The sequence below is a fragment of the Shigella sonnei genome, from assembly GCF_002950395.1.
GTDB lineage: Bacteria > Pseudomonadota > Gammaproteobacteria > Enterobacterales > Enterobacteriaceae > ECMA0423.
On the sequence record NZ_CP026802.1, the window covers coordinates 346,029 to 403,699 of the forward strand.

Annotated in this window: 52 protein-coding genes, 1 tRNA gene and 12 pseudogenes (2 of these 65 cut by a window edge); 48 read left to right on the forward strand and 17 right to left on the reverse strand. The window is 51.2% G+C overall.

What is annotated here, in order from left to right; genetic code table 11:
- The 5 genes and pseudogenes from istB to C1P89_RS01905 form a co-directional block, all read right to left on the reverse strand.
- Positions 1-604, reverse strand: partial view of an IS21-like element IS21 family helper ATPase IstB gene (istB, locus tag C1P89_RS01885; protein WP_000544828.1) — the 5' portion only. 194 nt of this gene lie to the left of the window's left edge; the window shows 604 of its 798 coding nt (coding positions 1-604); its start codon is at positions 602-604; its stop codon lies off the left edge, out of view.
- Positions 604-1,776 carry an IS21-like element IS21 family transposase gene (gene istA, locus C1P89_RS01890; RefSeq protein WP_000952382.1) on the reverse strand — a complete coding sequence of 391 codons (1,173 nt, stop codon included), beginning with the start codon at positions 1,774-1,776 and terminating at the stop codon, positions 604-606. Before istA ends, istB begins: the two co-directional genes overlap by 1 nt.
- A gap of 100 nt (positions 1,777-1,876) precedes the next feature.
- A pseudogene (locus C1P89_RS01895) lies at positions 1,877-2,053 on the reverse strand (IS1 family transposase); the annotation flags it as partial.
- Between the two features lie 162 nt (positions 2,054-2,215).
- Positions 2,216-2,644: a hypothetical protein gene (locus C1P89_RS01900; RefSeq protein ID WP_000608370.1), complete on the reverse strand. Its 429-nt coding sequence runs from the start codon at positions 2,642-2,644 to the stop codon at positions 2,216-2,218.
- A complete protein-coding gene (locus C1P89_RS01905; protein WP_000182282.1) occupies positions 2,641-3,018 on the reverse strand; it encodes a hypothetical protein in 378 nt (125 codons plus the stop codon). The genes C1P89_RS01900 and C1P89_RS01905 overlap by 4 nt, the downstream gene beginning before the upstream one ends.
- Before the next feature lie 264 nt (positions 3,019-3,282).
- Between C1P89_RS01905 and C1P89_RS01910 the strand changes: the two genes are divergently transcribed.
- The 6 genes from C1P89_RS01910 (at position 3,283) to quuD (ending at position 5,156) form a co-directional block, all read left to right on the forward strand.
- Entirely contained in the window at positions 3,283-3,738 is a 456-nt protein-coding gene (locus C1P89_RS01910; RefSeq protein WP_000174718.1) for a YbcN family protein, read from the forward strand.
- Positions 3,738-3,908: a NinE family protein gene (locus C1P89_RS01915; RefSeq protein ID WP_000224916.1), complete on the forward strand. Its 171-nt coding sequence runs from the start codon at positions 3,738-3,740 to the stop codon at positions 3,906-3,908. Before C1P89_RS01910 ends, C1P89_RS01915 begins: the two co-directional genes overlap by 1 nt.
- Positions 3,901-4,191: a DUF1364 domain-containing protein gene (locus tag C1P89_RS01920; RefSeq protein ID WP_000774480.1), complete on the forward strand. Its 291-nt coding sequence runs from the start codon at positions 3,901-3,903 to the stop codon at positions 4,189-4,191. Before C1P89_RS01915 ends, C1P89_RS01920 begins: the two co-directional genes overlap by 8 nt.
- Positions 4,188-4,550 (forward strand): crossover junction endodeoxyribonuclease RusA, encoded by a 363-nt coding sequence (gene rusA / locus C1P89_RS01925; protein ID WP_001099700.1) that lies wholly within the window; start codon positions 4,188-4,190, stop codon positions 4,548-4,550. Before C1P89_RS01920 ends, rusA begins: the two co-directional genes overlap by 4 nt.
- Positions 4,547-4,687: a YlcG family protein gene (locus C1P89_RS01930; RefSeq protein ID WP_000971068.1), complete on the forward strand. Its 141-nt coding sequence runs from the start codon at positions 4,547-4,549 to the stop codon at positions 4,685-4,687. The genes rusA and C1P89_RS01930 overlap by 4 nt, the downstream gene beginning before the upstream one ends.
- An 85-nt stretch (positions 4,688-4,772) precedes the next feature.
- On the forward strand, positions 4,773-5,156 hold the full coding sequence (gene quuD, locus C1P89_RS01935) for an antitermination protein QuuD (RefSeq protein WP_001204791.1): 384 nt from the start codon (positions 4,773-4,775) through the stop codon (positions 5,154-5,156).
- Positions 5,157-5,344: 188 nt separating this feature from the next.
- On the opposite strand, the gene ompC is transcribed toward quuD, so the two are convergent.
- Together ompC and C1P89_RS01945 are read right to left on the reverse strand one after the other, a co-directional pair.
- Positions 5,345-6,427, reverse strand: a complete 1,083-nt coding sequence (gene ompC / locus C1P89_RS01940) for a porin OmpC (protein ID WP_000737275.1) — start codon at positions 6,425-6,427, stop codon at positions 5,345-5,347.
- A 405-nt stretch (positions 6,428-6,832) separates the two neighbouring features.
- Positions 6,833-7,530, reverse strand: a protein-coding gene (locus C1P89_RS01945) for an IS1-like element IS1A family transposase (protein WP_237158186.1) whose coding sequence is annotated in 2 segments (ribosomal slippage) — positions 6,833-7,281 and positions 7,281-7,530 — 699 coding nt in all. Because the reading frame shifts where the segments join, the coding sequence is not laid out codon by codon here.
- A 245-nt stretch (positions 7,531-7,775) separates the two neighbouring features.
- On the opposite strand from C1P89_RS01945, the gene essD reads away from it, so the two are divergent.
- The 6 genes from essD (at position 7,776) to C1P89_RS01980 (ending at position 11,641) form a co-directional block, all read left to right on the forward strand.
- On the forward strand, positions 7,776-7,991 hold the full coding sequence (essD, locus tag C1P89_RS01950; RefSeq protein WP_000839597.1) for a phage lysis protein EssD: 216 nt from the start codon (positions 7,776-7,778) through the stop codon (positions 7,989-7,991).
- A complete protein-coding gene (locus C1P89_RS01955; RefSeq protein ID WP_001135245.1) occupies positions 7,991-8,488 on the forward strand; it encodes a lysozyme in 498 nt (165 codons plus the stop codon). The genes essD and C1P89_RS01955 overlap by 1 nt, the downstream gene beginning before the upstream one ends.
- Positions 8,485-8,943, forward strand: a complete 459-nt coding sequence (locus C1P89_RS01960) for a lysis protein (RefSeq protein ID WP_005136615.1) — start codon at positions 8,485-8,487, stop codon at positions 8,941-8,943. Before C1P89_RS01955 ends, C1P89_RS01960 begins: the two co-directional genes overlap by 4 nt.
- A 201-nt stretch (positions 8,944-9,144) precedes the next feature.
- Positions 9,145-9,642, forward strand: coding sequence for a KilA-N domain-containing protein (locus tag C1P89_RS01965; protein ID WP_000839225.1), 498 nt, complete (start codon positions 9,145-9,147; stop codon positions 9,640-9,642).
- Positions 9,639-9,896, forward strand: a complete 258-nt coding sequence (locus tag C1P89_RS01970) for a hypothetical protein (RefSeq protein ID WP_001279720.1) — start codon at positions 9,639-9,641, stop codon at positions 9,894-9,896. The genes C1P89_RS01965 and C1P89_RS01970 overlap by 4 nt, the downstream gene beginning before the upstream one ends.
- A 516-nt stretch (positions 9,897-10,412) precedes the next feature.
- A protein-coding gene (locus tag C1P89_RS01980; RefSeq protein ID WP_088895425.1) for an IS3-like element IS2 family transposase occupies positions 10,413-11,641 on the forward strand; the annotation gives its coding sequence in 2 pieces (ribosomal slippage) (positions 10,413-10,728 and positions 10,728-11,641; 1,230 coding nt in all).
- On the opposite strand, the gene C1P89_RS01985 is transcribed toward C1P89_RS01980, so the two are convergent.
- Genes C1P89_RS01985 through C1P89_RS01995 form a run of 3 tightly spaced genes read right to left on the reverse strand, consistent with a single transcriptional unit; the run spans position 11,566 to position 12,522 of the window.
- Positions 11,566-11,775 carry a hypothetical protein gene (locus tag C1P89_RS01985; RefSeq protein ID WP_032156299.1) on the reverse strand — a complete coding sequence of 70 codons (210 nt, stop codon included), beginning with the start codon at positions 11,773-11,775 and terminating at the stop codon, positions 11,566-11,568. The two genes, C1P89_RS01980 and C1P89_RS01985, sit on opposite strands and share 76 nt — an antisense overlap.
- Before the next feature lie 45 nt (positions 11,776-11,820).
- Positions 11,821-12,231: a DUF1398 domain-containing protein gene (locus C1P89_RS01990; protein ID WP_000079508.1), complete on the reverse strand. Its 411-nt coding sequence runs from the start codon at positions 12,229-12,231 to the stop codon at positions 11,821-11,823.
- A 57-nt stretch (positions 12,232-12,288) separates the two neighbouring features.
- Positions 12,289-12,522: a YlcI/YnfO family protein gene (locus C1P89_RS01995; protein WP_001331705.1), complete on the reverse strand. Its 234-nt coding sequence runs from the start codon at positions 12,520-12,522 to the stop codon at positions 12,289-12,291.
- 388 nt (positions 12,523-12,910) lie between these two features.
- On the opposite strand from C1P89_RS01995, the gene C1P89_RS02000 reads away from it, so the two are divergent.
- The 25 genes and pseudogenes from C1P89_RS02000 to C1P89_RS02125 all read left to right on the forward strand — a co-directional run bounded on the left by C1P89_RS02000 (position 12,911) and on the right by C1P89_RS02125 (position 38,249).
- Positions 12,911-13,456, forward strand: coding sequence for a DNA-packaging protein (locus C1P89_RS02000; RefSeq protein ID WP_000453611.1), 546 nt, complete (start codon positions 12,911-12,913; stop codon positions 13,454-13,456).
- The gene (locus tag C1P89_RS02005) at positions 13,431-15,356 is read left to right on the forward strand and encodes a phage terminase large subunit family protein (protein WP_001027267.1); all 1,926 of its coding nucleotides are present in this window, start codon (positions 13,431-13,433) and stop codon (positions 15,354-15,356) included. Before C1P89_RS02000 ends, C1P89_RS02005 begins: the two co-directional genes overlap by 26 nt.
- The gene (locus tag C1P89_RS02010) at positions 15,353-15,559 is read left to right on the forward strand and encodes a phage head-tail joining protein (RefSeq protein ID WP_000198149.1); all 207 of its coding nucleotides are present in this window, start codon (positions 15,353-15,355) and stop codon (positions 15,557-15,559) included. Before C1P89_RS02005 ends, C1P89_RS02010 begins: the two co-directional genes overlap by 4 nt.
- Positions 15,556-17,157, forward strand: coding sequence for a phage portal protein (locus tag C1P89_RS02015; protein WP_001356325.1), 1,602 nt, complete (start codon positions 15,556-15,558; stop codon positions 17,155-17,157). The genes C1P89_RS02010 and C1P89_RS02015 overlap by 4 nt, the downstream gene beginning before the upstream one ends.
- Entirely contained in the window at positions 17,138-18,457 is a 1,320-nt protein-coding gene (locus C1P89_RS02020) for a S49 family peptidase (protein ID WP_000123212.1), read from the forward strand. Before C1P89_RS02015 ends, C1P89_RS02020 begins: the two co-directional genes overlap by 20 nt.
- A gap of 9 nt (positions 18,458-18,466) precedes the next feature.
- Complete coding sequence (locus C1P89_RS02025; RefSeq protein WP_005136619.1) at positions 18,467-18,799, forward strand: head decoration protein; 333 nt, start codon at positions 18,467-18,469, stop codon at positions 18,797-18,799.
- A 55-nt stretch (positions 18,800-18,854) separates the two neighbouring features.
- Complete coding sequence (locus C1P89_RS02030) at positions 18,855-19,880, forward strand: major capsid protein (RefSeq protein WP_000063272.1); 1,026 nt, start codon at positions 18,855-18,857, stop codon at positions 19,878-19,880.
- Between the two features lie 41 nt (positions 19,881-19,921).
- Positions 19,922-20,320 (forward strand): DNA-packaging protein FI, encoded by a 399-nt coding sequence (locus C1P89_RS02035; RefSeq protein ID WP_000158862.1) that lies wholly within the window; start codon positions 19,922-19,924, stop codon positions 20,318-20,320.
- Positions 20,321-20,331: 11 nt separating this feature from the next.
- Positions 20,332-20,685: a head-tail joining protein gene (locus tag C1P89_RS02040; protein ID WP_000753007.1), complete on the forward strand. Its 354-nt coding sequence runs from the start codon at positions 20,332-20,334 to the stop codon at positions 20,683-20,685.
- 11 nt (positions 20,686-20,696) lie between these two features.
- Entirely contained in the window at positions 20,697-21,275 is a 579-nt protein-coding gene (locus C1P89_RS02045; RefSeq protein WP_000975066.1) for a phage tail protein, read from the forward strand.
- Complete coding sequence (locus C1P89_RS02050; protein ID WP_000683144.1) at positions 21,272-21,667, forward strand: phage minor tail U family protein; 396 nt, start codon at positions 21,272-21,274, stop codon at positions 21,665-21,667. Before C1P89_RS02045 ends, C1P89_RS02050 begins: the two co-directional genes overlap by 4 nt.
- Before the next feature lie 7 nt (positions 21,668-21,674).
- Positions 21,675-22,415: a phage tail protein gene (locus C1P89_RS02055; protein WP_001363846.1), complete on the forward strand. Its 741-nt coding sequence runs from the start codon at positions 21,675-21,677 to the stop codon at positions 22,413-22,415.
- 15 nt (positions 22,416-22,430) lie between these two features.
- Complete coding sequence (gpG, locus tag C1P89_RS02060) at positions 22,431-22,853, forward strand: phage tail assembly chaperone G (protein WP_000479185.1); 423 nt, start codon at positions 22,431-22,433, stop codon at positions 22,851-22,853.
- A complete protein-coding gene (locus C1P89_RS02065) occupies positions 22,835-23,269 on the forward strand; it encodes a phage tail assembly protein T (RefSeq protein ID WP_000459480.1) in 435 nt (144 codons plus the stop codon). The genes gpG and C1P89_RS02065 overlap by 19 nt, the downstream gene beginning before the upstream one ends.
- A pseudogene (locus C1P89_RS02070) lies at positions 23,262-25,824 on the forward strand (phage tail tape measure protein). Before C1P89_RS02065 ends, C1P89_RS02070 begins: the two are co-directional and overlap by 8 nt.
- Positions 25,821-26,150: a phage tail protein gene (locus tag C1P89_RS02075; protein WP_000847341.1), complete on the forward strand. Its 330-nt coding sequence runs from the start codon at positions 25,821-25,823 to the stop codon at positions 26,148-26,150. The pseudogene C1P89_RS02070 and the gene C1P89_RS02075 overlap by 4 nt, the downstream one beginning before the upstream one ends.
- A complete protein-coding gene (locus tag C1P89_RS02080; RefSeq protein WP_001152570.1) occupies positions 26,150-26,848 on the forward strand; it encodes a phage minor tail protein L in 699 nt (232 codons plus the stop codon). The genes C1P89_RS02075 and C1P89_RS02080 overlap by 1 nt, the downstream gene beginning before the upstream one ends.
- Positions 26,849-26,853: 5 nt before the next feature.
- On the forward strand, positions 26,854-27,597 hold the full coding sequence (locus C1P89_RS02085; RefSeq protein WP_000140721.1) for a C40 family peptidase: 744 nt from the start codon (positions 26,854-26,856) through the stop codon (positions 27,595-27,597).
- Positions 27,594-28,166: a tail assembly protein gene (locus C1P89_RS02090; protein WP_000847710.1), complete on the forward strand. Its 573-nt coding sequence runs from the start codon at positions 27,594-27,596 to the stop codon at positions 28,164-28,166. Before C1P89_RS02085 ends, C1P89_RS02090 begins: the two co-directional genes overlap by 4 nt.
- Positions 28,167-28,226: 60 nt before the next feature.
- Positions 28,227-31,723, forward strand: a pseudogene (gene gpJ / locus C1P89_RS02095) (phage attachment tail tip protein J).
- A gap of 70 nt (positions 31,724-31,793) precedes the next feature.
- Positions 31,794-32,310, forward strand: a pseudogene (locus C1P89_RS02100) (Ail/Lom family outer membrane beta-barrel protein).
- Between the two features lie 64 nt (positions 32,311-32,374).
- Positions 32,375-35,458, forward strand: coding sequence for a phage tail protein (locus tag C1P89_RS02105; protein ID WP_000279141.1), 3,084 nt, complete (start codon positions 32,375-32,377; stop codon positions 35,456-35,458).
- Positions 35,458-35,974, forward strand: a pseudogene (locus C1P89_RS02115) (tail fiber assembly protein). The gene C1P89_RS02105 and the pseudogene C1P89_RS02115 overlap by 1 nt, the downstream one beginning before the upstream one ends.
- A gap of 804 nt (positions 35,975-36,778) precedes the next feature.
- Positions 36,779-37,476, forward strand: a protein-coding gene (locus tag C1P89_RS02120) for an IS1-like element IS1A family transposase (protein WP_094096600.1) whose coding sequence is annotated in 2 segments (ribosomal slippage) — positions 36,779-37,028 and positions 37,028-37,476 — 699 coding nt in all. Because the reading frame shifts where the segments join, the coding sequence is not laid out codon by codon here.
- Positions 37,477-37,506: 30 nt separating this feature from the next.
- Positions 37,507-38,249 (forward strand): annotated as a pseudogene (locus tag C1P89_RS02125) (AraC family transcriptional regulator).
- A gap of 41 nt (positions 38,250-38,290) precedes the next feature.
- Here the strand turns inward: C1P89_RS02125 and C1P89_RS02130 are convergent.
- Positions 38,291-38,743, reverse strand: a pseudogene (locus C1P89_RS02130) (integrase core domain-containing protein); the annotation flags it as partial.
- 63 nt (positions 38,744-38,806) lie between these two features.
- On the opposite strand from C1P89_RS02130, the pseudogene C1P89_RS02135 reads away from it, so the two are divergent.
- Positions 38,807-38,953: pseudogene (locus tag C1P89_RS02135) on the forward strand (transposase); the annotation flags it as partial.
- Here the strand turns inward: C1P89_RS02135 and intS are convergent.
- The 3 genes from intS to C1P89_RS02150 form a co-directional block, all read right to left on the reverse strand.
- Positions 38,953-40,110, reverse strand: a complete 1,158-nt coding sequence (intS, locus tag C1P89_RS02140; RefSeq protein ID WP_000958702.1) for a prophage integrase IntS — start codon at positions 40,108-40,110, stop codon at positions 38,953-38,955. The pseudogene C1P89_RS02135 and the gene intS sit on opposite strands and share 1 nt — an antisense overlap.
- 161 nt (positions 40,111-40,271) lie before the next feature.
- Positions 40,272-40,346: transfer RNA gene (locus C1P89_RS02145), tRNA-Arg, on the reverse strand.
- 75 nt (positions 40,347-40,421) lie between these two features.
- Positions 40,422-41,354, reverse strand: a complete 933-nt coding sequence (locus tag C1P89_RS02150; protein WP_000368131.1) for a formate/nitrite transporter family protein — start codon at positions 41,352-41,354, stop codon at positions 40,422-40,424.
- 293 nt (positions 41,355-41,647) lie between these two features.
- On the opposite strand from C1P89_RS02150, the gene mlaA reads away from it, so the two are divergent.
- Entirely contained in the window at positions 41,648-42,403 is a 756-nt protein-coding gene (mlaA, locus tag C1P89_RS02155) for a phospholipid-binding lipoprotein MlaA (protein ID WP_000776768.1), read from the forward strand.
- Positions 42,404-42,584: 181 nt separating this feature from the next.
- Here the strand turns inward: mlaA and C1P89_RS25730 are convergent.
- Positions 42,585-43,653 (reverse strand): annotated as a pseudogene (locus C1P89_RS25730) (hypothetical protein).
- A gap of 104 nt (positions 43,654-43,757) precedes the next feature.
- Here C1P89_RS25730 and C1P89_RS02165 point away from each other — a divergent pair.
- Positions 43,758-44,455 (forward strand): IS1-like element IS1A family transposase gene (locus tag C1P89_RS02165; RefSeq protein ID WP_094096600.1). Its coding sequence is split into 2 segments (ribosomal slippage): positions 43,758-44,007 and positions 44,007-44,455, totalling 699 coding nucleotides; the frame shifts between segments, so codons are not numbered across the junction.
- A 127-nt stretch (positions 44,456-44,582) separates the two neighbouring features.
- Here the strand turns inward: C1P89_RS02165 and C1P89_RS02170 are convergent.
- Together C1P89_RS02170 and fadL are read right to left on the reverse strand one after the other, a co-directional pair.
- Positions 44,583-45,789, reverse strand: a pseudogene (locus C1P89_RS02170) (IS110-like element ISEc20 family transposase).
- A gap of 465 nt (positions 45,790-46,254) precedes the next feature.
- Complete coding sequence (gene fadL / locus C1P89_RS02175) at positions 46,255-47,595, reverse strand: long-chain fatty acid transporter FadL (RefSeq protein ID WP_005143038.1); 1,341 nt, start codon at positions 47,593-47,595, stop codon at positions 46,255-46,257.
- Between the two features lie 371 nt (positions 47,596-47,966).
- On the opposite strand from fadL, the gene C1P89_RS02180 reads away from it, so the two are divergent.
- The 8 genes and pseudogenes from C1P89_RS02180 to C1P89_RS02215 form a co-directional block, all read left to right on the forward strand.
- On the forward strand, positions 47,967-48,251 hold the full coding sequence (locus tag C1P89_RS02180) for a YfcZ/YiiS family protein (RefSeq protein WP_000030901.1): 285 nt from the start codon (positions 47,967-47,969) through the stop codon (positions 48,249-48,251).
- Positions 48,252-48,430: 179 nt separating this feature from the next.
- A complete protein-coding gene (gene fadI, locus C1P89_RS02185; RefSeq protein WP_000531956.1) occupies positions 48,431-49,741 on the forward strand; it encodes an acetyl-CoA C-acyltransferase FadI in 1,311 nt (436 codons plus the stop codon).
- Positions 49,741-51,885, forward strand: a complete 2,145-nt coding sequence (gene fadJ / locus C1P89_RS02190) for a fatty acid oxidation complex subunit alpha FadJ (RefSeq protein WP_000424986.1) — start codon at positions 49,741-49,743, stop codon at positions 51,883-51,885. Before fadI ends, fadJ begins: the two co-directional genes overlap by 1 nt.
- 202 nt (positions 51,886-52,087) lie before the next feature.
- Entirely contained in the window at positions 52,088-52,573 is a 486-nt protein-coding gene (gene sixA, locus C1P89_RS02195) for a phosphohistidine phosphatase SixA (RefSeq protein WP_001195819.1), read from the forward strand.
- A gap of 683 nt (positions 52,574-53,256) precedes the next feature.
- Positions 53,257-53,820 carry a fimbrial protein gene (locus C1P89_RS02200; RefSeq protein ID WP_000033327.1) on the forward strand — a complete coding sequence of 188 codons (564 nt, stop codon included), beginning with the start codon at positions 53,257-53,259 and terminating at the stop codon, positions 53,818-53,820.
- 81 nt (positions 53,821-53,901) lie between these two features.
- Positions 53,902-56,544 (forward strand): annotated as a pseudogene (gene yfcU, locus C1P89_RS02205) (fimbrial usher protein YfcU).
- A gap of 19 nt (positions 56,545-56,563) precedes the next feature.
- Positions 56,564-57,315 (forward strand): annotated as a pseudogene (locus tag C1P89_RS02210) (fimbria/pilus periplasmic chaperone).
- Positions 57,290-57,671: the 5' portion of a fimbrial protein gene (locus C1P89_RS02215; RefSeq protein WP_000842082.1), read on the forward strand. 167 nt of this gene lie beyond the right edge of the window; only the first 382 of its 549 coding nucleotides appear in the window; the start codon lies at positions 57,290-57,292; the stop codon falls past the right edge of the window. The pseudogene C1P89_RS02210 and the gene C1P89_RS02215 overlap by 26 nt, the downstream one beginning before the upstream one ends.

Here is a 57,671-nt window from a genome sequence, read left to right on the forward strand (position 1 = left end):
CGAACCCTTTGTTTGACGTCAGTATGATGCTCGCTTTTTCATATCGACGGTTCAGTAGCCGGAAGAACAGACTGGCTTCCTCTCTGTTCATCGGCAGATAGCCTATTTCATCCAGGATCAACACCCGGGCATAACTCAGTTGCTGTAGCTGACGCTCCAGCCGGTTTTCCTGTTTCGCTTTCATCAGTGTCGCGATCAGTCTGTCCAGTGGCATAAACAGTACCCGATGTCCCGCATCCACCGCTTTCACGCCAAGAGCTATGGCCAGATGAGTTTTTCCGACACCAGGAGGGCCCAGCAGGATCACGTTTTCGCTGCGCTCCACGAACGCCAGACCAGCCAGTTCCCGGACAACCTTACGGTCGATGCCCGGCTGGAAGGTAAAGTCGAACTGCTCCAGCGTTTTGACCCACGGCAGACGAGCCTGCTTCAGCCTGGACTCCATACCGCGCTGATGCCTGCCGTTCCATTCCTGCTGTAGCGCCATGCACAGGAACTCCCGGTAGTTCAGCTCTTTTTTAGCTGCCTGTTCCAGCAGGCTTTCAACGTGATAACTCAGATGCTCCATTTTCAGGCGACTCAGCAGGACTTCCAGTTCATGCATCACAACAGCTCCTCATAGGCACTCAGTGGTCGATGTTCCACCTGACTGACCTGCTGCCAGAGCGGGGCGTGATGCTCCGGCACTGTCTGCCAGCCAGACGATGCTGAACAGAGGCGATGTGAGGCCACCAGTTTCTCATTACTGTAGATCCGCAACTCGTCATCCAGCGATATTCGTATCGATACCGGCTGACCACACAGCGCTTCGGGAACGCTGTAACGATTACCACCAACCTCGATATAGCTGTCCCAGGACACATGGCGGATATCGAAGTAACTGGTATCGAAGTCTGTATCCGGTAACGGCTGCAGATGTTCCTGCTCCAGCGCGAAGCGCTGTTCCGGCGTTTCTTTGAACTGGCGAAGCTCCCGTTTGTCAGCCACATCGGCTATCCATTGCTCCAGTTGTTGATTGACATGAGTGAAGCTGTCGAACCTGCGGTACCGGACGAAGAAGTTCTCCTTGAGGTATTTCACCATCCGCTCAACCTTACCTTTTGTTCTGGCCCTGCGTGGACGGCATGCCCGTGGCAGGAAGTTATAGTGGTCAGCCAGCAACAGGAATCCGGAGTTGAACACGACTTTCCCGTTGTTATTCTTCAGCACCGCAGCCTTCTGGTTATCAACCAGCACCGTTTTCACACAACCACCGAAGTAGCGGAAGGCGCGAACCAGTGATTCGTAGGTATGCTCAGCATCCTGTTTTGGTGCGGCGAAGACATGGAAGCTGCGGGAGAACCCCAGCGTATTAACCGCAAAGTTAACTTTGCACCGTTGCCCGGCAACCTCCACCTCAACTTCGCCCCAGTCATGCTGGAGCTGGTATCCAGGCTGAGTTTCGAAGCGAACTGTTCTTTTTGACGGACGCATTTTACGTTTGGGCTGGATGTAGTAACGCAGCATGGAACGTCCGCCCGTATAACCCATTGCCTTAATCTCCGCGAAGATAACCTCGCTATTCCAGACATTCTCTGCCAGGCGCATGTCGATGTAATCCATAAACGGTTTCAGCTTAACCATTTTGTGGCGGGTCTTTCTGGCTGGCGGTTCAGGGTATTTGAGGTAGCGTCTGACCGTCCGTTCAGAGCAACCAATCTGAGTCGCAATATCGACGATGTACGCGCCCTGCTGGCGCATTTGCTTTATCATGTAAAAGTCCTCTCTGCTCAGCATGTTGATGTCCTTTCTGGTGTGAGAACCTTAAGGAAACAACATGTTGGGTGGAGCGGACAATCCAAATGGCGAATTACCGTCTTATATCACTGGCGCTGACAATATCAATGATTTTCTGGTGCGTACCGGGTTGAGAAGCGGTGTAAGTGAACTGCAGTTGCCATGTTTTACGGCAGTGAGAGCAGAGATAGCGCTGATGTCCGGCAGTGCTTTTGCCGTTACGCACCACCCCGTCAGTAGCTGAACAGGAGGGACAGCTGATAGAAACAGAAGCCACTGGAGCACCTCAAAAACACCATCATACACTAAATCAGTAAGTTGGCAGCATCACCGAAGTGGTAAAGAAGATAATAAAGAATAATATTTAGGGTTATAGGTCTTAGCCCATTTTAAATGGAAGGCAGACATGCAGCCATGCATACTTCGCATGGCAACATAATTATTTAGACAAACTATCTAATTTTTGCGTCGCTTTTTGTGTTAGGTCGCTGTAACTGATAAACCCTACGTTAGCACCTACAATTAACACTAAGAACACTAAGCTGCATATGGATAGAGTGGCAGATTTATGCTTATGGAAAACAAAATATGCTACTATTGCACTTAATATGAAGGAAATGAATAGAAATATAGATGTTGATGTTTTTAGATATTTTTCAGGAAATAATGGGTGAGCAATAATGTATACAAGATTAAGTAGTATATAAATTGCTACCGGAATGAAAATCATGCTCCAGTGTGTATCTTTTTTGGGAGGGATTGGCTGCAAATAATCAGACACCGTTTTTCCATCAGTTTCAAGAAGAATTACTAGATCTCTTACTTCACCACTGACTTGAGTGCCATCCTTAGTAGTAATGTTAATCATTTTTTCCCTCCAAATACGATGCCCTCTACGTCTTTGGAAGCTTTTTGTGATGACCACTCCTCTGAATCAGGTGATTTAATTAAAAATATTGTATCTCCATCAAAAATCGTATTTGTTCCGTAAAAATTCACATTTGATAGATCACCACCAAAAACCCTCTGCCCACTCGAGGTAATTGCCTCACCTAATTTAGTAAAATTACCAGCAATAGATGATTTTCTTTTTCCACTTCTATTCAAAGTGGCTTTAATTACACCACCACCATCCTTAGAGTTAAATAATTGAATGTCCACTCCAGCAGTTGGTTGTATATATTTTGAAAGCTCTTTCTTGAACTTGTTAATATATTTATCTTTGTTTTCTTTGTTGGTCATTGGTTAGATCCATAGTTCTGGCTGTGATTAGGTGAAAGTATACAAGGTTTTTAAAGCGAAGATCACTGTTTTGGCTTCAAGATAGTTTTGATTTATCGTAATCAATCCGCCATAATCCTCTCATCGGAGCCTGAACAACTCCGGTGACTTCTGCGCATTTAAGGGGACTTAAATGCGACCACAATCTGAACTCATCACCTTGTCACAGATGCAGAAATGCACCTGCGATTTTCTGCATTCTGCGGTTTCCGTTAGGGAGGCCGTATGACTCTGCCAGTAGACGGCATCAAACTCCATCGCGGTAACTTCGCGGCCATCGGCCAGCAGATTCAGCCATTGCTGGATGCCGGGCAATGCTTACGCCTGCAGGTTAAGCCGTGGCGCGAGAAGCGCAGCCTGTCGCAGAACGCGCTCAGCCACATGTGGTACACGGAGATCAGCGAATATCTCATCGCCCGCGGCAAGACCTTCGCTACGCCTGAGTGGGTCAAAGACGCGATGAAGCACACCTATCTCGGCTACGAAAGCAAAGACCGTGTAGATGTCGTGTCCGGCGAGGTCACCACCGTCCAATCCCTCCGCCATACGTCAGAGCTGGAAACCGGCGAGATGTACATCTTCCTGTGCAAAGTCGAAGCCTGGGCGATGAATATCGGCTGCCACCTGACAATTCCGCAGAGCTGTGAATACCAGCAGCTGCGCGATAAGCAGGAGGCGTAATGGCTACACCGCTTATTCGTGTCATGAACGGGCACATCTACAGAGTATCAAATCGTCGTAAGCGTAAGCCTGAGCTGAAGCCATCCGAAATACCAACACTGCTCGGATATACCGCTAGCCTGGTTGATAAAAAATGGTTGCGACTGGCAGCAAGGAGGAATCATGGCTGATTTGAGAAAAGCAGCGCGTGGTCGGGAATGCCAGGTAAGAATCCCTGGCGTATGTAATGGCAATCCTGAAACGTCAGTACTGGCACATATCCGGCTGGCTGGATTGTGCGGTACCGGTATCAAACCGCCAGACCTGATTGCCACCATTGCATGTTCTGCCTGTCACGACGAAATCGACCGCCGCACATATTTTGTCGATGCTGAGTATGCAAAAGAATGCGCGCTGGAAGGTATGGCGAGAACGCAGGTTATCTGGCTGAAAGAGGGGGTTATTAAGGCGTGAATACCTACAGCATCACATTACCCTGGCCTCCGAGCAATAACCGCTATTACCGCCATAATCGCGGGCGCACACACATCAGCGCAGAAGGGCAGGCATACCGCGATAACGTCACCCGAATCATTAAAAACGCAATGCTGGATATCGGCCTGGCTATGCCAGTGAAAATCCGTATTGAGTGCCACATGCCGGATCGCCGTCGCCGTGACCTGGATAATCTGCAAAAAGCCGCTTTTGACGCACTCACCAAAGCAGGTTTCTGGCTGGATGATGCTCAGGTCGTTGATTACCGCGTTGTGAAGATGCCTGTTACCAAAGGTGGGAGGCTGGAACTGACCATCACCGAAATGGGGAATGAATGATGTTTGAGTTTTATATGGCAGAACTTCTTCGCCACCGCTGGGGGCATCTGCGCTTATATCGTTTCCCCGGTTCTGTTTTGACCGATTACCGAATACTGAAGAATTACGCCAAAACCCTGACAGGAGCAGGAGTATGAAGTCAGAGATAACAATCAACTAATACTGTTTTGTTGATTTTTGCTTGTAATTGGCGTTCTGGTCTGATTTTTGTGGAGTAAGTTGATGCGTGATATTCAGATGGTTCTTGAGCGTTGGGGAGCGTGGGCGGCTAATAATCATGAAGATGTGACCTGGTCGTCCATTGCCGCCGGTTTTAAGGGATTAATTACTTCAAAAGTAAAATCTCGCCCGCAATGTTGTGACGATGACGCGATGATTATTTGCGGGTGCATGGCCCGTCTGAAAAAGAACAACAGCGATTTGCACGATTTATTAGTAGATTATTATGTAGTCGGTATGACATTCATGTCACTGGCAGGTAAGCATTGCTGCTCTGATGGTTATATCGGGAAAAGGTTACAGAAGGCTGAGGGCATAATTGAAGGGATGTTAATGGCATTAGATATCCGGTTAGAGATGGATATCGTTGTTAATAACTCTAATTAATATGCCAATTGTTTACTAAAAATTATTAAAAATGGGGCGTTGCAACGCCCCCAAAAATAAAGGGTAATATATAACAGAAGGTTTATATAGTTAGAAGCAAGGTTGTGCTCCTAAAGGAAGTGGCTTGAGGGAGCCACTTATATGTTGGGGAGGCAAAGCCTCCCGCAACATATCTTTTAGTAATCAAATTAGAACTGGTAAACCATACCTACAGCAACGATATCATCGGTAGCAACGCCAGATGCTTTCGTGAAATCGCTCTTATCAATCAGGTTGATTTTGTAATCAACAAAAGTGGACATATTTTTGTTGAAGTAATAGGTTGCACCTACATCAATATATTCAACCAGGTCCTGATCACCCCACGCACCCAAGTCTTTTCCTTTAGATTGCAGGTAAGCAACGGACGGACGCAGACCGAAGTCGAACTGATATTGTGCAACTACTTCGAAGTTTTGTGCTTTGTTGGCAATATGGTTATTACCAAAAACAGTCATGTTCTGGGTTTCAGAATAGGTGGTAGCCAGATAGATGTTGTTCGCATCATATTTCAGACCAGCTGCCCATACTTCAGCATTTTGACCAGATGCATTCAGGCTGTTGTTACCGTAGATAACCTGATTATTAGTGCGGTCAGATTTAGCATAGGTTGCACCTACACCGAATCCTTCATACTCATAAGTAGTGGAGAAACCGAAACCATCACCATTAGCTTCAGTTACGTCAGTGCGGTCATTTTTACCCTGATACTGAGCAGCAAAGTTCAGACCATCAACCAGACCAAAGAAGTCGTTGTTACGATAAGTTGCAACACCAGTGGTGCGACCAGTCATGAACACATCTGTTTGAGTCCAAGTGTCACCACCGAATTCTGGCAGGACGTCAGTCCACGCACCGATGTCGTATGCTACACCGTAGTTACGGCCGTAATCGATGGAGCCGTAGTCACCGAATTTCAGGCCAGCGAAGGCAAGACGGGTTTTATCTTTGGAGGAACCTTGAGATTCAGCGCGGTTGCCTTTGAATTCATATTCCCACTGACCGAAACCAGTCAGTTGATCGTTGATTTGGGTTTCACCTTTGAAGCCAAGACGGGCATAAGTAGTATCACCATCATCTGCATCATTAGAGGAGAAGTAGTGCTTAGCATTAACTTTCCCGTACAGATCCAGCTTGTTACTGTCTTTATTATAAATTTCAGCTGCCTGAGCAGACATCGCCATCAGTACTGATGCAGCTACAGCAGAAATTGCCACTGTTAATTTTTTCATCGTGAGCCCTTTTTTTGAACTATTATTAAAAAATGATGTCACTGCGCGATAAATATTCATCTAATCAATGTGATTATTTCAAGATGTAAGTTTTGGTTTCTCGTTTGATTTGTGAAGTAGATCTCTATTTTTATCTGAACTTTTTTCTATCGAATCCTATTCATGGCTCTTGGCTGAATAAAAATAAATCTATTAGCCAATTTATATTAACGGCTGTTATTTATAAGTGCTCTATAATTTGAAGGTTCAATTTAAACCGGCTAAAAATAACACTGGAAATTATTTGTTGGTTATTTGTTGGGATTTGCTTATGTATTTGTAGTGGTGTTTTCAATACTCGGTAGCATTCTCGCAAATATCATTTAGTGGTTTACGTACGTAAAAAATTGGGGTAATGACTCCAACTTATTGATAGTGTTTTATGTTCAGATAATGCCCGATGACTTTGTCATGCAGCTCCACCGATTTTGAGAACGACAGCGACTTCCGTCCCAGCCGTGCCAGGTGCTGCCTCAGATTCAGGTTATGCCGCTCAATTCGCTGCGTATATCGCTTGCTGATTACGTGCAGCTTTCCCTTCAGGCGGGATTCATACAGCGGCCAGCCATCCGTCATCCATATCACCACGTCAAAGGGTGACAGCAGGCTCATAAGACGCCCCAGCGTCGCCATAGTGCGTTCACCGAATACGTGCGCAACAACCGTCTTCCGGAGACTGTCATACGCGTAAAACAGCGAGCGCTGGCGCGATTTAGCCCCGACATAGCCCCACTGTTCGTCCATTTCCGCGCAGACGATGACGTCACTGCCCGGCTGTATGCGCGAGGTTACCGACTGCGGCCTGAGTTTTTTAAGTGACGTAAAATCGTGTTGAGGCCAACGCCCATAATGCGTGCAGTTGCCCGGCATCCAACGCCATTCATGGCCATATCAATGATTTTCTGGTGCGTACCGGGTTGAGAAGCGGTGTAAGTGAACTGCAGTTGCCATGTTTTACGGCAGTGAGAGCAGAGATAGCGCTGATGTCCGGCAGTGCTTTTGCCGTTACGCACCACCCCGTCAGTAGCTGAACAGGAGGGACAGCTGATAGAAACAGAAGCCACTGGAGCACCTCAAAAACACCATCATACACTAAATCAGTAAGTTGGCAGCATCACCAAAATTGGTTATGCTGTTAAGAGTGGTTACTTCGTCACACAGCTTAAACCCGCCGTCGAGCGGGTTTTTCCATTTTTTGAGTCTCGATATTAGCTGATAACCCAATACCTGAGTTATTCACTGACTCCGAGTCTGTTACGTTTCGTAGTATTCCCTCAATTTACACCCGCTTTGTCTGCGAGGTGGGGTTATGAAATCCATGGATAAGTTAACAACGGGTGTCGCCTATGGCACCTCAGCAGGTAGTGCCGGGTACTGGTTTTTACAGCTGCTAGATAAAGTCACGCCCTCACAGTGGGCGGCAATTGGAGTGCTGGGTAGCCTGGTATTTGGCCTGCTGACGTACCTGACAAACCTTTATTTCAAGATTAAAGAAGATAAGCGCAAGGCTGCGAGAGGTGGATAATGCCTCCATCATTACGAAAAGCTGTTGCTGCTGCTATTGGTGGCGGGGCTATTGCTATAGCATCTGTGTTAATCACTGGCCCAGGTGGTAACGATGGTCTGGAAGGTGTGAGACATAATCCTTACAAAGACATAGTTGGTGTATGGACTGTATGTTACGGGCATACAGGAAAAGACATCATTCCCGGTAAAACGTATACCGAAGCAGAGTGCAAAGCCCTCCTGAATAAAGACCTTGCCACTGTCGCCAGACAAATTAACCCGTACATCAAAGTCGATATACCGGAAACAACGCGCTGCGCTCTTTACTCGTTCGTCTACAACGTGGGTGCTGGCAATTTCAGAACATCGACGCTTCTTCGCAAAATAAACCAGGGTGATATTAAAGGCGCATGTGATCAGCTACGGCGCTGGACATACGCTGGCGGTAATCAATGGAAAGGACTGATGACTCGCCGTGAGATTGAGCGTGAAGTCTGTTTGTGGGGGAAACAATGAGCAGAGTAACCGCGATTATCTCCGCTCTGGTTATCTGCATCATCGTCTGCCTGTCATTGGCTGTTAATCATTACCGTGATAACGCAATCGCCTACAAAGAGCAGCGCGATAACAAGGCCAGTGAACTGGAGAAGGCGAACGCCACCATCGCTGACATGCGGAAGCGTCAACGTGATGTAGCAGAACTCGACGCAAGATACATAAAGGAGCTTGCTGATGCTAACGCGACTATCGAAAGTCTCCGTGCTGATGTTTCTGCTGGGCGTAAGCGCCTGCAAGTCGCCGCCACCTGTGCAAAGTCAACGACCGGAGCCAGCGGCATGGGCGATGGAGAAAGCCCAGGACTTACAGCAGATGCTGAACTCAATTATTACCGTCTCCGAAGTGGAATCGACAAGATAACCGCGCAGGTTAACTACCTGCAGGAATACATCAGGACGCAATGCCTGAAATAATTTTTTTGCAAATCACAAAGTCCATTTAATGAGCCTCGCGATGCGGGGCTTTTTGCAATAAATGCGTACCGCAACGCATGTTTTTTACACCGAACCTGCCCCTTTGGAATGGGCCTTTGAGGATACCAGTTAGTGCTGGCGAGCCTCGGTGGGCTGGTTTCCTGTGCGGCAAAGGTTCATTTCAAAGAGTAGGTACACGCTATGAAATCATTAACCCTCTTCAATCAACCAATTCGTATCGGTGAAGATGGCATGATCTGCCTCACTGATATGTGGAAAGCCAGTGGTAAAAGTGAATCTGAATCGCCTTACCACTACCTGCGAAACAAGCAGACCAAAGAGTTCTTAGCCGAGCTGGAGAAAAACCACGAATCTGTGGTTTTTACTGAGCGCGGTGTACACGGTGGAACATATGGCGGGAAGTTTGTTGCTTACGATTATGCGGCTTGGTTAAACCCCGGGTTCAAGTACGCGGCCTATAAAGTCCTCGATGACTACTTCACCGGAGAACTTCAGCATCGCAACAGCTTAAGTGCGCAGCTCAACATGAAATGTCATGAATTTGACCAGAAGAAAGACATGGCGAGCTTCTGCGGACAAGGGCTGGCAGCATGGCGCTATACGAAGCCAGTGTTGGTCGCTGAGATTAACTCCCTGGCTAACCAGCTGCAGATTACGATCCCCGGGCTTCCGGGATGAGTGATCATGTTATTGAATGCGCCTCCAGAGCGGGGCGCGACTTCTCAGAGTTCATGAAAGGCGAGAAGGGCATGATGGAAGCATTGGCCTCGGTGGATGAGTTTGGCGAGCAGCTGCGCCTCAACGGCTGTGTCAATCATCACTTTGTTAGCTACATGATGCGGAACTCGATCATGCAGGCATTCATGGACATGGCAAAAGCCGAGAGGAAAGAAGAGCGCCGGCGTAAGCGAGCGGAAGCAAAAGCGAAGTAGCCATTACAAAGCCCATTTACGGGTGGGCTTGATAATGAAACCGGAATTTATTCTGGGCCACCAGTTAACGGCAGTACCACGAAACAACCCAAGCCAGTAAGTGGGGAAATAACACCGGCAGCCACTGAAAGATGAACCTCCTGCCTTATGGCAAAAAAGATTCTTTGTGGTGGCGGACTGATGGAAAGACATCCCAATTTCAGCCAAACATTGAAGGAGTTGTTATGTCAGCAGAAGGTTTCAATAACCCATCAAAATTCCGGGATGAGTGGGATAGCAGCGTAAAGAGTAAGTGATGCCATCACAAAAGCCATTCCCTACAGAGTGGCTTTGATAATGGCTTATACCCTACACGGGATAACTTAACTGATATCCCTTTTAAAGGATAAAGGTATTCAAGCCTGACACATCATGCGCTGTATCGTTAGACTGGCCCCCTGAATCTCCAGACAACCAGTATCACTTAAATAAGTGATAGTCTTAATACTAGTTTTTAGACTAGTCATTGGAGTACAGATGATTGATGTCTTAGGGCCGGAGAAACGCAGACGGCGTACCACACAGGAAAAGATCGCAATTGTTCAGCAGAGCTTTGAACCGGGGATGACGGTCTCCCTCGTTGCCCGGCAACATGGTGTAGCAGCCAGCCAGTTATTTCTCTGGCGTAAGCAATACCAGGAAGGAAGTCTTACTGCTGTGGCCGCCGGAGAACAGGTTGTTCCTGCCTCTGAACTTGCTGCCGCCATGAAGCAGATTAAAGAACTCCAGCGCCTGCTCGGCAAGAAAACGATGGAAAATGAACTCCTCAAAGAAGCCGTTGAATATGGACGGGCAAAAAAGTGGATAGCGCACGCGCCCTTATTGCCCGGGGATGGGGAGTAAGCTTAGTCAGCCGTTGTCTCCGGGTGTCGCGTGCGCAGTTGCACGTCATTCTCAGACGAACCGATGACTGGATGGATGGCCGCCGCAGTCGTCACACTGATGATACGGATGTGCTTCTCCGTATACACCATGTTATCGGAGAGCTGCCCACGTATGGTTATCGTCGGGTATGGGCGCTGCTTCGCAGACAGGCAGAACTTGATGGTATGCCTGCGATCAATGCCAAACGTGTTTACCGGATCATGCGCCAGAATGCGCTGTTGCTTGAGCGAAAACCTGCTGTACCGCCATCGAAACGGGCACATACAGGCAGAGTGGCCGTGAAAGAAAGCAATCAGCGATGGTGCTCTGACGGGTTCGAGTTCTGCTGTGATAACGGAGAGAGACTGCGTGTCACGTTCGCGCTGGACTGCTGTGATCGTGAGGCACTGCACTGGGCGGTGACTACCGGCGGCTTCAACAGTGAAACAGTACAGGACGTCATGCTGGGAGCGGTGGAACGCCGCTTCGGCAACGATCTTCCGTCGTCTCCAGTGGAGTGGCTGACGGATAATGGTTCATGCTACCGGGCTAATGAAACACGCCAGTTCGCCCGGATGTTGGGACTTGAACCGAAGAACACGGCGGTGCGGAGTCCGGAGAGTAACGGAATAGCAGAGAGCTTCGTGAAAACGATAAAGCGTGACTACATCAGTATCATGCCCAAACCAGACGGGTTAACGGCAGCAAAGAACCTTGCAGAGGCGTTCGAGCATTATAACGAATGGCATCCGCATAGTGCGCTGGGTTATCGCTCGCCACGGGAATATCTGCGGCAGCGGGCTTGTAATGGGTTAAGTGATAACAGATGTCTGGAAATATAGGGGCAAATCCAATCGTCGCCGTATTCCCGTATTAACAGAGACCGTAGCCCGACGGGGAACTCCTTCTGCGCGAGTGTGCGGGAATAATCAAAAACGATGCACACCGGGGTTACCGGGTACACATATTTCATCATGCCAGCGAGTCCGGTTCTGGCACGGAAGAAACCGGACGTTATGATTTAGTGCGGAAATATTTGTGTAGTGTTCTGTATGTTCTCAGTAAAGAGTAATGAATTATCAAAGGTATAGTAATACCTTTTGTTTTCGTGGATATTTGTAATCCATCTGAAAACCCCTGCTGTAGCAAGATTTTTCCTGTATTCGTAAAATGATAACTCTCCTGATTTGAATCCTTTTAAGGTGGCTTCTATAAGGCATTTATTTTTTGAAAATCTTACATTTACAACCTTACCCTGTCCTTTTATTAAAACCGTATTATCGTTTTCAAGAACAAGATGAATATTCTCTGTGGCTAAATAGTAAATGTAATGTGAGACATTGTGACGTTTTAGTTCAGAATAAAACCAGTGATAGTTTAAATTATTTCGCACTTTATCGAATATTTGTTTAAAAATGGCAACCTGAGCCATTGTAGTACCTTCCATGTGATATGAGGGGGCGTAGTCTGCACGATTATCTAAATTGCTTCAATCTGGTCTAACCTGTTTTCTGAGCAATTCAGTAATGTCACTCTTTTCTTTGTTTGCTTCAGGCGAAACTCTTTTTTCTGAGCACAGTCTCCGGCGGCAGGCTTCAATGACCCAGGCTGAGAAATTCCCGGACCCTTTTTGAACAAGAGCGATGTTAATTTGTTCAATCATTTGGTTAGGAAAGCGGATGTTGCGGGTTGTTGTTCTGCGGGTTCTGTTCTTCGTTGACATGAGGTTGCCCTGTATTCAGTGTCGCTGATTTGTATTGTCTGAAGTTGTTTTTACGTTAAGTTGATGCAGATCAATTAATACGATACCTGCGTCATAATTGATTATTTGACGTGGTTTGATGGCGTAGATGCACGTTGTGACATGTAGATGATAATTATTATCATTTTGCGGGTCCTTTCCGGCGATCCGACAGGTTACGGGGCGGAAGGCGCGCGGGTTTTCGCTATTTATGACAATTTTCCGGTTTAAGGCGTTTCCGTTCTTCTTCGCCGTAACCTAATGTTTTTATTTAAAACACCCCCTGAAAAGAAAGGAAACGACAGGTGCTGAAAACGGGCTTTTTGGCCTCTGTCGTTTCCTTTCTCTGTTTTTGTCCGTGGAATGAACAATGGAAGTCAACAAAAAGCAGCTGGCTGACATTTTCGGTGCGAGTATCCGTACCATTCAGAACTGGCAGGAACAGGGAATGCCCGTTCTGCGAGGCGGTGGCAAGGGTAATGAGGTGCTTTATGACTCTGCCGCCGTTATAAGATGGTATGCCGAAAGGGATGCTGAAATTGAGAACGAAAAGCTGCGCCGGGAAGTTGAAGAACTGCGGCAGGCCAGCGAGACAGATCTCCAGCCAGGGACTATTGAGTACGAACGCCATCGACTTACGCGTGCGCAGGCCGACGCACAGGAGCTGAAAAATGCCAGAGACTCCGCTGAAGTGGTGGAAACCGCATTCTGTACTTTCGTGCTGTCGCGGATCGCAGGTGAAATTGCCAGTATTCTCGACGGGATCCCCCTGTCGGTGCAGCGGCGTTTTCCGGAACTGGAAAACCGACATGTTGATTTCCTGAAACGGGATATCATCAAAGCCATGAACAAAGCAGCCGCGCTGGATGAACTGATACCGGGGTTGCTGAGTGAATATATCGAACAGTCAGGTTAACAGGCTGCGGCATTTTGTCCGCGCCGGGCTTCGCTCACTGTTCAGGCCGGAGCCACAGACCGCCGTTGAATGGGCGGATGCTAATTACTATCTCCCGAAAGAATCCGCATACCAGGAAGGGCGCTGGGAAACACTGCCCTTTCAGCGGGCCATCATGAATGCGATGGGCAGCGACTACATCCGTGAGGTGAATGTGGTGAAGTCTGCCCGTGTCGGTTATTCCAAAATGCTGCTGGGTGTTTATGCCTACTTTATAGAGCATAAGCAGCGCAACACACTTATCTGGTTGCCGACGGATGGTGATGCCGAGAACTTTATGAAAACCCACGTTGAGCCGACCATCCGCGATATTCCGTCGCTGCTGGCGCTGGCTCCGTGGTATGGCAAAAAGCACCGGGATAACACGCTCACTATGAAGCGTTTTTCCAATGGTCGTGGCTTCTGGTGCCTGGGCGGTAAAGCGGCAAAAAACTACCGTGAAAAGTCGGTGGATGTGGCGGGTTATGATGAACTTGCTGCCTTTGATGAGGATATTGAACAGGAAGGCTCTCCGACGTTCCTTGGCGACAAACGTATTGAAGGCTCGGTCTGGCCAAAGTCCATCCGTGGCTCCACGCCCAAAGTGAGAGGCACCTGCCAGATTGAGCGTGCAGCCAGTGAATCCCCGCATTTTATGCGTTTTCATGTTGCCTGCCCGCACTGCGGGGAGGAGCAGTATCTTAAATTTGGCGACAAAGAGACGCCGTTTGGCCTCAAATGGACGCCGGATGACCCCTCCAGCGTGTTTTATCTCTGCGAGCATAATGCCTGCGTCATCCGCCAGCAGGAGCTGGACTTTACTGATGCCCGTTATATCTGCGAAAAGACCGGGATCTGGACCCGTGATGGCATTCTCTGGTTTTCGTCATCCGGTGAAGAGATTGAGCCACCTGACAGTGTGACCTTTCACATCTGGACAGCGTACAGCCCGTTCACCACCTGGGTGCAGATTGTCAAAGACTGGATGAAAACGAAAGGGGATACGGGAAAACGTAAAACCTTCGTAAACACCACGCTCGGTGAGACGTGGGAGGCGAAAATTGGCGAACGTCCGGATGCTGAAGTGATGGCAGAGCGGAAAGAGCATTATTCAGCGCCCGTTCCTGACCGTGTGGCTTACCTGACCGCCGGTATCGACTCCCAGCTGGATCGCTACGAAATGCGCGTATGGGGATGGGGGCCGGGTGAGGAAAGCTGGCTGATTGATCGGCAGATTATTATGGGCCGCCACGACGATGAACAGACGCTGCTGCGTGTGGATGAGGCCATCAATAAAACCTATACCCGCCGGAATGGTGCAGAAATGTCGATATCCCGTATCTGCTGGGATATTGGCGGGATTGACCCGACCATTGTGTATGAACGCTCGAAAAAGCATGGGCTGTTCCGGGTGATCCCCATTAAAGGGGCATCCGTCTACGGTAAGCCGGTGGCCAGCATGCCTCGTAAGCGAAACAAAAACGGGGTTTACCTTACCGAAATCGGTACGGATACCGCGAAAGAGCAGATTTATAACCGCTTCACACTGACGCCGGAAGGGGATGAACCGCTTCCCGGTGCCGTTCACTTCCCGAATAACCCGGATATTTTTGATCTGACCGAAGCGCAGCAGCTGACTGCTGAAGAGCAGGTCGAAAAATGGGTGGATGGCAGGAAAAAAATACTGTGGGACAGCAAAAAGCGACGCAATGAGGCGCTCGACTGCTTCGTTTATGCGCTGGCGGCGCTGCGCATCAGTATTTCCCGCTGGCAGCTGGATCTCAGTGCACTGCTGGCGAGCCTGCAGGAAGAGGATGGTGCAGCAACCAACAAGAAAACACTGGCAGATTACGCCCGTGCCTTATCCGGAGAGGATGAATGACGCGACAGGAAGAACTTGCCGCTGCCCGTGCGGCACTGCATGACCTGATGACAGGTAAACGGGTGGCAACGGTACAGAAAGACGGACGGCGAGTGGAGTTTACGGCCACTTCCGTGTCTGACCTGAAAAAATACATTGCGGAGCTGGAGGTGCAGACCGGCATGACACAGCGACGCAGGGGACCTGCAGGATTTTATGTATGAAAACGCCCACCATTCCCACCCTTCTGGGACCGGACGGCATGACATCGCTGCGTGAATATGCCGGTTATCACGGCGGTGGCAGCGGATTTGGTGGGCAGTTGCGGGCGTGGAACCCACCGGGTGAAAGTGTGGATGCAGCCCTGCTGCCCAACTTTACCCGTGGCAATGCCCGCGCAGACGATCTGGTACGCAATAACGGCTATGCTGCCAACGCCATCCAGCTGCATCAGGATCATATCGTCGGGTCTTTTTTCCGGCTCAGTCATCGCCCAAGCTGGCGCTATCTGGGCATCGGGGAGGAAGACGCCCGTGCCTTTTCCCGCGAGGTTGAAGCGGCATGGAAAGAGTTTGCCGAGGATGACTGCTGCTGCATTGACGTTGAGCGAAAACGCACGTTTACCATGATGATTCGGGAAGGTGTGGCCATGCACGCCTTTAACGGTGAACTGTTCGTTCAGGCCACCTGGGATACCAGTTCGTCGCGGCTTTTCCGGACACAGTTCCGGATGGTCAGCCCGAAGCGCATCAGCAACCCGAACAATACCGGCGACAGCCGGAACTGCCGTGCCGGTGTGCAGATTAATGACAGCGGTGCGGCGCTGGGATATTACGTCAGCGAGGACGGCTATCCTGGCTGGATGCCGCAGAAATGGACATGGATACCCCGTGAGTTACCCGGCGGGCGCGCCTCGTTCATTCACGTTTTTGAACCCGTGGAGGACGGGCAGACCCGCGGTGCAAATGTGTTTTACAGCGTAATGGAGCAGATGAAGATGCTCGACACGCTGCAGAACACGCAGCTGCAGAGCGCCATTGTGAAGGCGATGTATGCCGCCACCATTGAAAGTGAGCTGGATACGCAGTCAGCGATGGATTTTATTCTGGGCGCGAACAGTAAGGAGCAGCGGGAAAGGCTGACGGGCTGGATTGGTGAAATTGCCGCGTATTACGCCGCAGCACCGGTCCGTCTGGGAGGCGCAAAAGTGCCGCACCTGATGCCGGGGGACTCACTGAACCTGCAGACGGCTCAGGACACGGATAACGGCTACTCCGTGTTTGAGCAGTCACTGTTGCGGTATATCGCTGCCGGGCTGGGTGTCTCGTATGAGCAACTTTCCCGGAATTACGCCCAGATGAGCTACTCCACGGCACGGGCCAGTGCGAACGAGTCGTGGGCGTACTTTATGGGGCGGCGAAAATTCGTCGCATCCCGTCAGGCGAGCCAGATGTTTCTGTGCTGGCTGGAAGAGGCCATCGTTCGCCGCGTGGTGACGTTACCTTCAAAAGCGCGCTTCAGCTTTCAGGAAGCCCGCAGTGCCTGGGGGAACTGCGACTGGATAGGCTCCGGTCGTATGGCCATCGATGGTCTGAAAGAAGTTCAGGAAGCGGTGATGCTGATAGAAGCCGGACTGAGCACCTACGAGAAAGAGTGCGCGAAACGCGGTGACGACTATCAGGAAATTTTTGCCCAGCAGGTCCGTGAAACGATGGAGCGCCGCGCAGCTGGTCTTAAACCGCCCGCCTGGGCGGCTGCGGCATTTGAATCCGGGCTGCGACAATCAACAGAGGAGGAGAAGAGTGACAGCAGAGCTGCGTAATCTCCCGCATATTGCCAGCATGGCTTTTAATGAGCCGCTGATGCTTGAACCCGCCTATGCGCGGGTTTTCTTTTGTGCGCTTGCAGGCCAGCTTGGGATCAGCTGCCTGACGGATGCAGTATCCGGCGACAGCCTGACTGCCGGAGAGGCACCCGCGGCGCTGGCGTTATCCGGTGATGATGACGGACCACGACAGGCCCGCAGTTATCAGGTAATGAACGGCATCGCCGTGCTGCCGGTGTCCGGCACGCTGGTCAGCCGGACGCGGGCGCTGCAGCCGTACTCGGGGATGACCGGTTACAACGGCATTATCGCCTGTCTGCAACAGGCTGCCAGCGACCCGATGGTGGACGGCATTCTGCTCGATATGGACACACCGGGCGGAATGGTGGCGGGAGCATTTGACTGCGCTGACATCATCGCCCGTGTGCGTGACATAAAGCCGGTATGGGCGCTGGCCAATGACATGAACTGCAGCGCAGGTCAGCTGCTTGCCAGTGCCGCCTCCCGGCGTCTGGTCACGCAGACCGCCCGGACAGGCTCCATCGGCGTCATGATGGCTCACAGTAATTACGGCGCTGCACTGGAGAAACAGGGCGTGGAAATCACGCTGATTTACAGCGGCAGCCATAAGGTGGATGGCAACCCCTACAGCCATCTACCGGATGATGTCCGGGAAACATTGCAGTCCCGGATGGATGCAACCCGCCGGATGTTTGCACAGAAGGTGTCGGCATATACCGGCCTGTCCGTGCAGGCTGTGCTGGATACCGAGGCTGCAGTGTACAGCGGTCAGGAGGCCATTGATGCCGGACTGGCTGATGAACTTGTTAACAGTACCGATGCGATCACCGTCATGCGTGATGCACTGGATGCACGTAAATCCCGTCTCTCAGGAGGGCGAATGACCAAAGAGACTCAATCAACAACTGTTTCAGCCACTGCTTCGCAGGCTGACGTTACTGGCGTGGTGCAAGCGACGGAGGGCGAGAACGCCAGCGCGGCGCAGCCGGACGTGAACGCGCAGATCACCGCAGCGGTTGCGGCAGAAAACAGTCGCATTATGGGGATCCTCAACTGTGAGGAGGCTCACGGACGCGAAGAACAGGCACGCGTGCTGGCCGAAACCCCCGGTATGACCGTGGAAACGGCCCGCCGTATTCTGGCCGCAGCACCACAGAGTGCACAGACGCGCAGTGACACTGCGCTGGATCGTCTGATGCAGGGGGCACCGGCACCGCTGGCTGCAGGTAACCCGGCATCTGATGCCGTTAACGATTTGCTGAACACACCAGTGTAAGGGATGTTTATGACGAGCAAAGAAACCTTTACCCATTACCAGCCGCTGGGCAATAGTGACCCGGCTCATACCGCAACCGCGCCCGGCGGATTGAGTGCGAAAGCGCCTGCAATGACCCCGCTGATGCTGGACACCTCCACCCGTAAGCTGGTTGCGTGGGATGGCACCACCGACGGTGCTGCCGTTGGCATTCTTGCGGTTGCTGCTGACCAGACCAGCACCACACTGACGTTCTACAAGTCCGGCACGTTCCGTTATGAGGATGTGCTCTGGCCGGAGGCTGCCAGCGACGAGACGAAAAAACGGACCGTGTTTGCCGGAACGGCAATCAGCATCGTTTAACTTTACCCTTCATCACTAAAGGCCGCCTGTGCGGCTTTTTTTACGGGATTTTTTTATGTCGATGTACACAACCGCCCAGCTGCTGGCGGCAAATGAGCAGAAATTTAAGTTTGATCCGCTGTTTCTGCGTCTCTTTTTCCGTGAGAGCTATCCCTTCACTACGGAGAAAGTCTATCTCTCACAAATTCCGGGACTGGTAAACATGGCGCTGTACGTTTCGCCGATTGTTTCCGGTGAGGTTATCCGTTCCCGTGGCGGCTCCACCTCTGAATTTACGCCGGGATATGTCAAACCCAAGCATGAGGTGAATCCGCAGATGACCCTGCGTCGCCTGCCGGATGAAGATCCGCAGAATCTGGCGGACCCGGCTTACCGCCGCCGTCGCATCATCATGCAGAACATGCGTGACGAAGAGCTGGCCATTGCTCAGGTCGAAGAGATGCAGGCAGTTTCTGCCGTGCTCAAGGGCAAATACACCATGACCGGTGAAGCCTTCGATCCGGTTGAGGTGGATATGGGCCGCAGTGCGGCGAACAACATCACACAGTCCGGCGTCACGGAGTGGAGCAAGCGTGACAAGTCCACGTATGACCCGACCGACGATATCGAAGCCTACGCGCTGAACGCCAGCGGTGTGGTGAATATCATCGTGTTTGACCCGAAAGGCTGGGCGCTGTTCCGTTCCTTCAAAGCCGTCAAGGAGAAGCTGGATACCCGTCGCGGCTCTCATTCCGAGCTGGAGACAGCGGTAAAAGACCTGGGCAAAGCGGTGTCCTATAAGGGAATGTATGGCGATGTGGCCATCGTCGTGTATTCCGGACAGTACGTGGAAAACGGCGTCAAAAAGAACTTCCTGCCGGACAACACGATGGTGCTGGGGAACACTCAGGCTCGCGGTCTGCGCACCTATGGCTGCATTCAGGATGCGGACGCACAGCGCGAAGGCATTAACGCCTCTGCCCGTTACCCGAAAAACTGGGTGACCACCGGCGATCCGGCGCGTGAGTTCACCATGATTCAGTCAGCACCGCTGATGCTGCTGGCTGATCCTGATGAGTTCGTGTCCGTTCAACTGGCGTAATCATGGCCCTTCGGGGCCATTTTCTCTCTGTGGAGGAGTTCATGACGAAAGATGAACTGATTGCCCGTCTTCAGGAGCTGGGTGAGCAATTGAACCGCGATGTCAGTTTGACGGGAACGAAAGAAGAACTGGCGCTTCGTGTGGCAGAGCTGGAAGAAGAGCTTGATGACACGGATGAAACTGCCGGTCAGGACACCCCTCTCAGCCGGGAAAATGTGCTGACCGGGCATGAAAATGAGGTGGTATCAGCGCAGCCGGATACCGTGATTCAGGATACGGCTGAACTGGTCACGGTCGTGGCACTGGTGACGCTGCATACTGATGCACTTCACGCCACGCGGGATAAACCTGTGGCATTTGTGCTGCCGGGAACGGCGTTTCGTGTCTCTGCCGGTGTGGCAGCCGAAATGACAGAGCGCGGCCTGGCCAGAATGCAATAACGGGAGGCGCTGTGGCTGATTTCGATAACCTGTTCGATGCTGCCATTGCCCGCGCCGATGAAACGATACGCGGGTACATGGGAACGTCAGCCACCATGACATCCGGTGAGCAGTCAGGTGCGGTGATACGTGGTGTTTTTGATGACCCTGAAAATATCAGCTATGCCGGACAGGGCGTGCGCGTTGAAGGCTCCAGCCCGTCCCTGTTTGTCCGGACTGATGAGGTGCGGCAGCTGCGGCGTGGAGACACGCTGACCATCGGTGAGGAAAATTTCTGGGTAGATCGGGTTTCGCCGGATGATGGCGGAAGTTGTCATCTCTGGCTTGGACGGGGCGTACCGCCTGCCGTTAACCGTCGCCGCTGAAAGGGGGATGTATGGCCATAAAAGGTCTTGAGCAGGCCGTTGAAAACCTCAGCCGTATCAGCAAAACGGCGGTGCCCGGTGCCGCCGCAATGGCCATTAACCGCGTTGCTTCATCCGCGATATCGCAGTCTGCGTCACAGGTTGCCCGTGAGACAAAGGTACGCCGGAAACTGGTAAAGGAAAGGGCCAGGCTGAAAAGGGCCACGGTCAAAAATCCGCAGGCCAGAATCAAAGTTAACCGGGGGGATTTGCCCGTAATCAAGCTGGGTAATGCGCGGGTTGTCCTGTCCCGCCGCAGGCGTCATAAAAAGGGGCAGCGTTCATCCCTGAAAGGTGGCGGCAGCGTGCTTGTGGTGGGTAACCGTCGTATTCCCGGCGCGTTTATTCAGCAACTGAAAAACGGCCGGTGGCATGTTATGCAGCGTGTGGCCGGGAAAAACCGTTACCCCATTGATGTGGTGAAAATCCCGATGGCGGTGCCGCTGACCACGGCGTTTAAACAGAATATTGAACGGATACGGCGTGAACGTCTTCCGAAAGAGCTGGGCTATGCGCTGCAGCATCAACTGAGAATGGTAATAAAGCGATGAAACATACTGAACTCCGTGCAGCCGTACTGGATGCACTGGAGAAGCATGACACCGGGGCGACGCTTTTTGATGGTCGCCCCGCTGTTTTTGATGAGGAAGATTTTCCGGCAATTGCCGTTTATCTCACCGGCGCTGAATACACGGGCGAAGAGCTGGACAGCGATACCTGGCAGGCGGAGCTGCATATTGAAGTTTTCCTGCCTGCTCAGGTGCCGGATTCAGAGCTGGATTCGTGGATGGAGTCCCGGATTTATCCGGTGATGAGCGATATCCCGGCACTGTCAGATTTGATCACCAGTATGGTGGCCAGCGGCTATGACTACCGGCGCGACGATGATGCGGGCCTGTGGAGTTCAGCCGATCTGACTTATGTCATTATCTATGAAATGTGAGGACGCTATGCCTGTACCAAATCCTACAATGCCGGTGAAAGGTGCCGGGACCACCCTGTGGGTTTATAAGGGGAGCGGTGACCCTTATGCGAACCCGCTTTCAGACGTTGACTGGTCGCGTCTGGCAAAAGTTAAAGACCTGACGCCCGGCGAACTGACCGCTGAGTCCTATGACGACAGCTATCTCGATGATGAAGATGCAGACTGGACTGCGACCGGGCAGGGGCAGAAATCTGCCGGAGATACCAGCTTCACGCTGGCGTGGATGCCCGGAGAGCAGGGGCAGCAGGCGCTGCTGGCGTGGTTTAATGAAGGTGATACCCGTGCCTATAAAATCCGCTTCCCGAACGGCACGGTCGATGTGTTCCGTGGCTGGGTCAGCAGTATCGGTAAGGCGGTGACGGCGAAGGAGGTGATTACCCGCACGGTGAAGGTCACCAATGTGGGACGTCCGTCGATGGCAGAAGATCGCAGCACGGTGACGGCGACGACCGGCATGACGGTGACACCCGCCAGTGCTTCCGTAGTGAAAGGGCAGAGCACCACGCTGACCGTGGCATTCCAGCCGGATGGCGCAACCGACAAGAGCTTCCGTGCGGTGTCTGCGGATAAAACAAAAGCCACCGTGTCGGTCAGTGGTATGACCATCACCGTGAAAGGTGTTGCTGCAGGCAAGGTCAACATTCCGGTCGTATCTGGTAATGGTGAGTTTGCTGCGGTTGCAGAAATCAACGTCACCGCCAGTTAATCCGGAGAGTCAGCGATGTTCCTGAAAACCGAATCATTTGAACATAACGGTGTGACCGTCACGCTTTCTGAACTGTCAGCCCTGCAGCGTATTGAGCATCTCGACCTGATGAAACGGCAGGCAGAACAGGCGGAGTCAGACAGCAACCGGAAGTTTACTGTGGAAGACGCCATCAGAACCGGCGCTTTTGTGGTTGCGATGTCCCTGTGGCATAACCATCCGAAGAAGACGCAGATGCCGTCCATGAATGAAGCCGTTAAACAGATTGAGCAGGAAGTGCTTACCACCTGGCCCACAGAGGCAATTTCTCATGCTGAAAACGTGGTGTACCGGCTGTCCGGTATGTATGAGTTTGTGGTGAATGATGCTCCTGAACAGGCAGAGGACGCCGGGCCTGCAGAGCCTGTTTCTGCGGGAAAGTGTTCGACGGTGAGCTGAGTTTTGCCCTGAAACTGGCGCGTGAGATGGGGCGACCCGACTGGCGCGCCATGCTTGCCGGGATGTCATCCACGGAGTATGCCGACTGGCACCGCTTTTACAGTACCCATTATTTTCATGATGTTCTGCTGGATATGCACTTTTCCGGGCTGACGTACACCGTGCTCAGCCTGTTTTTCAGCGATCCGGAGATGCATCCGCTGGATTTCAGTCTGCTGAACCGGCGCGAGGCTGACGAAGAGCCTGAAGATGATGTGCTGATGCAGAAAGCGGCAGGGCTTGCCGGAGGTGTCCGCTTTGGCCCGGACGGGAATGAAGTTATCCCCGCTTCCCCGGATGTGGCGGACATGACGGAGGATGACGTAATGCTGATGACAGTATCAGAAGGGATCGCAGGAGGAGTCCGGTATGGCTGAACCGGTAGGCGATCTGGTCGTTGATTTGAGTCTGGATGCGGCCAGATTTGACGAGCAGATGGCCAGAGTCAGGCGTCATTTTTCCGGTACGGAAAGTGATGCGAAAAAAACAGCGGCAGTCGTTGAACAGTCGCTGAGCCGACAGGCGCTGGCTGCACAGAAAGCGGGGATTTCCGTCGGGCAGTATAAAGCCGCCATGCGTATGCTGCCTGCACAGTTCACCGACGTGGCCACGCAGCTTGCAGGGGGGCAGAATCCCTGGCTGATCCTGCTGCAACAGGGTGGTCAGGTTAAGGACTCCTTCGGCGGGATGATCCCCATGTTCAGGGGGCTTGCCGGCGCGATCACCCTGCCGATGGTGGGGGCCACCTCGCTGGCGGTGGCGACCGGTGCGCTGGCGTATGCCTGGTATCAGGGCAACTCAACCCTGTCCGATTTCAACAAAACGCTGGTCCTTTCCGGTAATCAGGCGGGACTGACGGCAGATCGTATGCTGGTCCTGTCCAGAGCCGGGCAGGCGGCAGGGCTGACGTTTAACCAGACCAGCGAGTCACTCAGCGCACTGGTTAAGGCGGGGGTAAGCGGTGAGGCTCAGATTGCGTCCATCAGCCAGAGTGTGGCGCGTTTCTCCTCTGCATCCGGCGTGGAGGTGGACAAGGTCGCTGAAGCCTTCGGGAAGCTGACCACAGACCCGACGTCGGGGCTGACGGCGATGGCACGCCAGTTCCATAACGTGACGGCGGAGCAGATTGCGTATGTTGCTCAGTTGCAGCGTTCCGGCGATGAAGCCGGGGCATTGCAGGCGGCGAACGAGGCCGCAACGAAAGGGTTTGATGACCAGACCCGCCGCCTGAAAGAGAACATGGGCACGCTGGAGACCTGGGCAGACAGGACTGCACGTGCATTCAAATCCATGTGGGATGCGGTGCTGGATATTGGTCGTCCTGATACCGCGCAGGAGATGCTGATTAAGGCAGAGGCTGCGTTTAAGAAAGCAGACGACATCTGGAATCTGCGCAAGGATGATTATTTCGTTAACGATGAAGCACGGGCGCGTTACTGGGATGATCGTGAAAAAAAAACGCCTGGAGCGGGATGCAGCCCAAAAGAGGGTAGATCAACAGCGTCAACAGGACAAAAATGCGCAGCAGCAGAGCGATACCGAAGCGTCACGGCTGAAATATACCGAAGAGGCGCAGAAGGCTTACGAACGGCTGCAGACGCCGCTGGAGAAATATACCGCCCGTCAGGAAGAACTGAACAAGGCACTGAAAGACGGAAAAATCCTGCAGGCAGATTACAACACGCTGATGGCGGCGGCGAAAAAGGATTATGAAGCGACGCTGAAAAAGCCGAAACAGTCCGGCGTGAAGGTGTATGCGGGCGATCGTCAGGAAGACAGTGCTCATGCGGCCCTGCTGACGCTTCAGGCAGAACTCCGGACGCTGGAGAAGCATGCCGGAGCGAATGAGAAAATCAGCCAGCAGCGCCGGGATTTGTGGAAGGCAGAAAGTCAGTTCGCGGTACTGGAGGAGGCGGCACAACGTCGCCAGCTGTCCGCACAGGAGAAATCCCTGCTGGCGCATAAAGACGAGACGCTGGAGTACAAACGCCAGCTGGCTGCACTTGGTGACAAGGTTACGTATCAGGAGCACCTGAATGCGCTGGCGCAGCAGGCGGATAAATTCGCACAGCAGCAACGGGCAAAACGGGCAGCCATTGATGCGAAAAACCGGGGGCTGACTGACCGGCAGGCAGCGCGGGAAGCCACGGAACAGCGCCTGAAGGAACAGTATGGCGATAATCCTCTGGCGCTGAATAACGTCATGTCAGAGCAGAAAAAGACCTGGGCGGCTGAAGACCAGCTTCGCGGGAGCTGGATGGCAGGCCTGAAGTCCGGCTGGAGTGAGTGGGAAGAGAGCGCCACGGACAGTATGTCACAGGTTAAAAGTGCAGCCACGCAGACCTTTGATGGTATTGCACAGAATATGGCGGCGATGCTGACCGGCAGTGAACAGAACTGGCGCAGCTTCACCCGCTCCGTGCTGTCCATGATGACAGAAATTCTGCTTAAGCAGGCAATGGTGGGGATTGTCGGGAGTATCGGCAGCGCCATTGGCGGGGCTGTTGGTGGCGGCGCATCCGCGTCAGGTGGTACAGCCATTCAGGCCGCTGCGGCGAAATTCCATTTTGCAACCGGGGGATTTACGGGAACCGGCGGCAAATATGAGCCAGCGGGGATTGTTCACCGTGGTGAATTTGTCTTCACGAAGGAGGCAACCAGCCGGATTGGCGTGGGGAATCTCTACCGGCTGATGCGCGGCTATGCGGAAGGTGGTTATGTGGGCGGTGCCGGAAGTCCGGCGCAGATGCGGCGGGCTGAAGGCATTAATTTTAATCAGAACAATCACGTGGTGATTCAGAACGACGGTACGAATGGTCTGCCAGGTCCACAGATGATGAAGGCCGTGTATGACATGGCCCGCAAGGGTGCCCGTGATGAAATTCAGACACAGATGCGTGATGGTGGCCTGTTCTCCGGAGGTGGACGATGAAAACCTTCCGCTGGAAAGTGAAACCCGGTATGGATGTGGCTTCGGCCCCTTCTGTAAGAAAGGTGCGCTTTGGTGATGGCTATTCCCAGCGAGCGCCTGCCGGGCTGAATGCCAACCTGAAAACGTACAGCGTGACGCTTTCTGTCCCCCGTGAGGAGGCCATGGTACTGGAGTCGTTTCTGGAAGAGCACGGGGGCTGGAAAGCCTTTCTGTGGACGCCGCCTTATGAGTGGCGGCAGATAAAGGTGACCTGCGCAAAATGGTCGTCGCGGGTCAGTATGCTGCGTGTTGAGTTCAGCGCAGAGTTTGAACAGGTGGTGAACTGATGCAGGATATCCGGCAGGAAACACTGAATGAATGCACCCGTGCGGAGCAGTCGGCCAGCGTGGTGCTCTGGGAAATCGATCTGACAGAGGTCGGTGGAGAACGTTATTTTTTCTGTAATGAGCAGAACGAAAAAGGTGAGCCGGTCACCTGGCAGGGGCGACAGTATCAGCCGTATCCCATTCAGGGGAGTGGTTTTGAACTGAATGGCAAAGGCACCAGTACGCGCCCCACGCTGATGGTTTCTAACCTGTACGGTATGGTCACCGGGATGGCGGAAGATCTACAGAGTCTGGTCGGCGGAACGGTGGTCCGGCGTAAGGTTTACGCCCGTTTTCTGGATGCGGTGAACTTCGTCAACGGAAACAGTGACGCCGATCCGGAGCAGGAGGTGATCAGCCGCTGGCGCATTGAGCAGTGCAGCGAACTGAGCGCGGTGAGTGCCTCTTTTGTACTGTCCACGCCGACGGAAACAGATGGCGCTGTTTTTCCGGGACGTATCATGCTGGCCAACACCTGCACCTGGACCTATCGCGGCGATGAGTGCGGTTATCACGGTCCGGCGGTCGCGGATGAATATGACCAGCCAACGTCCGACATCACGAAGGATAAATGCAGCAAATGCCTGAGTGGCTGTAAGTTTCGCAATAACGTCGGCAACTTTGGCGGCTTCCTTTCCATTAACAAACTTTCGCAGTAAATCCCATGACAGAGACAGAATCAGCGATTCTGGCGCACGCCCGGCGATGTGCTCCAGCGGAGTCGTGCGGCTTCGTGGTAAGAACGCCGGAGGGGGAAAGATATTTCCCCTGCGTGAATATCTCCGGTGAGCCGGAGGCGTATTTCCGTATGTCGCCGGAAGACTGGCTGCAGGCAGAGATGCAGGGTGAGATTGTGGCACTGGTCCACAGCCACCCCGGTGGTCTGCCCTGGCTGAGTGAGGCCGACCGGCGGCTGCAGGTGCAGAGTGATTTGCCGTGGTGGCTGGTCTGCCGGGGGGCGATTCACAAGTTCCGCTGTGTGCCACATCTTACCGGGCGGCGCTTTGAGCACGGGGTGACGGACTGTTACACGCTGTTCCGGGATGCTTACCATCTGGCGGGGATTGAGATGCCGGATTTTCATCGTGAGGATGACTGGTGGCGTCACGGTCAGAATCTCTATCTGGATAATCTGGAGGCCACAGGGCTGTATCAGGTGCCGTTGTCAGCGGCGCAGCCGGGCGATGTGCTGCTGTGCTGTTTTGGTTCATCGGTGCCGAATCATGCCGCCATTTACTGTGGTGACGGCGAGCTGCTGCACCATATTCCTGAACAACTGAGCAAACGAGAGAGGTATACCGACAAATGGCAGCGACGCACACACTCCCTCTGGCGTCACCGGGCATGGCACGCATCTGCCTTTACGGGGATTTGCAACGATTTGGCCGCCGCATCGACCTTCGTGTGAAAACGGGTGCCGAAGCCATCCGGGCGATGGCCACACAGCTCCCTGCGTTTCGTCAGAAGCTGAGCGACGGCTGGTATCAGGTGCGTATTGCCGGGCAGGATGTTAGCACGTCCGGATTAACGGCGCAGTTACATGAGGCTCTGCCTGACGGCGCTGTGATTCATATTGTTCCCAGAGTCGCCGGGGCCAAGTCAGGTGGTGTATTCCAGATTGTCCTGGGAGCAGCCGCCATTGCCGGATCATTCTTTACCGCCGGAGCCACCCTTGCAGCATGGGGGGCTGCCATTGGTGCCGGTGGTATGACCGGCATTCTGTTTTCTCTCGGTGCCAGTATGGTGCTCGGCGGTGTGGCTCAGATGCTGGCACCGAAAGCCAGAACTCCCCGCACACAGACAACGGATAACGGTAAGCAGAACATCTATTTCTCCTCACTGGATAACATGGTTGCCCAGGGCAATGTTATGCCTGTTCTGTATGGTGAAATGCGCGTGGGGTCACGTGTGGTATCTCAGGAGATCAGCACGGCAGACGAAGGGGACGGTGGTCAGGTTGTGGTGATTGGTCGCTGATGCAAAATGTTTTATGTGAAATCGCCTCCGGGCGGTTTTATCGTTTATGGAGCATGACGAATGGGTAAAGGCAGCAGTAAGGGGCATACCCCGCGCGAAGCGAAGGACAACCTGAAGTCCACGCAGCTGCTGAGTGTGATCGATGCCATCAGCGAAGGGCCGGTTGAAGGTCCGGTGGATGGATTAAAAAGCGTGCTGCTGAACAGTACGCCGGTGCTGGACAGTGAGGGGAATACCAACATCTCCGGCGTCACGGTGGTGTTCCGGGCAGGTGAGCAGGAGCAGTCACCGCCGGAGGGATTTGAATCCTCCGGCTCCGAGACGGTGCTGGGTACGGAAGTGAAATATGACACGCCGATCACCCGGACCATCACGTCGGCAAACATTGACCGACTGCGTTTTACCTTCGGTGTACAGGCACTGGTGGAAACCACCTCAAAGGGAGACAGGAATCCGTCTGAAGTTCGCCTGCTGGTTCAGATACAGCGTAACGGTGGCTGGGTGACGGAAAAAGACATCACCATTAAGGGCAAAACCACCTCGCAGTATCTGGCCTCGGTGGTGGTGGATAACCTGCCGCCGCGCCCGTTTAATATCCGGATGCGCAGAATGACGCCGGACAGCACCACAGACCAGCTGCAGAACAAAACGCTCTGGTCGTCATACACCGAAATCATCGATGTGAAACAGTGCTACCCGAACACGGCACTGGTCGGCGTACAGGTGGATTCGGAGCAGTTCGGCAGCCAGCAGGTGAGCCGTAATTATCATCTTCGCGGGCGCATTCTGCAGGTGCCGTCGAACTATAATCCGCAGACGCGGCAATACAGCGGTATCTGGGACGGAACGTTAAAACCGGCATACAGCAACAACATGGCCTGGTGTCTGTGGGATATGCTGACCCATCCGCGCTATGGCATGGGGAAACGTCTTGGTGCGGCAGATGTGGATAAATGGGCGCTGTATGTCATCGGCCAGTACTGTGACCAGTCGGTGCCGGACGGCTTTGGCAGCACGGAGCCGCGCATCACCTGTAATGCCTGGCTGACCACACAGCGCAAGGCGTGGGATGTGCTCAGTGATTTCTGCTCGGCGATGCGCTGTATGCCGGTATGGAACGGGCAGACGCTGACGTTCGTGCAGGACCGACAGTCGGATAAGGTGTGGGCCTATAACCGCAGTAATGTGGTGATGCCGGATGATGGCGCGCCGTTCCGCTACAGTTTCAGCGCCCTGAAAGACCGCCATAATGCCGTTGAGGTGAACTGGATTGACCCGGATAACGGCTGGGAGACGGCGACAGAGCTTGTGGAGGATACGCAGGCCATTGTCCGTTACGGTCGTAACGTCACGAAGATGGATGCCTTTGGCTGTACCAGCCGGGGGCAGGCACACCGCGCCGGGCTGTGGCTGATTAAAACGGAACTGCTGGAGACGCAGACCGTGGATTTCAGCGTGGGTGCTGAAGGGCTTCGTCATGTACCGGGCGATGTCATTGAAATCTGCGATGATGACTATGCCGGTATCCGCACCGGCGGGCGCGTGCTGGCGGTGAACAGCCAGACCCGGACGCTGACGCTCGACCGTGAAATCACGCTGCCATCCTCCGGCACCACGCTGATAAGCCTGGTTGACGGGCAGGGGAATCCGGTCAGCGTGGAGGTCCAGTCCGTCACCGACGGCGTGAAGGTAAAAGTGAGCCGTGTTCCTGACGGTGTTGCTGAATACAGCGTGTGGGGGCTGAAGCTGCCGACGCTGCACCAGCGATTGTTCCGCTGCGTGAGTATCCGTGAGAACGACGACGGCACGTATGCCATCACCGCCGTGCAGCATGTGCCGGAAAAAGAAGCCATCGTGGATAACGGGGCGCACTTTGACGGCGACCAGAGCGGCACGGTGAATGGTGTCACGCCGCCAGCGGTGCAGCACCTGACTGCCGAAGTCACCGCAGACAGCGGGGAATATCAGGTGCTGGCGCGCTGGGACACGCCGAAGGTGGTGAAGGGCGTGAGCTTCCTGCTCCGTCTGACCGTAACAGCGGATGACGGCAGTGAGCGGCTGGTCAGCACGGCCCGGACGACGGAAACCACTTACCGCTTCACACAACTGGCGCTGGGGAACTACAGGCTGACAGTCCGGGCAGTAAATGCGTGGGGCAGCAGGGCGATCCGGCGTCGGTATCGTTCCGGATTGCCGCACCGGCAGCGCTGTCGCGGATTGAGCTGACGCCGGGCTATTTTCAGATAACCGCCACGCCGCATCTTGCGGTTTATGATCCGACGGTACAGTTTGAGTTCTGGTTCTCGGAAAAGCGGATTGCGGATATCAGGCAGGTTGAAACCACAGCACGCTATCTTGGCACGGCGCTGTACTGGATAGCCGCCAGTATCAATATCAAACCGGGCCATGATTATTACTTTTATATCCGCAGTGTGAACACCGTTGGCAAATCGGCATTCGTGGAGGCTGTTGGTCAGCCGAGTGATGATGCATCCGGTTATCTGGATTTTTTCAAAGGCGAGATAGGGAAAACCCATCTGGCTCAGGAGCTGTGGACGCAGATTGATAACGGTCAGCTTGCGCCTGACCTGGCTGAAATCAGGACGTCCATTACGGATGTCAGCAATGAAATCACGCAGACCGTCAATAAGAAACTGGAAGACCAGAGTGCGGCAATTCAGCAGATACAGAAGGTTCAGGTTGATACAAATAATAACCTGAACAGCATGTGGGCTGTGAAGCTGCAGCAGATGCAGGACGGACGCCTTTATATCGCGGGTATTGGTGCCGGTATTGAGAACACCCCTGACGGCATGCAGAGTCAGGTGCTGCTGGCGGCGGACAGGATTGCGATGGTTAATCCTGCGAATGGCAACACAAAACCGATGTTTGTTGGTCAGGGCGATCAGATATTCATGAACGACGTGTTCCTGAAACGCCTGACGGCCCCCACCATTACCAGCGGTGGAAATCCATCGGCATTTTCCCTGACTCCGGACGGAAAGCTGACCGCTAAAAATGCGGATATCAGTGGCAGTGTGAATGCGAACGCCGGGACGCTCAACAATGTCACGGTAAATGAAAACTGTACGATTAAGGGCATGCTGGAGGCGACTCAGGTCAGAGGTGACTTCGTTAAAGCTGTATCCAAATCATTTCCGAAACAGGCTGGTACGTGGGGTAACACGGAAACACCAAACGGGACGGTTACAGTCACCATAAGCGATGATCATAACTTTGACCGCCAGATTATTATTCCGCCCATTATTTTTAACGGTATAGCGTATGACGATCCGGGGAGCGGAAATAACCCAGGAGGCACGCGATACACGGGTTATGGTTTTGAAGTTCGCAAAAACGGCGTATTAATCGCATCCAGAGAAACTAAAGGTGCCATTCCCGGTAGTTACAGTGCAGTTATTGATATGCCTAGTGGTGGTGGTAGCGTCACTCTGGAGTTTAAGATTTTCCAGAAAGGCAATCAGGGGGCAGGCAATATCACCGACTGTACGGTGATTGTGACCAAAAAAGCGGCTTCCGGCATCAGTATTCGTTGAAATATTTATAACCCCAATAAATGGCGTCAGGAATGACGCCTTTTTTATTGCAGAAAAGCGAGAGGTAATTATGCGTAAAGTTTGTGCAGCCATTTTGTCCGCAGCCATTTGCCTGGCCGTATCCGGTGCGCCTGCATGGGCGTCTGAACATCAGTCCACGCTGAGCGCGGGGTATCTTCATGCCCGGACCAACGTTCCCGGCAGTGATGATCTGAACGGGATTAACGTGAAATACCGTTATGAGTTTACGGATACGCTGGGGCTGGTGACGTCATTCAGCTATGCAGGAGACAAGAATCGCCAGCTGACCCGTTACAGCGATACCCGCTGGCATGAAGATTCCGTGCGTAACCGCTGGTTCAGCGTGATGGCGGGGCCGTCTGTGCGCGTGAATGAATGGTTCAGCGCGTATGCGATGGCGGGTGTGGCTTACAGCCGTGTGTCGACTTTTTCCGGGGATTATATCCGCGTAACTGACAATAAGGGGAAAACGCACGATGTGCTGACCGGAAGTGATGACGGTCGCCACAGCAACACGTCTCTGGCGCACTGACGGTTTCATCGTGGGTGTCGGTTATAAATTCTGATTAGCCAGGTAACACAGTGTTATGACAGCCCGCCGGTTCAGGCGGGCTTTTTTGTGGGGTGAATATGGCAGTAAAGATTTCAGGTGTACTGAAAGACGGCACAGGAAAACCGGTACAGAACTGCACAATCCAGCTGAAAGCAAAACGTAACAGCACCACGGTGGTGGTGAACACGCTGGCCTCAGAAAATCCGGATGAAGCCGGGCGTTACAGCATGGACGTTGAGTACGGTCAGTACAGCGTTATTCTGTTGGTGGAAGGATTCCCGCCGTCACATGCCGGGACCATCACCGTGTATGAAGATTCCCGACCCGGTACGCTGAATGATTTTCTCGGTGCCATGACGGAGGATGATGCCCGTCCGGAGGCACTGCGCCGTTTTGAGCTGATGGTGGAAGAGGTGGCGCGTAACGCGTCCGCGGTGGCACAGAACACGGCAGCCGCGAAGAAATCAGCCAGCGATGCCAGCACATCAGCCCGTGAGGCGGCAACCCATGCGACTGATGCTGCAGATTCAGCACGTGCAGCCAGCACGTCAGCCGGACAGGCCGCTTCGTCGGCTCAGTCAGCGTCTTCCAGCGCAGGAACGGCATCAACAAAGGCCACTGAAGCCTCAAAAAGTGCTGCCGCTGCAGAGTCCTCAAAAAGCGCGGCGGCTACCAGTGCCGGTGCGGCGAAAACGTTAGAAACGAATGCGGCAGCGTCACAACAATCAGCAGCCACTTCTGCATCCACCGCGACCACGAAAGCGTCAGAAGCTGCCACCTCAGCCCGGGATGCGTCGGCTTCAAAAGAGGCGGCAAAATCATCAGAAACGAACGCATCATCAAGCGCCAGTAGCGCAGCTTCCTCGGCGACGGCGGCTGCAAATTCTGCGAAGGCGGCCAAAACGTCCGAGACGAACGCCAGGTCTTCTGAAACGGCAGCGGGACAGAGTGCCTCAGCTGCGGCAGGCTCAAAAACAGCGGCTGCGTCGTCTGCCAGCGCCGCGTCAACAAGTGCCGGGCAGGCCTCAGCCAGTGCCACCGCCGCCGGAAAATCGGCAGAAAGCGCCGCATCATCCGCTTCAACAGCCACAACGAAGGCTGGCGAAGCCACTGAGCAGGCCACGGCAGCAGCGAGGTCAGCTTCCGCAGCGAAGACATCCGAAACGAACGCGAAAGCGTCGGAAACCCGTGCAGAATCCTCAAAAACGGCTGCCGCATCGTCCGCCAGTTCGGCGGCGTCATCGGCATCATCGGCGTCTGCTTCAAAAGATGAGGCGACCAGACAGGCGTCAGCAGCGAAGGGCAGCGCCACGACGGCATCCACGAAGGCGACAGAGGCTGCTGGTAGTGCGACGGCAGCAGCTCAGAGCAAAAGTACGGCGGAATCTGCAGCAACGCGCGCTGAGACAGCGGCAAAACGGGCAGAGGATATTGCATCCGCCGTGGCGCTTGAGGATGCGAGCACGACGAAAAAGGGGATAGTACAGCTCAGTAGTGCGACTAACAGCACTTCCGAGTCACTGGCGGCAACACCAAAAGCCGTTAAGGCCGCGTATGACCTGGCTAACGGGAAATACACCGCACAGGATGCAACGACAGCACAGAAAGGGATAATCCAGCTAAGCAGCGCGACCAACAGCACGTCTGAAACGCTGGCGGCAACGCCAAAGGCAGTAAAAGCAGCCAATGACAATGCTGAGAAACGTCTGCAGAAAGATCAGAACGGTGCGGATATCCCTGGCAAAGACACCTTTACGAAAAATATTGGTGCCTGCCGTGCCTTCGGTGGGTCAGTAAGCACAACAACAGGAAACTGGACGACTGCACAGTTTATCGAGTGGCTGGATTCTCAGGGAGCATTTAACCATCCATACTGGATGTGCAAGGGTTCCTGGTCTTATGGCAATAATAAAATCATTACTGATACTGGCTGCGGTAATATTCATCTCGCCGGAGCTGTCATTGAAGTAATGGGGATAAAGTCAGCGATGACGATCCGCATTACCACTCCGACCACATCCAGCGGTGGCGGAACAACCAACGCCCAGTTTACCTATATTAATCACGGAACAGATTATTCACCTGGCTGGCGAAGGGACTATAACTCCAGAAATAAGCCAACGGCATCAGAGATCGGGGCGCTACCGTCAGGTGGAACAGCAGTATCATCAGTTAATCTGGCTTCAAAAGGTCGGGTAGCCGCGCTGACAGACAATACGCAGGGGGCAGCAGGTCTTGAGTTATACGAGGTGTATAACAACGGATATCCAACAGCGTATGGAAATATCATTCACCTGAAAGGGATGACAGCCGTTGGCGAAGGTGAGTTACTCATCGGCTGGAGTGGTACAAGCGGTGCTCATGCTCCGGCATTTATTCGTTCACGACGGGATACGACCGACGCAAACTGGTCGCCGTGGGCGCAGCTTTACACCTCGGCTCATCCTCCTGCAGAGTTTTATCCAGTCGGTGCACCAATCCCGTGGCCATCAGATACCGTTCCGTCTGGTTATGCCCTGATGCAGGGGCAGACTTTTGACAAATCTGCTTACCCGAAACTTGCAGCCGCTTATCCGTCAGGCGTGATCCCTGATATGCGTGGCTGGACGATTAAGGGCAAGCCCGCCAGTGGTCGTGCCGTATTGTCTCAGGAACAGGATGGCATTAAATCGCACACCCACAGCGCCAGCGCATCCAGTACGGATTTGGGGACGAAAACCACATCGTCGTTTGATTACGGCACTAAATCCACGAATAACACCGGGGCGCATACGCACAGTCTGAGCGGCTCTACAAGTTCAGCTGGGGCCCACCAACATAGTCAGACTGGGCCCAGAACGAATAGCGGGAGTCAACCTACTGGAATGTTTCCGGCAGGGAGTACTCAAGTTAGCGGGACTAATCAGGTTGGTATCAGTGGCTCATTAACCAGTGGCACCTCCCAATGGGTAGGTAAATCATCTTCAGAAGGAAACCATACACACTCACTGTCCGGCACAGCAGCATCTGCGGGTGCACACGCGCATACTGTCGGTATTGGTGCTCATACGCACTCTGTTGCGATTGGTTCACATGGACACACCATCACCGTTAACGCTGCTGGTAACGCGGAAAACACCGTCAAAAACATCGCATTTAACTATATTGTGAGGCTCGCATAATGGCATTCAGAATGAGTGAACAAGCACGGACCATAAAAATTTATAACCTGCTGGCCGGAACTAATGAATTTATTGGTGAAGGTGACGCATATATTCCGCCTCATACAGGTCTGCCTGCAAACATCGTGGCATCTCGTTGAAGATCATCGGGGTAAAACGGTTTATGACGTGGCTTCCGGCGACGCGTTATTTATTTCTGAACTCGGCTCATTACCGGAAAATGTCACCTGGTTATCCCCGGAAGGGGAGTTTCAGAAGTGGAACGGCACAGCCTGGGTGAAGGATACGGAAGCAGAAAAACTGTTCCGGATCCGGGAGGCGGAAGAAACAAAAAACAGCCTGATGCAGGTAGCCAGTGAGCATATAGCGCCGCTTCAGGATGCTGTGGATCTGGAGATCGCAACGGAGAAAGAAACCTTGTTGCTGGAAGCCTGGAAAAAGTATCGGGTGTTGCTGAACCGTGTTGATACATCAACTGCACCGGATATTGAATGGCCAGTAGCACCTATAGGGTAAATTCGTAATGATTACCTAAATACGTTATTCTTTTGTTAAAAAAGTGATTTTGCTATAGGTAGGGAGTATGTTCTTGGATTAAGAATAAAAAATCGCCATGAAAGAGCTTCATGGCGAGTACATAAACGTACAAAATGTGATGAAAGTAGAGTGGCGTAAGCCACTATATTAAGATATGACAATAGCGAAGAAAAGTAAATAACATTTTATGGACGTTTAATTGTTAATTATAAAAACTAGAGTGCCCGATATTGTTTATCTTGCTTTAAAATAATGTACTCAAACCAAATTTTTGAGCTAAAAGCTCAAATAATATAAATGCAATAATAATGTTTAATAAGACAATTAGCTTGCTTTGTATTTTCATTTCGGAATACTGTTAAGTAACTTTGATGACCCTAACAATAGATCGGAATTTTCTTAGAGTCAATGGTCACTGTTTTTGCTTGCAAAGCAAATGTTTTGGTGGTTATAAGTTGTCTTAATATAGTCACGCATGCAACTTGTTCCATGCGGAGATTAAAGATTGGAATATAACGCGAAGATGGAATTAAATTACATTTGCAATAATCAATTTATTATTACTCAATAATTACCGATATTATTATTGTAAATTAATCATTAGAGTGCAAAAAGAAATGTAACGGCAAAATAAGAGGACGATAGCTGAGAAAAAAGCGTGCTTTCCCAATCTGGGGCAAATCACGTCTGAATGACACCTGAAAACAGGTGGTAGCCTCAAGAAGGCTGGTGATGCTGCCAACTTACTGATTTAGTGTATGATGGTGTTTTTGAGGTGCTCCAGTGGCTTCTGTTTCTATCAGCTGTCCCTCCTGTTCAGCTACTGACGGGGTGGTGCGTAACGGCAAAAGCACTGCCGGACATCAGCGCTATCTCTGCTCTCACTGCCGTAAAACATGGCAACTGCAGTTCACTTACACCGCTTCTCAACCCGGTACGCACCAGAAAATCATTGATATGGCCATGAATGGCGTTGGATGCCGGGCAACAGCACGCATTATGGGCGTTGGCCTCAACACGATTTTACGTCACTTAAAAAACTCAGGCCGCAGTCGGTAACCTCGCGCATACAGCCGGGCAGTGACGTCATCGTCTGCGCGGAAATGGACGAACAGTGGGGCTATGTCGGGGCTAAATCGCGCCAGCGCTGGCTGTTTTACGCGTATGACAGTCTCCGGAAGACGGTTGTTGCGCACGTATTCGGTGAACGCACTATGGCGACGCTGGGGCGTCTTATGAGCCTGCTGTCACCCTTTGACGTGGTGATATGGATGACGGATGGCTGGCCGCTGTATGAATCCCGCCTGAAGGGAAAGCTGCACGTAATCAGCAAGCGATATACGCAGCGAATTGAGCGGCATAACCTGAATCTGAGGCAGCACCTGGCACGGCTGGGACGGAAGTCGCTGTCGTTCTCAAAATCGGTGGAGCTGCATGACAAAGTCATCGGGCATTATCTGAACATAAAACACTATCAATAAGTTGGAGTCATTACCAATTGGGTGGATGATATGGCAACTACATGTTCAGTTATATTGATTTTGGAGTCCTTTGATGTTTATTTCGGAAAAGAGAGTGTGTTTCTGGAGAGAGGTTCATCTGTACTTGTCGACTCTAGCTCTAGAGATTTTTTCCTGACATATCCTGAAAGAGTGATAGTGGCGGATTTTGGCGCTGAGTTTATTAGTCGCTATTTGAAAGCTAATAACTTAAGGGATATTTCTGATTGTAGGGAATATCCATCTTATTTAAAAATAAACTTTGCTGACTTCAGTTTAATTAAAGGATTAATTAGTTGGGCTAATCACTGTGCTGAATACATAGAAATTTTTGATGAGTCTATTGCTTTTACATGTCTCTCTGCATTTTCTTCTGAAAAACAATTTGGAGTATTTCTGTTTGGATGTTTGAAAAGCACAGGGCTAAAGTTAAAACGATTATTCATACGGATTTATCTGCACCATGGCGTCTTAAGGATATATCATCAAGATTATATCTCAGCGAAAGTTTACTAAAGATGAAATTGAAAGAAGAGGGGGTATCATTCAGTAAGATCATACTTGATGAGAGGATGCAAATGGCTGAATATTTACTCAGCACTCGTTGTTATCCTATTAGTAAAGTAGCTAAGGTCTGTGGTTATGCCAGTGTCTCATACTTTACTTATGTATTTAGACGTTATTTTGGTGTTTCTCCAAGTCAATACTCTCAGAGGAGTTCAGAAAGTAAAATTCTTACTCACCAGGGAATCTGATCATTGTTCTTGCCCCCTTATTTCCAGACAGGGGGTGTATCTTAAGTTAACGTTACCCGCTGACGTCGATATTCTCGCGGAGAGCGATAACCCAGCGCACTGTGCGGATGGTTTTCATTGTAATGTTCGATCGCCACTGCAAGATTATGCAATGCCGTTCTTACATTCGGTTTCGGCATGAACGCGATGTAGTCTTCCTTCATCGTTTTCACGAACCTTTCTGCCATTCCATTACTCTGAGGACTGCTGATTGCCGTTGTGCAGGGCTCCAGATTCAACTCTCTGGCGAACTGCCGTGTTTCATGCGCTCTATACGCTGAACCGTTATCTGTCAGCCACTGGATGGACTGTTCCGGTACTTTATCGCCAAAGCGTTTTTCTATCGCTCCTAACATGACATCCTGCACTGTCGCTTTATCGTAACCTCCCGTGCTTGCGGCCCAGTCTATGGCTTCACGATCGCAACAGTCCAGGGCGAACGTAACACGCAGTTTTGAATCGCCACGGGTTTAACAGACACCTCAGAGTCATTTAAGATGGCTTAAAGAGAGGTGCCCATGAGCGGTAAGCGTTATCCCGAAGAGTTTAAAACTGAAGCAGTCAAACAGGTTGTTGATCGCGGTTATTCTGTTGCCAGCGTTGCAACACGTCTCGATATCACTACCCACAGCCTTTATGCCTGGATAAAGAAGTACGGTCCGGATTACTCCACTTTTTCATCAAGCCAATCCGCCCACCACTGCATCATTTCTCTGCGCTTATCGAGATACTGAGCATGGTTGTAAATACCGCGCACAGATCCGCCGTTGGCATGTGCCAGCTGCACTTCAATAGCGTCAGCAGGCCATTCGTGCTCGTTCATAATCGTGCTGAATTCATGCCTGAATCCGTGACCGCTTTCCAGACCTTCATAGCCGATTTGTTTGATCACAAGCAATACCGCGTTCTCGCAGATTGGCTTCTTCTTATCGTTGCGCCCGGCAAAAACAAACTCTGAGACTGGTTTGGTGATTGAGCTTAGCGTAGTGAGAAGTTCAACCACCTGGTCTGACATCGGGACCACATGAATTTTGCGTCCCTTCATCACACTGGCGTCGATGGTGATAATCCTGTTTTCAAAATCGACGTTCTTCCATAGCATGGAACGAAGCTCTTTTGTTCTTAGGGCTGTGTAGCGTAAAACTTTGGTCGCAATGAGCGATACGATACTTCCTGAAAATGTTGCCAGTGCTTTGTTGAATGCAGGCATCTGGTCTGCTGGAAGGAACGGGAAGTTCTTCTTGCGGTATCCTTTCATGGCGTCTGCAAGGTCAGGTGCCGGGTTATATTTAGCCCTTCCGGTGACAATAGCGTAACGAAAAACCTCGCCGCATCTTCTGCGGGCTTTGTTGGCTCGCTCCATTGCACCGCGATCTTCAAATCTGCGGATTACTTCCAGCAGTTGCATCGGCTCAATATCCTGAATCTCAAGACCGCCGATGATGGGTAAAATGTCGTCATCAAACATTTTGGCAAGTTCAGTTGCATAGCCTACTGACCAGACTTGCTTCTTGTGCTCGTACCATTCCTTGTAAATCGCACTAAATGAATTGTTGTTAGACGAAGCCTTTTTCGCCTTTACCGGAACGATGCCAACCGAGATGTCTTTCCTCGCAGTCCATGCCTTATCCCTTGCTTCCTGCAAAGTCATAAGCGGATATTTTCCGACGGTCAGGATTTTCTCCTTACCGTCAATCTTGTAGCGAAGCTGCCATACCTTTTTCCCGGATACAGGAACATAAAGGTACAGGCCATTACCATCGAGAAGGCGGTATGGTTTTTCTTTCGGCTTTGCTGCTTCAATCTGCTTAACGGTGAGCATGGGTAAAAATCCGGTGGGTAAAATTATTTTATCCACTTTTTACCCGTCATGGAGTGCGGCTGTCAACGATCTGACGCGAACCATGACGAACCGTGAATATACGGAAGGCTTGATATTCAGGGGATTTTGCGGACTGGTACGGATGGGAGCGAACTGATAAATGGTGTCCCCTGCAGGAATCGAACCTGCAATTAGCCCTTAGGAGGGGCTCGTTATATCCATTTAACTAAGAGGACAATGCGGCATGAGTATACCCGCTAATGGAGTGCGGGGTAAGTACGCTGCCGCTTGATTGCTTAAACCCTCGCCATTTATGCCGGGTTTTTATCATTTTTCTTAATGTTTTCCGCACGTTCTGCTTTTTGGCGTGCTTCTGCTTTACGCTTGTTGCTCATGTCGTTACGAATCTGTGCATGACTCATTAACGCGAAGATAAAGGTGCCGCCGCAGATGTTCCCCGCTAAAGTAGGTAGTGCGAAGGGCCAGATGAAATCGCTCCAGTGCAGCGTACCGTTAAACACCAGATAGAGGATTTCAACAGAACCGACCACGATATGGGTGGTGTCACCTAGGGCAATAAGCCAGGTCATCAATATAATCACCACAATCTTTGCCGCACCTGCTGCAGGAAACATCCATACCATAGTGGCGATCAGCCAGCCGGAAATGATCGCGTTGGCAAACATCTCGCTGGGGGTGTTCTTCATCACATCCATGCCGATTTTGACAAATGCATCGCGAGTTTCTTCATTGAAGATAGGCATATATTCAAATGCCCACGCAGCAATACCAGTCCCGAGAATATTACCCAGCAGCACGACTCCCCATAACCGCATAAGTAAGCCAACGTTGCTCATTGTCGGTTTTTGCATGACGGGTAGTACCGCAGTCACGGTGTTTTCGGTAAATAATTGCTGGCGGGCCATTATGACGATAATAAAACCAAAGGTATAACCGAGATTCTCCAGTAAGAAGCTGCCCGGCACACCTTCCAGTTCGACATGAAATATCCCTTTTGCCAGTAACGAAGCGCCCATCGACAGACCCGCCGCAATGGCTGACCACAGTAGCGCCATTGCGTCGCGTTCCAGCTCTTTTTCACCATCCTGGCGGATATGCTCATGAATTGCCATCGCCCGGGAGGGGAGTCGGTCTTCATCTATTTCTATTTTTTTGCCGCGCTCTTTTTCTTCGCTCTCAACTTCAATTTCGTCGCTGTGTTGATCAATTTTGTCGTTGTCCATGGTCTCTTCTCTTGAATTAGCACGTATAGCTAAAGCGTAGCGGCTTTTTTGCTCGCAACTGGCGGGAGTTACTCTGAAAATGTAGAAAAGGCTGCGTTTGCCTTTTTCTGTTTCTATAGAATCAAGTAGCCTACAGGGCGGCGATTACCAGGCTATGATCAAATCAGCAAATCAGGGCGTCTGGACATCAGTTGACGTGCTGTTACAATCGCCCACACCTAAACAGGCGGATACGGTATCGTTCCGTCATGGATGGCAAACTGCATAAGCCATAAAAAAACAGGGAGACATTTATGAAGCTTCGCCTGTCGGCGCTTGCTCTGGGAACTACGCTTCTGGTGGGGTGTGCGAGTTCCGGTACAGATCAGCAAGGGCGTTCTGACCCGTTAGAAGGGTTCAACCGCACCATGTACAACTTCAACTTCAACGTATTAGACCCGTATATTGTTCGACCGGTCGCTGTCGCCTGGCGTGATTATGTTCCGCAACCGGCGCGTAATGGTTTGAGCAACTTTACTGGCAACCTTGAAGAACCTGCGGTGATGGTTAACTACTTCTTGCAGGGCGACCCTTATCAGGGGATGGTCCACTTTACCCGCTTTTTCCTGAACACCATTTTGGGGATGGGCGGCTTTATTGATGTTGCAGGGATGGCGAACCCGAAACTGCAACGGACTGAACCTCACCGCTTCGGTAGTACGCTTGGTCATTATGGCGTGGGTTATGGGCCTTACGTTCAGTTACCGTTCTACGGTAGCTTCACGCTGCGTGATGACGGTGGTGATATGGCGGATGGTCTTTACCCGGTTCTTTCCTGGCTGACCTGGCCGATGTCTGTGGGTAAATGGACGCTTGAAGGGATCGAAACCCGCGCTCAGCTGCTGGATTCCGATGGTCTGCTGCGTCAGTCGTCCGATCCTTATATTATGGTGCGCGAAGCGTACTTCCAGCGTCATGATTTCATCGCTAATGGCGGCGAACTCAAACCGCAGGAAAATCCGAACGCACAAGCGATTCAGGATGATTTAAAAGATATTGATTCTGAATAAGAAACAAATAAAAAAGGTGAGTCGCAAAACTCACCTTTTTTGTTGTTATCCCTCAATTACCACAAGTAAAAGGAGATAAACCGACAATGACCCGGACGTAATGATGTAAAAATACTGATGTTCGTCACTGACTATTTCCGATATTCAGGCGTTGAAAAATCAAAAAACTGGAAAAATAATTTTAAATATCATCAAAATTAACACCTGGCGCAGATAGTTGATTAATTTCATTTTGATATTTCGCCTGGCGATTTTGAAGTCTTTTTTCAACGTTATCTTCGAGATCCTTAAAGTCTTTGTATTTATTTTCAGGATGGTCAACGTCAACTTTGTTAGCGAATAAATTAGAAATTATTTCTTTTACATTGTCGCGTCTAAATTTTGCATCGTCCACTTGAAAATTATATCTTATTGCTCGACCTAAACGTTTAAAAACTTCGTTAGGTTCTCTCAGTCTTTCCCCGTTGAGCTCGTTTACAACCTGATGATCGGAACCTGTTGCAAATGATTCTGCCATGATAGCTTTACTGCTTTCAAACCACGCTGAAGCATTGCTGAAGCATTCCTGGCTTTTTCACTACAATATTGGGTGAGACTATCACCATTAATACGAATTCCTCTTTGAATGTGGTAGTCGTCCTGATCGTAGTAACCGAGAGATAAGTAATCATTTCCGTTTTTATTTTTAATTACAATAGCGAGAGAGTTGCCTTTTTTATCTTTACCGTACCAGGTAAATAAGTCCGTTGGTTCGCTATTCCCGCTCTCATCAAATTCCGTTACCGTATGTCTGAGTTTGTGTGATATCTTATCGAAGATAAAACCAGGATCTCCATCATATATTTCTTTTAATGCGCTGAAGATCATTTCCTTGTTATTGATATCATGAGTCTTCTCAACTATGTTGTCATTAATGATAGTACGGACGAGTTCTTTGTCTTTATAGTTCGCAGGTAATTCTATTGGTTCTTGGTTGTCGATACCAATAGTAATATGGTCTGTATCATTGGAGCCAATATCAATATAAGTAACTGAGGAATTATTAATATTAAATCTTAAGGATCGTCGTTTACTCGTATGGCGTTTTTTATAAGCTCAAGTAGATGTTTAATACAGGTGCTTATTCCTTCCTTACCATTAAAAAGGTTTTTGAGCTCTTGTACTAATCCATTAACTTCATCATTGTTATTTTCATTAATGGATTCTGGGTAAGTTGCGCTGGTATTGTTGATTGAAATAGATGGTAGCATGATTTTATTCCATTTTGATTGATTTGTTACAAATATATATTACCTAATGGGTGATGCTGCCAACTTACTGATTTAGTGTATGATGGTGTTTTTGAGGTGCTCCAGTGGCTTCTGTTTCTATCAGCTGTCCCTCCTGTTCAGCTACTGACGGGGTGGTGCGTAACGGCAAAAGCACTGCCGGACATCAGCGCTATCTCTGCTCTCACTGCCGTAAAACATGGCAACTGCAGTTCACTTACACCGCTTCTCAACCCGGTACGCACCAGAAAATCATTGATATGGCCATGAATGGCGTTGGATGCCGGGCAACAGCACGCATTATGGGCGTTGGCCTCAACACGATTTTACGTCACTTAAAAAACTCAGGCCGCAGTCGGTAACCTCGCGCATACAGCCGGGCAGTGACGTCATCGTCTGCGCGGAAATGGACGAACAGTGGGGCTATGTCGGGGCTAAATCGCGCCAGCGCTGGCTGTTTTACGCGTATGACAGTCTCCGGAAGACGGTTGTTGCGCACGTATTCGGTGAACGCACTATGGCGACGCTGGGGCGTCTTATGAGCCTGCTGTCACCCTTTGACGTGGTGATATGGATGACGGATGGCTGGCCGCTGTATGAATCCCGCCTGAAGGGAAAGCTGCACGTAATCAGCAAGCGATATACGCAGCGAATTGAGCGGCATAACCTGAATCTGAGGCAGCACCTGGCACGGCTGGGACGGAAGTCGCTGTCGTTCTCAAAATCGGTGGAGCTGCATGACAAAGTCATCGGGCATTATCTGAACATAAAACACTATCAATAAGTTGGAGTCATTACCTACCTAATGAAATAGACTATCAAAAAACGCTCATTTATTTAGAACCTATCTTTAATTTGAGTGTATGAGCGCACAATAGCCAGGGGGTGCCCCTATTAAGTTGTCAAGCATGTTATGACCCCTGCGGGGTATAAAAAGTCCCGTCGCGCATCATGGCGAACAGAACGTCGCAGCGTCGTCTCGCCAGGGCGATAAGCGCCTGATTGTGTCGTTTTCCCTGACTCATTTTGCGGGTGTAGTAAGCCCTGGAGAGCGGATCCCTGAGCGCGGCGAAGGCCGACAGGAACAACGCCCGTTTGAGAGCTTTATTACCCCGTCGCGAGGGATGCTCACCGCGTATTGACGAGCCGGATCGCCGAGTTACCGGCGCAAGGCCAGCATAAGCAGCGAGATGTGCGGCAGAGGCGAAGGCGCGGCAGGCGACCTCGGTGAGGAGTCTGGCTGCGGTCCTGACACCGACTCCGGGCATACTGGTCAGGACCGGGTAAAGAGGGTGAGCAAGAACTCGCTGTTCTACCTCAAGCGCCACCTCGTCTCTTTGCTTACGCAGCGTGATGAGCTGGAGTGCCAGACGTGGCAGTACTACGGCAGCGGCATTCGTGCCGGGAACGACGACGGTTTGTTCGGCCAGTGCCTGAGCTATGTCTGCTGCAAGGCGTTTACCCAGACGAGGCGCAAGTTTGCAGAGCTGGGCTGCCAGCTTCTTCTCACCCAGCGAAGCCCAGCGAAGCGAGTTTTTCTGGTGAGGGATATCGCTGGAGAAGATCGAGTACCGCCGGGTGCTCAAGTCTCGGACCGAGAACGCGCTCCAGTGCCGGATGTATCTGGGTCAGAAGGCCGCGGATACGGTTGCTGGCCTGCGTTGTCTGTGCGGCAAGATCATCATCGAAGCCGCAGAGCATGGAGAGTTCGGCGATTTGCTCGTCAGCCAGTTTCAGCGTGCGTAGCGCGTGAGGCAGGGTACGGGCAGCTTCGGCAATGATGGCAGCGTCACGAGCATCAGTTTTAGCTTCACCGGCGTGTAAGTCGGCTATGCGGCGCATGGCCAGTCCAGGGAGGTATCCGACAAGGACTCCTTCTGAGCGGGCAACGGCGACAGGTAACGCACCGATGGTAGCTGGCTGATCAACAACCAGCAGTATCTGACCATGTTGTTTCAGGTCAGATATTAGCGACCTGAGTTTGTTTTCGTCGTTGGGTAATGCTTTATCGAACAGGCGTTTACCTGAACGATTAATGGCAACAGCGTGATGCGTATCTTTACCGACATCAACGCCGATAAAGACCTGGACGGATTCGTAATCGCTGGATTCGGTCATTCTGTCTCCCTTGTATATGGGTTAACCAGATAACCACGGGGAGCAGGTACCGGCATCCACGTTACAGACGGTCCCGGCAAAAGTGCCTGACCTGACCCCTATTAGCGGTTACCAGCGCCCCACCAGACCCGGTGACATCACCCCCCGGATCATGGACGACTGGGGGCAGTAATCATGCCGGGTCTGGCTGGCTAACACCCCATTATAAGGGGTACGAATAAAGTAACGGGGAGTATCCTGGAAATGCAGAAAAGTAAACTCTTTGAGAAGGACGAGCAGAACGCCTGAAAATATGCCTTTCCCTTCAGGTTTGTCTGTGGATACCGCTTATTGATTTGAAAGGGCAAGCTGCCAACAGGCTGTTTGCAAAACTCAGGAGGTAAGCAATGAGGACACTACTTTCGGTGAAGTGGGGGAGTTAAAGTCACCTGCTATGCAGGTGACTTTATCCAGGCGAACGCGTTATCAGAACGCGTAGTTAAAGTTAGTACCGAACAGCCAGGCTTTACCTTCAGACTCGAACTGGTATGGGCCTTCGTTAATTTTCACGCTCTGACCGTGCATATAAGAAACACCAACGTCGACTGAAGCATCTTTATTAAATGCGTAAGTCGTACCTGCACTCAGCCAGAAACGGTCCTGGTCCGGAATGGAGATAGAACGATTCTGAGCCGGAACTGGGCTGTCATCAAAGGCGATACCGGTACGGAAGGTCCAGTTATCATCGTAGTAATAAGTGGTACCCAACGCGATGCGGTAAGCATCTTTAAAGCCTTCATGTTTCTGGAACAGCGTGTCGCCACTGGTTGAGGTCGCTTTCAGCTGCTGGAACTGACTCCAGCTGATGTAAGCCAGGCTATAGTGAATCGCCCACTGTGGATCAACACGGTTATAACCTGACACTTCCCACATTTCAGGCAGGTTCAGCGTCAGATAACCCGATTGCGTTGCGCCACCTGTCGCGGTAGGAATTGGCAAACCGTAGTTATTAAACGCACGATTAAGATCGCTGCTGTAGTTACCTTTGAAGTCAATTTTCACTTCAGAACGGTAGGTCAGTGCATAGCGGTTATTTTTATCCAGTTCATACAGGATTCCGGCGTTCCAGCCAAAGCCCCACTGGTTACCGTTCAGATGAGCGATTTTGGTATTACTGTCGATACCGTTGGCGGTAGCTGCCAATGCTTGCCCTTGAGGAGTTTGCCCGGCAGGAGATTGCATAATCTGACCAGCAACCAACTGCCCCAGATCGCCTGCGAAACGTTCAATTTTCGCGCGAGCGTAGACGGCGTTGAAACCAAGACCAAAGCTCCATGCATTATTTAAGCGATACGCACCGCTTAAGTTCAGGTTCATGGTTTCAAGGTCAGTTGTACCCCCGACAGAGCCGCCTGCATAAGTATCATTAAACTCTGTTGCCAGACCATAGTTAGAGGTAATAGAAGCGCCCCAACCAAATTGGTCGTTAATCGGTGCAACAAAGTGCATGTTCGGAACCCATGCCGTAGGCGCGATGTTATCGGCTTTCAGGCTACGACCAGACGGAGACGTTCCGCTGATATTCACATCCGGGTCAATATAAACCGCACCCGCAGAAAATGTCGGGCGGTCAAACATGGTAATCAATGCGGGGTTACGGCTAACGTTACCTGCATCATCGGCAATTGCGCCTTCCCCTGAATAAGCCCGGCCCAGGCCAGAGGAAGAAAATTCGTTTAACTGAAAGCCTGCCGACCAGGCCTGGGTGGAGATAAGTGCCACTGCGACTGCGAGAGCAGACTTTGTAAACAGGGTTTTCTGGCTCATGACCATAACCTCAATGATTTATTTTTATACAAACTATGTTACGTGCTGTAACAGGAGCGCGAAGTGTAGGGTCTGAGGTACATCTTAGAAATCAGACCAGTGGCGAGAGTATAGGTCGGACCAGCTGGAATGCTGCAAGTATGTTTCCATCTTTTTTCAAATATGATCTAAGAAACGCGATCCAGCTGGCAAAATTTGGAGGTTGCGCACTCGCGGATTCGGGTGAATTTTGTTTTAGATCATTTTTAAGTGTGATTTCGGTCACTTATCCGATTTTGCAGAATTAACAACTGGAGCAGCACTTTCCGGAAGCGTAAAATATCCACAACGTTTATCTGGCACCTTGGGTGCACATACAGAGGAAATCAACGATGAGTAAATGTAGTGCTGATGAAACCCCGGTTTGCTGCTGTATGGATGTTGGCACCATTATGGACAACTCCGACTGCACCGCGTCTTACAGCCGCGTGTTTGCAAACCGCGCAGAAGCAGAACAAACGCTGGCGGCGCTGACTGAAAAAGCCCGTAGCGTGGAATCCGAACCGTGCAAAATCTCCCCGACTTTCACTGAAGAGTCTGACGGTGTGCGCCTGGATATCGATTTCACTTTTGCCTGCGAAGCTGAAATGCTGATCTTCCAGCTGGGTCTGCGTTAATTCCTCTCGGGTACGTTCGCCCCTGTCAGTTGCTGGCAGGGGCGTTTTCTTTTCTTTCTCCTGTCTTCACTGTGTCATAGCTCCCACTTTCCTTTTTCTCCGCTTGGCTAAATGTAAAAAAATAGTTAAGACTATGATCAGGTCAGACCACTTTATTTATTTTTTTACAGGGGAGTGTTATGGGTCAGGTTTTACCGCTGGTTACCCGCCAGGGCGATCGTATCGCCATTGTTAGCGGTTTACGTACGCCTTTTGCCCGCCAGGCGACGGCTTTTCATGGCATTCCCGCGGTTGATTTAGGGAAGATGGTGGTAGGCGAACTGCTGGCACGCAGCGAGATCCCCGCTGAAGTGATTGAACAGCTGGTCTTTGGTCAGGTCGTACAAATGCCTGAAGCCCCCAACATTGCGCGTGAAATTGTTCTCGGTACCGGAATGAATGTGCATACCGATGCTTACAGCGTCAGCCGCGCTTGCGCTACCAGTTTCCAGGCGGTTGCAAACGTCGCAGAAAGCCTGATGGCGGGAACTATCCGAGCGGGGATTGCCGGTGGGGCAGATTCCTCTTCCGTATTGCCAATTGGCGTCAGTAAAAAACTGGCGCGCGTGCTGGTTGATGTCAACAAAGCTCGAACCATGAGCCAGCGCCTGAAACTCTTCTCTCGCCTGCGTTTGCGCGACTTAATGCCCGTACCGCCTGCGGTAGCAGAATATTCTACTGGCTTGCGGATGGGCGACACCGCCGAACAAATGGCGAAAACCTACGGCATCACCCGAGAACAGCAAGATGCATTAGCGCACCGTTCGCATCAGCGTGCCGCTCAGGCATGGTCAGACGGAAAACTCAAAGAAGAGGTGATGACTGCCTTTATCCCTCCTTATAAACAACCGCTTGTCGAAGACAACAATATTCGCGGTAATTCCTCGCTTGCCGATTACGCAAAGCTGCGCCCGGCGTTTGATCGCAAACACGGAACGGTAACGGCGGCAAACAGTACGCCGCTGACCGATGGCGCGGCAGCGGTGATCCTGATGACTGAATCCCGGGCGAAAGAATTAGGGCTGGTGCCGCTGGGGTATCTGCGCAGCTACGCATTTACTGCGATTGATGTCTGGCAGGACATGTTGCTCGGTCCAGCCTGGTCAACACCGCTGGCGCTGGAACGTGCCGGTTTGACGATGAGCGAACTGACATTGATCGATATGCACGAAGCCTTTGCAGCTCAGACACTGGCGAATATTCAGTTGCTGGGTAGTGAACGTTTTGCTCGTGAAGTACTGGGGCGTGCACATGCCACTGGCGAAGTGGACGATAGCAAATTTAACGTGCTTGGCGGTTCGATTGCTTACGGGCATCCCTTCGCGGCGACCGGCGCGCGGATGATTACCCAGACATTGCATGAACTTCGCCGTCGCGGCGGTGGATTTGGTTTAGTTACCGCCTGTGCTGCCGGTGGGCTTGGCGCGGCAATGGTTCTGGAGGCGGAATAATGGAAATGGCATCAGCGTTTACTCTTAATGTTCGTCTGGACAACATTGCTATCATCACCATCGATGTACCGGATGAGAAAATGAATACCCTGAAGGCGGAATTTGCCTCGCAGGTGCGCGCCATTATTAAGCAACTCCGTGAAAACAAAGAGTTGCGCGGCGTGGTGTTTATCTCCGCGAAACCGGACAATTTTATCGCCGGAGCAGACATCAACATGATTGGCAACTGCAAAACGGCGCAAGAAGCGGAAGCACTGGCGCGGCAGGGCCAACAGTTGATGGCGGAGATTCATGCTTTGCCCATTCCGGTTATCGCGGCTATTCATGGCGCTTGCCTGGGCGGTGGGCTGGAGCTGGCGCTGGCGTGCCACGGTCGCGTTTGTACTGACGATCCTAAAACGGTGCTCGGTTTGCCTGAAGTACAACTTGGATTGTTACCCGGTTCAGGCGGCACCCAGCGTTTACCGCGTCTGATAGGCGTCAGTACAGCATTAGAGATGATTCTCACCGGAAAACAACTTCGGGCGAAACAGGCATTAAAGCTGGGGCTGGTGGATGACGTTGTTCCGCACTCCATTTTGCTGGAAGCCGCTGTTGAGCTGGCGAAGAAGGATCGCCCATCTTCCCGCCCTCTACCTGTACGCGAGCGTATTCTGGCGGGGCCGTTAGGTCGTGCGCTGCTGTTCAAAATGGTCGGCAAGAAAACAGAACACAAAACTCAAGGCAATTATCCGGCGACAGAACGCATCCTGGAGGTTGTTGAAACGGGATTAGCGCAGGGCACCAGCAGCGGCTATGACGCTGAAGCTCGCGCCTTTGGCGAACTGGCGATGACGCCGCAATCGCAAGCTTTGCGTAGTATCTTTTTTGCCAGTACGGACGTGAAGAAAGATCCCGGTAGTGATGCACCGCCTGCGCCATTAAACAGCGTGGGAATTTTAGGTGGTGGCTTGATGGGCGGCGGTATTGCTTATGTCACTGCTTGTAAAGCGGGGCTTCCGGTCAGAATTAAAGATATCAACCCGCAGGGCATAAATCATGCGCTGAAGTACAGTTGGGATCAGCTGGAGGGCAAAGTTCGCCGTCGTCATCTCAAAGCCAGCGAACGTGACAAACAGCTGGCATTAATCTCCGGAACGACGGACTATCGCGGCTTTGCCCATCGCGATCTGATTATTGAAGCGGTGTTTGAAAATCTCGAATTAAAACAACAGATGGTGGCGGAAGTGGAGCAAAATTGCGCCGCTCATACCATTTTTGCTTCGAACACGTCATCTTTACCGATTGGTGATATCGCCGCTCACGCCGCGCGACCTGAGCAAGTTATTGGCCTGCATTTCTTCAGTCCTGTGGAAAAAATGCCGCTGGTAGAGATTATTCCTCATGCGGGTACATCGGCGCAAACCATCGCCACTACGGTAAAACTGGCGAAAAAACAGGGCAAAACGCCCATTGTCGTGCGTGACAAAGCCGGGTTTTACGTCAATCGCATCTTAGCGCCTTACATTAATGAAGCTATCCGCATGCTGACCGAAGGTGAACGGGTAGAGCACATTGATGCCGCGCTAGTGAAATTTGGTTTTCCGGTAGGCCCAATCCAACTTTTGGATGAGGTAGGAATCGACACCGGGACTAAAATTATTCCTGTACTGGAAGCCGCTTATGGAGAACGTTTTAGCGCGCCTGCAAATGTTGTTTCTTCAATTTTGAACGACGATCGCAAAGGCAGAAAAAATGGTCGGGGTTTCTATCTTTATGGTCAGAAAGGGCGTAAAAGCAAAAAACAGGTCGATCCCGCCATTTACCCGCTCATTGGCGCACAAGGGCAGGGGCGACTCTCCGCACCGCAGGTTGCTGAACGGTGTGTGATGTTGATGCTGAATGAAGCAGTACGTTGTGTTGATGAGCAGGTTATCCGTAGCGTGCGTGACGGGGATATTGGCGCGGTATTTGGCATTGGTTTTCCGCCATTTCTCGGTGGACCGTTCCGCTATATCGATTCTCTCGGCGCGGGCGAAGTGGTTGCAATAATGCAACGACTGGCCACGCAGTATGGTTCCCGTTTTACCCCTTGCGAGCGTTTGGTCGAGATGGGCGCGCGTGGGGAAAGTTTTTGGAAAACAACTGCAACTGACCTTCAATAAGAAGGTCAAAGCTATATGAATCCGCGCTGAATGGCGGAGTGTTGGTCAAAATGTAAACGCATATTGACTATACTTACGCCATTGAGGTAAAAAACAGCGTTTCATTCGGTGAATGGATAAGGCACAATGCCGGCCACCGTTTTCTTTCTCTGGTTTCAGATGAAAGAAAACGGACGAATCTGGTTAACAAAAGCGGTGCAATATGCAAGTTTTTATCATGCGTCACGGCGACGCAGCCCTTGATGCCGCCAGTGATTCGGTTCGTCCTCTGACCACTAATGGTTGTGACGAATCTCGCCTGATGGCGAACTGGCTGAAAGGTCAAAAAGTGGAAATCGAACGCGTTCTGGTGAGCCCGTTCCTGCGAGCCGAGCAAACACTGGAAGAAGTAGGGGATTGTCTGAACCTGCCTTCCAGTGCAGAAGTTCTGCCGGAGTTAACGCCCTGCGGCGATGTTGGTCTGGTCAGTGCCTATTTGCAGGCGTTGACCAATGAAGGTGTTGCTTCGGTACTGGTGATCTCTCACTTACCGTTAGTCGGGTATCTGGTTGCCGAGTTATGTCCGGGCGAAACGCCGCCTATGTTTACCACCTCGGCCATTGCCAGCGTAACGCTTGATGAAAGCGGAAACGGCACATTCAACTGGCAGATGAGCCCGTGTAATCTGAAGATGGCAAAAGCTATCTGATGAGTTCCAAATTATGCCCAATGAGGTAGATTCATTGGGCATAATTGCTCATCAGGCAGCGGATATCTGTCAATCTCACTACTATCGAAGACTCTCCCCATCTATAAATAAAACACTTTCTACTTTCATTCGGAAATTATTCTTCTGCGCGTATCTTGATTTTGCCCAAAGTTACATGTTGAAATGAATAATGTCTGTTTGACACTCATTGTCATTTATTAATACAGATAATAGAGAAAATAGAGTTGAATAATCAGGCAGGATGTAATTGAAACTTGATTAAATTCTGGCTATAGTGTTTATATATTATATTGTCAAAAGTGGATAAATGCCAATCGCATTATATGTTCATTGTTTGTTTTTTAAGCTGTTGATATTCATTATTGATATACTTTCTATTTTTTCTAAATACTTATTCCGTATTTTTTAAGGATGTCCTTAAGATAACCTTTCTTCTGTCAATATATTAATTAAATCTACATTTACTCTTTAGTAAAATTAAATTGCATCAGGGGTGTGGAAACATCACTATGCGGCCCCACACCAACGAATACAATTTTCTACGACCTGTTCTTTTTGGATCGCATGCCGTATTCAATGGCTGGGTATAAACATTGGTTATTGACTGAATCAATGTATTGCAATGTTTATATTTTTAATTATTTATAGTTTAAGGACAAATAATGAGTAAGTTTGTTAAAACAGCTATTGCTGCGGCAATGGTGATGGGCGTGTTCACCTCTACGGCAACAATCGCTGCGGGTAACAACGGTACTGCACGTTTTTACGGCACCATTGAAGACTCAGTGTGTTCTATCGTTCCGGACGATCACAAACTGGAAGTTGATATGGGTGATATCGGTGCCGAAAAACTGAAAAATAACGGCACCACCACGCCGAAAAGTTTCCAGATTCGTCTGCAAGATTGCGTATTTGATACTCAGGAAACAATGACCACTACCTTTACTGGTACCGTTTCTTCTGCAAATAGCGGCAATTATTACACCATTTTCAATACCGATACCTGTGCGGCATTTAACAATGTTAGCCTGGCGATCGGTGACTCTCTGGGTACCTCTTACAAAAGCGGCATGGGTATTGACCAGAAAATAGTGAAAGACACTTCTACCAATAAAGGCAAAGCGAAGCAGACACTGAACTTTAAAGCCTGGCTGGTCGGCGCAGCTGATGCGCCAGATCTGGGTAATTTCGAAGCAAATACCACCTTCCAGATTACTTACCTGTAAGGCATACCCCCATAGCGACACTGCTATGGGGGATTTAAATGGATTTTGACCGAACAAGAATAAAAACGGATAGAAACGTGTATGCCTGACCATTCTCTTTTTCGATTACGGATTCTTCCGTGGTGCATTGCGCTGGCAATGTCAGGGAGTTATAGCAGTGTCTGGGCTGAAGACGACATTCAGTTTGATTCCCGTTTTCTGGAATTAAAAGGCGACACAAAAATTGATCTGAAGCGTTTTTCCAGCCAGGGATATGTTGAGCCCGGAAAATACAATTTACAGGTTCAACTAAATAAACAGCCATTGGCGGAAGAGTACGATATTTACTGGTATGCTGGTGAAGATGACGCGAGCAAAAGCTATGCTTGTCTGACACCGGAACTGGTAGCGCAGTTTGGTTTAAAAGAAGACGTGGCGAAAAATCTGCAATGGAGCCACGATGCTAAATGCCTGAAATCCGGTCAACTGGAAGGCATGGAAATTAAGGCTGATTTAAGCCAGTCCGCATTAGTCATTTCACTGCCACAGGCTTACCTCGAATATACTTATCCCGACTGGGATCCGCCTTCACGTTGGGATGACGGCATCTCCGGGATCGTCGCGGACTACAGCATCAACGCACAAACCCGGCACGAAGAAAATGGCGGTGATGATAGTAACGAGATCAGCGGCAACGGGACGGTCGGGGTTAACCTGGGGCCGTGGCGTATGCGTGCTGACTGGCAGACTAACTATCAACATACTCGCAGTAATGATGACGATGAATTCAGCGGCGATGAAACTCAAAAAAAATGGGAGTGGAGTCGCTACTATGCCTAGCGGGCGTTACCATCATTAAAAGCCAAACTGGCGCTGGGCGAGGATTACCTCAGATCCGATATTTTTGATGGTTTTAACTATGTTGGTGGCAGTGTCAGTACTGACGATCAAATGTTGCCTCCCAATCTGCGCGGCTACGCGCCAGACATTTCCGGCGTGGCACACACCACAGCAAAAGTGACCGTCAGCCAGATGGGGCGTGTGATTTACGAAACGCAGGTTCCGGCTGGACCGTTTCGTATTCAGGATCTTGGTGATTCTGTCTCCGGTACGTTGCATATTCGCATTGAAGAACAGAACGGCCAGGTGCAGGAATATGACATCAGCACCGCCTCGATGCCATACCTCACTCGTCCAGGTCAGGTTCGCTATAAGATCATGATGGGCCGTCCGCAAGAGTGGGGACACCATGTCGAGGGTGAATTTTTTTCTGGTGCTGAAGCTTCCTGGGGGATCGCTAACGGCTGGTCGTTATATGGCGGCGCACTGGGAGATGAAAACTATCAGTCTGCGGCGCTTGGCGTCGGTCGCGATTTGTCTACATTCGGCGCGGTCGCGTTTGATGTTACTCACTCGCACACCAAACTGGATAAAGACACCGCTTATGGCAAAGGTTCGCTGGACGGTAACTCCTTCCGTGTGAGTTATTCCAAAGACTTTGACCAGCTCAACAGCCGCGTTACTTTTGCTGGATATCGCTTCTCGGAAGAGAACTTTATGACCATGAGCGAGTATCTGGATGCCAGTGACAGCGGAATGGTACGCACGGGCAACGACAAAGAGATGTACACTGCCACTTATAACCAGAACTTCCGCGATGCGGGTGTTTCGGTTTATCTCAACTATACCCGCCATACCTACTGGGATCGCGAGGAGCAGACAAACTACAACATCATGCTCTCGCACTATTTCAATATGGGCAGTATTCGTAATGTCAGCATCTCGATGACTGGCTACCGTTACGAGTATGACAACCAGGCCGACAAAGGCATGTACATTTCGCTCAGTATGCCGTGGGGTGACAACAGTACCGTTAGCTATAACGGTAACTATGGCAGTGGGACGGACAGCAGTCAGGTCGGTTATTTCAGCCGTGTCGATGACGCGACTCACTATCAGTTGAACGTCGGCACCAGTGACAAACACACCAGCGTTGACGGCTATTACAGCCATGATGGTTCGCTGGCGCAGGTTGACCTCAGTGCGAACTACCATGAAGGGCAATACACCTCTGCGGGCTTGTCGTTACAGGGCGGCGCAACGCTTACTGCCCACGGTGGCGCACTTCACCGTACCCAGAATATGGGCGGGACACGCTTGTTGATTGATGCCGATGGCGTTGCCGATGTTCCGGTAGAAGGTAACGGTGCTGCTGTTTATACCAATATGTTTGGTAAAGCCGTCGTTTCTGACGTCAATAACTATTACCGCAATCAGGCGTATATCGACCTCAACAAACTGCCGGAAAACGCCGAAGCAACCCAGTCGGTGGTACAAGCCACGCTAACTGAAGGGGCGATTGGCTACCGCAAATTTGCCGTCATCAGTGGTCAAAAAGCGATGGCGGTGCTGCGTTTACAAGACGGCAGCCATCCTCCGTTTGGCGCAGAAGTAAAAAATGATAACGAGCAGACAGTGGGCCTTGTCGATGATGACGGCAATGTTTATCTGGCTGGGGTGAAACCTGGCGAACACATGAGTGTGTTCTGGAGTGGTGTTGCGCATTGCGATATCAACCTGCCGGACCCGCTGCCTGCCGATCTGTTTAACGGCTTGTTACTGCCATGCCAGCATAAAGGCAACGTCGCGCCGGTTGTTCCTGATGACATAAAGCCTGTCATTCAGGAGCAGACGCAACAGGTGACACCCACCAATCCCCCTGTTTCTGTTTCAGCTAACCAATAACGTGATTAAGGAATGATCCATGTCTGATTTACTTTGCTCTGCCAAATTGGGTGCTACGACGCTAGCGTTACTGCTTAGCGCTGCTAGTTTGTCGCCCAGGCTTCTGTAACGCCAGATCGTACCCGTTTGATATTTAATGAAAGCGACAAATCAATCAGCGTGACGTTGCGCAATAACGATCCGAAACTGCCTTATCTGGCCCAAAGCTGGATCGAAGATGAAAAGGGTAACAAGATCAGTTCACCGTTAACTGTTCTGCCACCGGTGCAACGCATCGATTCAATGATGAACGGGCAGGTAAAAGTGCAGGGAATGCCGGATATCAACAAATTGCCTGCCGATCGTGAAAGCCTGTTCTACTTCAACGTGCGTGAGATCCCGCCAAAATCAAACAAAGCCAACACGCTGCAAATAGCACTACAAACGCGTATTAAGTTGTTCTGGCGACCGAAGGCGCTGGAGAACGTCAGCATGAAAAACCCCTGGCAATATAAGGTTACTTTAACCCGCAACGGTCAGGAATTTACCGTCAATAACCCGACGCCGTATTACGTCATTTTCAGTAATGCCAGCACACAGAAAAATGGCAATCCTGCAGCCGGTTTCTCGCCAATAGTGATGTCGCCGAAAACCTCTGCACCGCTGAATGTGAAGATGGGTAGCGTGCCGGTACTGACCTATGTCAACGACTATGGCGCTCGGATGCCGCTCTTTTTCACTTGCAACGGTAACAGTTGCCAGGTCGATGAAGAGCAGAGCCGCAAAGGCTGAGGCCGGGAGAGCCAGTATGAAAGGATCTTGTTCTGTCTGGGCGGTAACTGGGTTACTGATATGTTGTGTTGGTAGCGGCTTTGCAGTTGCAGCGAGTAAGTCAGTAAGTATGAATTTACGGGTGCTTGTCGATGCCCCTCCTCCTTGTACGGTAAATGGTGCGGCAGTTGAGTTTGGTAATGTATTCATTAATAAGATCAATGGGGTTGATTATAAACGTCCCATTGACTACTCGCTTGTTTGTAACAATCTGGCAATGGATGACCTGCGTCTACAGATGCAGGCGACAACGGTCGTGATTAACGGTGAAACAGTTATCAGCACGGGTATTCCTGGGTTTGGTATTCGGGTTCAGA

What these genes read in the sequence shown, in the direction of transcription:
- C1P89_RS02010 (WP_000198149.1), top strand. Translation starts at nt 15,353, where the DNA reads ATGACGCGACAGGAAGAACTTGCCGCTGCCCGTGCGGCACTGCATGAC.
- quuD (WP_001204791.1), top strand. Translation starts at nt 4,773, where the DNA reads ATGCGTGATATTCAGATGGTTCTTGAGCGTTGGGGAGCGTGGGCGGCT.
- C1P89_RS02030 (WP_000063272.1), top strand. Translation starts at nt 18,855, where the DNA reads ATGTCGATGTACACAACCGCCCAGCTGCTGGCGGCAAATGAGCAGAAA.
- intS (WP_000958702.1), bottom strand. Translation starts at nt 40,110, where the DNA reads ATGCTCACCGTTAAGCAGATTGAAGCAGCAAAGCCGAAAGAAAAACCA.
- C1P89_RS01960 (WP_005136615.1), top strand. Translation starts at nt 8,485, where the DNA reads ATGAGCAGAGTAACCGCGATTATCTCCGCTCTGGTTATCTGCATCATC.
- C1P89_RS01900 (WP_000608370.1), bottom strand. Translation starts at nt 2,644, where the DNA reads ATGATTAACATTACTACTAAGGATGGCACTCAAGTCAGTGGTGAAGTA.
- C1P89_RS02105 (WP_000279141.1), top strand. Translation starts at nt 32,375, where the DNA reads ATGGCAGTAAAGATTTCAGGTGTACTGAAAGACGGCACAGGAAAACCG.
- C1P89_RS02035 (WP_000158862.1), top strand. Translation starts at nt 19,922, where the DNA reads ATGACGAAAGATGAACTGATTGCCCGTCTTCAGGAGCTGGGTGAGCAA.
- C1P89_RS02150 (WP_000368131.1), bottom strand. Translation starts at nt 41,354, where the DNA reads ATGGACAACGACAAAATTGATCAACACAGCGACGAAATTGAAGTTGAG.
- C1P89_RS02000 (WP_000453611.1), top strand. Translation starts at nt 12,911, where the DNA reads ATGGAAGTCAACAAAAAGCAGCTGGCTGACATTTTCGGTGCGAGTATC.
- C1P89_RS01965 (WP_000839225.1), top strand. Translation starts at nt 9,145, where the DNA reads ATGAAATCATTAACCCTCTTCAATCAACCAATTCGTATCGGTGAAGAT.
- C1P89_RS02080 (WP_001152570.1), top strand. Translation starts at nt 26,150, where the DNA reads ATGCAGGATATCCGGCAGGAAACACTGAATGAATGCACCCGTGCGGAG.
- C1P89_RS02015 (WP_001356325.1), top strand. Translation starts at nt 15,556, where the DNA reads ATGAAAACGCCCACCATTCCCACCCTTCTGGGACCGGACGGCATGACA.
- C1P89_RS01905 (WP_000182282.1), bottom strand. Translation starts at nt 3,018, where the DNA reads ATGACCAACAAAGAAAACAAAGATAAATATATTAACAAGTTCAAGAAA.
- C1P89_RS02085 (WP_000140721.1), top strand. Translation starts at nt 26,854, where the DNA reads ATGACAGAGACAGAATCAGCGATTCTGGCGCACGCCCGGCGATGTGCT.
- C1P89_RS02050 (WP_000683144.1), top strand. Translation starts at nt 21,272, where the DNA reads ATGAAACATACTGAACTCCGTGCAGCCGTACTGGATGCACTGGAGAAG.
- C1P89_RS02200 (WP_000033327.1), top strand. Translation starts at nt 53,257, where the DNA reads ATGAGTAAGTTTGTTAAAACAGCTATTGCTGCGGCAATGGTGATGGGC.
- C1P89_RS01955 (WP_001135245.1), top strand. Translation starts at nt 7,991, where the DNA reads ATGCCTCCATCATTACGAAAAGCTGTTGCTGCTGCTATTGGTGGCGGG.
- C1P89_RS02180 (WP_000030901.1), top strand. Translation starts at nt 47,967, where the DNA reads ATGAGTAAATGTAGTGCTGATGAAACCCCGGTTTGCTGCTGTATGGAT.
- C1P89_RS02055 (WP_001363846.1), top strand. Translation starts at nt 21,675, where the DNA reads ATGCCTGTACCAAATCCTACAATGCCGGTGAAAGGTGCCGGGACCACC.
- C1P89_RS01910 (WP_000174718.1), top strand. Translation starts at nt 3,283, where the DNA reads ATGACTCTGCCAGTAGACGGCATCAAACTCCATCGCGGTAACTTCGCG.
- C1P89_RS02045 (WP_000975066.1), top strand. Translation starts at nt 20,697, where the DNA reads ATGGCCATAAAAGGTCTTGAGCAGGCCGTTGAAAACCTCAGCCGTATC.
- C1P89_RS01970 (WP_001279720.1), top strand. Translation starts at nt 9,639, where the DNA reads ATGAGTGATCATGTTATTGAATGCGCCTCCAGAGCGGGGCGCGACTTC.
- C1P89_RS02075 (WP_000847341.1), top strand. Translation starts at nt 25,821, where the DNA reads ATGAAAACCTTCCGCTGGAAAGTGAAACCCGGTATGGATGTGGCTTCG.
- sixA (WP_001195819.1), top strand. Translation starts at nt 52,088, where the DNA reads ATGCAAGTTTTTATCATGCGTCACGGCGACGCAGCCCTTGATGCCGCC.
- C1P89_RS01930 (WP_000971068.1), top strand. Translation starts at nt 4,547, where the DNA reads ATGATGTTTGAGTTTTATATGGCAGAACTTCTTCGCCACCGCTGGGGG.
- fadI (WP_000531956.1), top strand. Translation starts at nt 48,431, where the DNA reads ATGGGTCAGGTTTTACCGCTGGTTACCCGCCAGGGCGATCGTATCGCC.
- C1P89_RS01995 (WP_001331705.1), bottom strand. Translation starts at nt 12,522, where the DNA reads ATGTCAACGAAGAACAGAACCCGCAGAACAACAACCCGCAACATCCGC.
- C1P89_RS01985 (WP_032156299.1), bottom strand. Translation starts at nt 11,775, where the DNA reads ATGATGAAATATGTGTACCCGGTAACCCCGGTGTGCATCGTTTTTGAT.
- essD (WP_000839597.1), top strand. Translation starts at nt 7,776, where the DNA reads ATGAAATCCATGGATAAGTTAACAACGGGTGTCGCCTATGGCACCTCA.
- istA (WP_000952382.1), bottom strand. Translation starts at nt 1,776, where the DNA reads ATGCTGAGCAGAGAGGACTTTTACATGATAAAGCAAATGCGCCAGCAG.
- mlaA (WP_000776768.1), top strand. Translation starts at nt 41,648, where the DNA reads ATGAAGCTTCGCCTGTCGGCGCTTGCTCTGGGAACTACGCTTCTGGTG.
- C1P89_RS01920 (WP_000774480.1), top strand. Translation starts at nt 3,901, where the DNA reads ATGGCTGATTTGAGAAAAGCAGCGCGTGGTCGGGAATGCCAGGTAAGA.
- gpG (WP_000479185.1), top strand. Translation starts at nt 22,431, where the DNA reads ATGTTCCTGAAAACCGAATCATTTGAACATAACGGTGTGACCGTCACG.
- fadJ (WP_000424986.1), top strand. Translation starts at nt 49,741, where the DNA reads ATGGAAATGGCATCAGCGTTTACTCTTAATGTTCGTCTGGACAACATT.
- C1P89_RS02025 (WP_005136619.1), top strand. Translation starts at nt 18,467, where the DNA reads ATGACGAGCAAAGAAACCTTTACCCATTACCAGCCGCTGGGCAATAGT.
- C1P89_RS01990 (WP_000079508.1), bottom strand. Translation starts at nt 12,231, where the DNA reads ATGGCTCAGGTTGCCATTTTTAAACAAATATTCGATAAAGTGCGAAAT.
- ompC (WP_000737275.1), bottom strand. Translation starts at nt 6,427, where the DNA reads ATGAAAAAATTAACAGTGGCAATTTCTGCTGTAGCTGCATCAGTACTG.
- fadL (WP_005143038.1), bottom strand. Translation starts at nt 47,595, where the DNA reads ATGAGCCAGAAAACCCTGTTTACAAAGTCTGCTCTCGCAGTCGCAGTG.
- C1P89_RS01915 (WP_000224916.1), top strand. Translation starts at nt 3,738, where the DNA reads ATGGCTACACCGCTTATTCGTGTCATGAACGGGCACATCTACAGAGTA.